The 57,671-nt window shown below is 55.4% G+C and carries 56 protein-coding genes and 1 riboswitch (1 of these 57 running past the window's edge); of the genes, 26 read left to right on the top strand and 30 right to left on the bottom strand.

Going from position 1 to position 57,671, the window contains the following annotated elements; genetic code table 11:
• Positions 1–439 carry the 3' portion of an SDR family NAD(P)-dependent oxidoreductase gene (locus tag PGR91_RS09125; RefSeq protein ID WP_118655874.1) on the top strand. It extends 374 nt beyond the left edge of the window, so the window shows 439 of its 813 coding nt (coding positions 375–813); its start codon lies beyond the left edge, outside the window; it ends in the stop codon at positions 437–439.
• A gap of 149 nt (positions 440–588) precedes the next feature.
• Here PGR91_RS09125 and PGR91_RS09120 read toward each other — a convergent pair whose 3' ends face one another.
• The 26 genes from PGR91_RS09120 to PGR91_RS08995 all read right to left on the bottom strand — a co-directional run bounded on the left by PGR91_RS09120 (position 589) and on the right by PGR91_RS08995 (position 25,205).
• A complete protein-coding gene (locus tag PGR91_RS09120) occupies positions 589–1,638 on the bottom strand; it encodes an acyltransferase family protein (RefSeq protein ID WP_118655872.1) in 1,050 nt (349 codons plus the stop codon).
• A gap of 378 nt (positions 1,639–2,016) precedes the next feature.
• The gene (locus tag PGR91_RS09115) at positions 2,017–2,274 is read right to left on the bottom strand and encodes a GlsB/YeaQ/YmgE family stress response membrane protein (RefSeq protein ID WP_055204833.1); all 258 of its coding nucleotides are present in this window, start codon (positions 2,272–2,274) and stop codon (positions 2,017–2,019) included.
• A 95-nt stretch (positions 2,275–2,369) separates the two neighbouring features.
• Entirely contained in the window at positions 2,370–2,897 is a 528-nt protein-coding gene (gene cobC / locus PGR91_RS09110) for an alpha-ribazole phosphatase family protein (RefSeq protein WP_118655870.1), read from the bottom strand.
• Positions 2,863–3,642 carry an adenosylcobinamide-GDP ribazoletransferase gene (locus PGR91_RS09105; RefSeq protein ID WP_101572598.1) on the bottom strand — a complete coding sequence of 260 codons (780 nt, stop codon included), beginning with the start codon at positions 3,640–3,642 and terminating at the stop codon, positions 2,863–2,865. Before PGR91_RS09105 ends, cobC begins: the two co-directional genes overlap by 35 nt.
• Before the next feature lie 91 nt (positions 3,643–3,733).
• Positions 3,734–4,771 carry a nicotinate-nucleotide--dimethylbenzimidazole phosphoribosyltransferase gene (gene cobT / locus PGR91_RS09100; RefSeq protein WP_118457868.1) on the bottom strand — a complete coding sequence of 346 codons (1,038 nt, stop codon included), beginning with the start codon at positions 4,769–4,771 and terminating at the stop codon, positions 3,734–3,736.
• Positions 4,772–4,774: 3 nt separating this feature from the next.
• Entirely contained in the window at positions 4,775–5,284 is a 510-nt protein-coding gene (locus tag PGR91_RS09095; protein ID WP_101572594.1) for a bifunctional adenosylcobinamide kinase/adenosylcobinamide-phosphate guanylyltransferase, read from the bottom strand.
• Positions 5,277–6,302 (bottom strand): ABC transporter ATP-binding protein, encoded by a 1,026-nt coding sequence (locus PGR91_RS09090; protein WP_118655868.1) that lies wholly within the window; start codon positions 6,300–6,302, stop codon positions 5,277–5,279. The genes PGR91_RS09095 and PGR91_RS09090 overlap by 8 nt, the downstream gene beginning before the upstream one ends.
• Positions 6,302–7,333 carry an iron ABC transporter permease gene (locus tag PGR91_RS09085; RefSeq protein WP_101572590.1) on the bottom strand — a complete coding sequence of 344 codons (1,032 nt, stop codon included), beginning with the start codon at positions 7,331–7,333 and terminating at the stop codon, positions 6,302–6,304. Before PGR91_RS09085 ends, PGR91_RS09090 begins: the two co-directional genes overlap by 1 nt.
• Positions 7,330–8,448: an ABC transporter substrate-binding protein gene (locus PGR91_RS09080; protein ID WP_118656240.1), complete on the bottom strand. Its 1,119-nt coding sequence runs from the start codon at positions 8,446–8,448 to the stop codon at positions 7,330–7,332. The genes PGR91_RS09085 and PGR91_RS09080 overlap by 4 nt, the downstream gene beginning before the upstream one ends.
• Positions 8,449–8,761: 313 nt before the next feature.
• Positions 8,762–8,974: riboswitch (cobalamin riboswitch) on the bottom strand.
• A 125-nt stretch (positions 8,975–9,099) separates the two neighbouring features.
• Positions 9,100–10,521: an NADH-quinone oxidoreductase subunit N gene (locus PGR91_RS09075; protein WP_118457794.1), complete on the bottom strand. Its 1,422-nt coding sequence runs from the start codon at positions 10,519–10,521 to the stop codon at positions 9,100–9,102.
• 10 nt (positions 10,522–10,531) lie between these two features.
• Positions 10,532–12,025, bottom strand: coding sequence for a complex I subunit 4 family protein (locus PGR91_RS09070; RefSeq protein WP_055204819.1), 1,494 nt, complete (start codon positions 12,023–12,025; stop codon positions 10,532–10,534).
• 21 nt (positions 12,026–12,046) lie between these two features.
• Positions 12,047–13,948 carry an NADH-quinone oxidoreductase subunit L gene (gene nuoL, locus PGR91_RS09065; protein ID WP_118655866.1) on the bottom strand — a complete coding sequence of 634 codons (1,902 nt, stop codon included), beginning with the start codon at positions 13,946–13,948 and terminating at the stop codon, positions 12,047–12,049.
• Between the two features lie 27 nt (positions 13,949–13,975).
• Positions 13,976–14,287 (bottom strand): NADH-quinone oxidoreductase subunit NuoK, encoded by a 312-nt coding sequence (gene nuoK, locus PGR91_RS09060; protein ID WP_055204816.1) that lies wholly within the window; start codon positions 14,285–14,287, stop codon positions 13,976–13,978.
• Between the two features lie 4 nt (positions 14,288–14,291).
• Positions 14,292–14,804, bottom strand: a complete 513-nt coding sequence (locus PGR91_RS09055) for an NADH-quinone oxidoreductase subunit J (protein ID WP_055204813.1) — start codon at positions 14,802–14,804, stop codon at positions 14,292–14,294.
• Positions 14,805–14,810: 6 nt separating this feature from the next.
• Positions 14,811–15,278: a 4Fe-4S binding protein gene (locus PGR91_RS09050; RefSeq protein ID WP_101572582.1), complete on the bottom strand. Its 468-nt coding sequence runs from the start codon at positions 15,276–15,278 to the stop codon at positions 14,811–14,813.
• Positions 15,279–15,308: 30 nt separating this feature from the next.
• The gene (nuoH, locus tag PGR91_RS09045) at positions 15,309–16,409 is read right to left on the bottom strand and encodes an NADH-quinone oxidoreductase subunit NuoH (RefSeq protein WP_055204809.1); all 1,101 of its coding nucleotides are present in this window, start codon (positions 16,407–16,409) and stop codon (positions 15,309–15,311) included.
• A 22-nt stretch (positions 16,410–16,431) separates the two neighbouring features.
• Positions 16,432–18,057 (bottom strand): NADH-quinone oxidoreductase subunit D, encoded by a 1,626-nt coding sequence (locus PGR91_RS09040; RefSeq protein ID WP_055204807.1) that lies wholly within the window; start codon positions 18,055–18,057, stop codon positions 16,432–16,434.
• Positions 18,050–18,631 carry an NADH-quinone oxidoreductase subunit B gene (locus PGR91_RS09035; protein WP_055204806.1) on the bottom strand — a complete coding sequence of 194 codons (582 nt, stop codon included), beginning with the start codon at positions 18,629–18,631 and terminating at the stop codon, positions 18,050–18,052. Before PGR91_RS09035 ends, PGR91_RS09040 begins: the two co-directional genes overlap by 8 nt.
• A complete protein-coding gene (locus PGR91_RS09030; protein ID WP_055204804.1) occupies positions 18,622–18,972 on the bottom strand; it encodes an NADH-quinone oxidoreductase subunit A in 351 nt (116 codons plus the stop codon). The genes PGR91_RS09035 and PGR91_RS09030 overlap by 10 nt, the downstream gene beginning before the upstream one ends.
• Before the next feature lie 278 nt (positions 18,973–19,250).
• A complete protein-coding gene (locus tag PGR91_RS09025; RefSeq protein WP_145996541.1) occupies positions 19,251–20,894 on the bottom strand; it encodes a tetratricopeptide repeat protein in 1,644 nt (547 codons plus the stop codon).
• A gap of 29 nt (positions 20,895–20,923) precedes the next feature.
• Entirely contained in the window at positions 20,924–21,886 is a 963-nt protein-coding gene (locus PGR91_RS09020; protein WP_055204799.1) for a PstS family phosphate ABC transporter substrate-binding protein, read from the bottom strand.
• A 13-nt stretch (positions 21,887–21,899) separates the two neighbouring features.
• A complete protein-coding gene (locus tag PGR91_RS09015; protein WP_228385796.1) occupies positions 21,900–22,121 on the bottom strand; it encodes a hypothetical protein in 222 nt (73 codons plus the stop codon).
• A 96-nt stretch (positions 22,122–22,217) separates the two neighbouring features.
• The gene (locus PGR91_RS09010; RefSeq protein WP_118655862.1) at positions 22,218–23,045 is read right to left on the bottom strand and encodes an energy transducer TonB; all 828 of its coding nucleotides are present in this window, start codon (positions 23,043–23,045) and stop codon (positions 22,218–22,220) included.
• A gap of 24 nt (positions 23,046–23,069) precedes the next feature.
• Positions 23,070–23,729, bottom strand: a complete 660-nt coding sequence (locus tag PGR91_RS09005; protein WP_101572576.1) for an ExbD/TolR family protein — start codon at positions 23,727–23,729, stop codon at positions 23,070–23,072.
• A 25-nt stretch (positions 23,730–23,754) separates the two neighbouring features.
• Positions 23,755–24,363 carry an ExbD/TolR family protein gene (locus PGR91_RS09000; protein ID WP_118655860.1) on the bottom strand — a complete coding sequence of 203 codons (609 nt, stop codon included), beginning with the start codon at positions 24,361–24,363 and terminating at the stop codon, positions 23,755–23,757.
• A 26-nt stretch (positions 24,364–24,389) separates the two neighbouring features.
• Positions 24,390–25,205: a MotA/TolQ/ExbB proton channel family protein gene (locus PGR91_RS08995; protein WP_055204790.1), complete on the bottom strand. Its 816-nt coding sequence runs from the start codon at positions 25,203–25,205 to the stop codon at positions 24,390–24,392.
• Positions 25,206–26,017: 812 nt separating this feature from the next.
• Between PGR91_RS08995 and PGR91_RS08990 the strand changes: the two genes are divergently transcribed.
• The 6 genes from PGR91_RS08990 to PGR91_RS08965 are packed head-to-tail and all read left to right on the top strand — an operon-like array spanning position 26,018 to position 31,646.
• Positions 26,018–26,749 carry a DUF1295 domain-containing protein gene (locus PGR91_RS08990; protein ID WP_055205139.1) on the top strand — a complete coding sequence of 244 codons (732 nt, stop codon included), beginning with the start codon at positions 26,018–26,020 and terminating at the stop codon, positions 26,747–26,749.
• Between the two features lie 9 nt (positions 26,750–26,758).
• A complete protein-coding gene (locus PGR91_RS08985) occupies positions 26,759–27,982 on the top strand; it encodes an NADH:flavin oxidoreductase (protein ID WP_118655858.1) in 1,224 nt (407 codons plus the stop codon).
• Positions 27,979–28,785: an SDR family NAD(P)-dependent oxidoreductase gene (locus tag PGR91_RS08980; RefSeq protein ID WP_101572574.1), complete on the top strand. Its 807-nt coding sequence runs from the start codon at positions 27,979–27,981 to the stop codon at positions 28,783–28,785. Before PGR91_RS08985 ends, PGR91_RS08980 begins: the two co-directional genes overlap by 4 nt.
• Positions 28,775–29,653 (top strand): SDR family NAD(P)-dependent oxidoreductase, encoded by an 879-nt coding sequence (locus tag PGR91_RS08975; RefSeq protein ID WP_118655856.1) that lies wholly within the window; start codon positions 28,775–28,777, stop codon positions 29,651–29,653. The genes PGR91_RS08980 and PGR91_RS08975 overlap by 11 nt, the downstream gene beginning before the upstream one ends.
• Positions 29,654–29,665: 12 nt before the next feature.
• Positions 29,666–30,577 carry a mechanosensitive ion channel family protein gene (locus tag PGR91_RS08970; RefSeq protein WP_081032590.1) on the top strand — a complete coding sequence of 304 codons (912 nt, stop codon included), beginning with the start codon at positions 29,666–29,668 and terminating at the stop codon, positions 30,575–30,577.
• A 43-nt stretch (positions 30,578–30,620) separates the two neighbouring features.
• On the top strand, positions 30,621–31,646 hold the full coding sequence (locus tag PGR91_RS08965) for a BF3164 family lipoprotein (RefSeq protein WP_147387367.1): 1,026 nt from the start codon (positions 30,621–30,623) through the stop codon (positions 31,644–31,646).
• A gap of 624 nt (positions 31,647–32,270) precedes the next feature.
• Here the strand turns inward: PGR91_RS08965 and PGR91_RS08960 are convergent.
• Positions 32,271–33,641, bottom strand: a complete 1,371-nt coding sequence (locus PGR91_RS08960; RefSeq protein ID WP_101572567.1) for a TrpB-like pyridoxal phosphate-dependent enzyme — start codon at positions 33,639–33,641, stop codon at positions 32,271–32,273.
• A gap of 317 nt (positions 33,642–33,958) precedes the next feature.
• Here PGR91_RS08960 and PGR91_RS08955 point away from each other — a divergent pair, with 317 nt between their 5' ends.
• Complete coding sequence (locus PGR91_RS08955; protein WP_101572566.1) at positions 33,959–34,783, top strand: alpha/beta hydrolase; 825 nt, start codon at positions 33,959–33,961, stop codon at positions 34,781–34,783.
• A gap of 131 nt (positions 34,784–34,914) precedes the next feature.
• Here the strand turns inward: PGR91_RS08955 and PGR91_RS08950 are convergent, their stop codons facing one another.
• Positions 34,915–35,685, bottom strand: a complete 771-nt coding sequence (locus tag PGR91_RS08950) for a hypothetical protein (protein ID WP_147387366.1) — start codon at positions 35,683–35,685, stop codon at positions 34,915–34,917.
• A 358-nt stretch (positions 35,686–36,043) separates the two neighbouring features.
• Here PGR91_RS08950 and PGR91_RS08945 point away from each other — a divergent pair, with 358 nt between their 5' ends.
• The 11 genes from PGR91_RS08945 (at position 36,044) to PGR91_RS08895 (ending at position 48,463) form a co-directional block, all read left to right on the top strand.
• Positions 36,044–37,399, top strand: coding sequence for a 3-keto-disaccharide hydrolase (locus PGR91_RS08945; RefSeq protein ID WP_118655850.1), 1,356 nt, complete (start codon positions 36,044–36,046; stop codon positions 37,397–37,399).
• Positions 37,400–37,440: 41 nt separating this feature from the next.
• Positions 37,441–38,301 (top strand): sugar phosphate isomerase/epimerase family protein, encoded by an 861-nt coding sequence (locus PGR91_RS08940; RefSeq protein WP_118457810.1) that lies wholly within the window; start codon positions 37,441–37,443, stop codon positions 38,299–38,301.
• 25 nt (positions 38,302–38,326) lie between these two features.
• On the top strand, positions 38,327–39,688 hold the full coding sequence (locus tag PGR91_RS08935; RefSeq protein WP_118655848.1) for a Gfo/Idh/MocA family protein: 1,362 nt from the start codon (positions 38,327–38,329) through the stop codon (positions 39,686–39,688).
• Between the two features lie 63 nt (positions 39,689–39,751).
• The gene (locus PGR91_RS08930; protein ID WP_118457814.1) at positions 39,752–41,026 is read left to right on the top strand and encodes a Gfo/Idh/MocA family protein; all 1,275 of its coding nucleotides are present in this window, start codon (positions 39,752–39,754) and stop codon (positions 41,024–41,026) included.
• Between the two features lie 18 nt (positions 41,027–41,044).
• Positions 41,045–41,317 carry a hypothetical protein gene (locus tag PGR91_RS08925; RefSeq protein ID WP_055204764.1) on the top strand — a complete coding sequence of 91 codons (273 nt, stop codon included), beginning with the start codon at positions 41,045–41,047 and terminating at the stop codon, positions 41,315–41,317.
• Between the two features lie 3 nt (positions 41,318–41,320).
• Complete coding sequence (locus PGR91_RS08920) at positions 41,321–42,196, top strand: FAD:protein FMN transferase (RefSeq protein WP_118655846.1); 876 nt, start codon at positions 41,321–41,323, stop codon at positions 42,194–42,196.
• Between the two features lie 196 nt (positions 42,197–42,392).
• Positions 42,393–43,880 carry a decarboxylating NADP(+)-dependent phosphogluconate dehydrogenase gene (gene gnd, locus PGR91_RS08915; RefSeq protein ID WP_101572551.1) on the top strand — a complete coding sequence of 496 codons (1,488 nt, stop codon included), beginning with the start codon at positions 42,393–42,395 and terminating at the stop codon, positions 43,878–43,880.
• 11 nt (positions 43,881–43,891) lie between these two features.
• Complete coding sequence (gene zwf, locus PGR91_RS08910; RefSeq protein ID WP_101572549.1) at positions 43,892–45,412, top strand: glucose-6-phosphate dehydrogenase; 1,521 nt, start codon at positions 43,892–43,894, stop codon at positions 45,410–45,412.
• Between the two features lie 7 nt (positions 45,413–45,419).
• A complete protein-coding gene (gene pgl / locus PGR91_RS08905) occupies positions 45,420–46,118 on the top strand; it encodes a 6-phosphogluconolactonase (protein WP_055204758.1) in 699 nt (232 codons plus the stop codon).
• A gap of 72 nt (positions 46,119–46,190) precedes the next feature.
• Positions 46,191–47,651, top strand: coding sequence for an ATP-binding cassette domain-containing protein (locus tag PGR91_RS08900; protein WP_118457817.1), 1,461 nt, complete (start codon positions 46,191–46,193; stop codon positions 47,649–47,651).
• A gap of 23 nt (positions 47,652–47,674) precedes the next feature.
• The gene (locus PGR91_RS08895; RefSeq protein WP_101572545.1) at positions 47,675–48,463 is read left to right on the top strand and encodes a PhzF family phenazine biosynthesis protein; all 789 of its coding nucleotides are present in this window, start codon (positions 47,675–47,677) and stop codon (positions 48,461–48,463) included.
• 38 nt (positions 48,464–48,501) lie between these two features.
• Here the strand turns inward: PGR91_RS08895 and PGR91_RS08890 are convergent, their stop codons facing one another.
• A complete protein-coding gene (locus PGR91_RS08890) occupies positions 48,502–51,477 on the bottom strand; it encodes a PEP/pyruvate-binding domain-containing protein (protein ID WP_055205137.1) in 2,976 nt (991 codons plus the stop codon).
• Between the two features lie 81 nt (positions 51,478–51,558).
• Here PGR91_RS08890 and PGR91_RS08885 point away from each other — a divergent pair, with 81 nt between their 5' ends.
• The 3 genes from PGR91_RS08885 to PGR91_RS08875 all read left to right on the top strand — a co-directional run bounded on the left by PGR91_RS08885 (position 51,559) and on the right by PGR91_RS08875 (position 53,693).
• Complete coding sequence (locus tag PGR91_RS08885; protein WP_055204753.1) at positions 51,559–52,782, top strand: hypothetical protein; 1,224 nt, start codon at positions 51,559–51,561, stop codon at positions 52,780–52,782.
• Between the two features lie 81 nt (positions 52,783–52,863).
• On the top strand, positions 52,864–53,307 hold the full coding sequence (locus tag PGR91_RS08880; protein WP_055204752.1) for a peptidylprolyl isomerase: 444 nt from the start codon (positions 52,864–52,866) through the stop codon (positions 53,305–53,307).
• Complete coding sequence (locus tag PGR91_RS08875) at positions 53,307–53,693, top strand: DUF3127 domain-containing protein (protein ID WP_055204751.1); 387 nt, start codon at positions 53,307–53,309, stop codon at positions 53,691–53,693. Before PGR91_RS08880 ends, PGR91_RS08875 begins: the two co-directional genes overlap by 1 nt.
• 76 nt (positions 53,694–53,769) lie before the next feature.
• On the opposite strand, the gene PGR91_RS08870 is transcribed toward PGR91_RS08875, so the two are convergent.
• The gene (locus tag PGR91_RS08870; RefSeq protein ID WP_182424209.1) at positions 53,770–54,873 is read right to left on the bottom strand and encodes a TlpA disulfide reductase family protein; all 1,104 of its coding nucleotides are present in this window, start codon (positions 54,871–54,873) and stop codon (positions 53,770–53,772) included.
• 167 nt (positions 54,874–55,040) lie between these two features.
• On the opposite strand from PGR91_RS08870, the gene PGR91_RS08865 reads away from it, so the two are divergent.
• From PGR91_RS08865 to PGR91_RS08850, 4 genes are all read left to right on the top strand, one after another.
• The gene (locus PGR91_RS08865; protein WP_147386977.1) at positions 55,041–55,589 is read left to right on the top strand and encodes a hypothetical protein; all 549 of its coding nucleotides are present in this window, start codon (positions 55,041–55,043) and stop codon (positions 55,587–55,589) included.
• A gap of 96 nt (positions 55,590–55,685) precedes the next feature.
• A complete protein-coding gene (locus PGR91_RS08860; RefSeq protein ID WP_125147188.1) occupies positions 55,686–56,234 on the top strand; it encodes a hypothetical protein in 549 nt (182 codons plus the stop codon).
• 74 nt (positions 56,235–56,308) lie between these two features.
• Complete coding sequence (locus PGR91_RS08855) at positions 56,309–56,857, top strand: hypothetical protein (protein WP_125147187.1); 549 nt, start codon at positions 56,309–56,311, stop codon at positions 56,855–56,857.
• Positions 56,858–56,948: 91 nt separating this feature from the next.
• Complete coding sequence (locus PGR91_RS08850) at positions 56,949–57,500, top strand: hypothetical protein (protein ID WP_118655838.1); 552 nt, start codon at positions 56,949–56,951, stop codon at positions 57,498–57,500.
• Positions 57,501–57,671 lie beyond the last annotated feature (171 nt).

Below are 57,671 nucleotides of genomic sequence, written 5' to 3'. Positions count from 1 at the left end.
GCAGCAGGCAGTCGCCTGGATGACGGCCAACGGCGGCGGCGCGATCGTCAACGTCGCGTCGATCGGAGGGTTGACCGGCAACCTGACGGGCTGCTATTACGGCATCTGCAAAGCCGGTTCGGTCAACTTCACGCGGTACGTAGCCACGCAGTACGGCAAAGCCGGCGTGCGATGCAACTGCGTCGCGCCGGGACTGGTGTTGACCCCAGCGGCCGAACGGTCGCTGACCGACGAGTACAAGGAACTGTTCATCGCGCACAATGCGGTGGATTACGCCGGGCAGTCGGAAGACATCGCCGGAGTGATCGCCTTCCTCGCTTCCGACGACGCCCGTTACGTGACCGGGCAGACGGTCGTGGCAGACGGCGGCTGCACCTGCCACAATCCGACGGTCAGAGACATGCGCGCTTTTGCGGAAGGACAGACTACGTTCAAATAAAGGAAAATACGGTGCAGGCCAAGGCCCCGCAGACCGTAAGCATAACGGCAGGGACGACACAACAGCCGTCCCTGTCGGTTTTTACAGCACTGTATGTTGAAACTGGGAAAAGAATCCGTCGTCCGGTGAAACGAATATGACATGCCCCATCACAATACCCGTTTCATCCCCGGAATACTCCGCACCAGATAAACCAGCGCGAACGACACGACCGTCGCGCATATTCCGATAAAAAGAAACTTGACCGTTCCGCTTCCCATATCGAACCCGTCGAATGCATATTGCAATCCGATGATGACGAACAGGTGGAAAAAATAAACGCCGTACGCCTGATCGGCCAGCCATCGGCGGAAAGGGGACGTCCGATTGAATCTTACTCTGTACAGATAGATCAGACCGAAACTCAGCGACAGACAGAGGAGCGCTTCATACCACCACCAATTCTTCCAGATATTGTTTCCCAGAAAAGGGTAAACCGGACGCAAATAAACCAATAAAACCATCAATCCCGCCACCGCGAGCAGTACCTTCCCCACCGACGGAGACAATGATCCGAACCAATCGTTCCGGTAAGCGACAATTCCCAACGCAAACATCAGAACGTATTGGGGAAGATGGGCGGGTTCGCTACTCAAAAAACCTCCCAGCATTTTCCAGTGGTCGATCGGATTTTCCAACCGGACATAATAAGTAACGGCGGATAACCCGGCTGCCAAAAGCAAAACACGCAGTAAATTCAACCGCCTGTCCCGTTTCAGTCCCCATTCGTATTTTCTGCACGCTTCGTAAATGCAAACATAGGCCAGCGAATAAAACAACAGATGTTCCAGAAACCACGTATGAGCGAATTCCGCTTTTCCGGTAACCGATAACGACAATATCAGCACGACCAGCATGGGAACGCCCAAGCGGATCGCCCTTTTGCGAACAAATTGCTTCGTACCGCTTCTATCCAGGCTTCCGGGTATAAAATAAGCCGAAATCAAAAAAAACAACCCCATGAAGAAAGCCGCGTTCACCGGAAAGAAATTTCCGAGCCAACCGACATATTCATGCGATAAGGAAGGGGAGTAAGGCCACGCTCCTCCGTCGCCGTACGCCTGACCGGCATGATGAAATACGACCAGTACCGTGAGAAGCACTTTCAAATTATCAAGGTAATGGCATCGTGTAACGGAAGGAAGCACAGTAGTCGGCATAAGAAAGTCAATATTCGGGTCAGTATTTATAAAGATACGAAAAATTTTTCCCTATTCCAAATTGAAAAGGCGGGGACTTCCGGAATCGGGATGATTCCCTGAAGTCTCCGCCTTTTGTTACGAGGCAGAATCTGCCGTTTGCAGGTTACCGGGAACGGAAAGCCGTTCCCGTCGGAACATCGCGCGAAGTAAAAACTTACCCCCGGATCGAAAAATTTATTTCTTATCCGTCTTCGACGAGCTCTTCCCGTCCATCGGTTTTTTCTTCATGTCGTCCGAATCTTTGGGGCGTGATGACGATCCGCATCCGCATCCCCCTTTCTTAGTGCTTTCCATAATACGATAATTTATAAGTGAAACATTCTTTACTTTTTTCGGTTATTGCTGTCTTTGCTTTTTATGGCTCAGCAGCGAAGCGATCCACAGCAACACGATCGCCCCGACGAGCGACGCGATCAGGCTGCCCAGCGTCCCGACGGCGACCAGCCCGAACAGGCTCAGCAGCCATCCGCCGAGCACCCCGCCGACAATACCGATCACGATATTGAGCAACAGGCCCGAACCGCTGCCCTTGACGATCAGACTGGCGATGTAACCCACGATGAGCCCGATCAATAAATACCACAGAAAATACATAATTCCGTTTTTTATGTTCTACGAACGTTTCCCGGAATACATCAATACCCGTGCCATGTCGGCCGGGAAAAGAGCGGAAAACCGTAGGAAAAAGGTCAGAATTGCAGCGTGACGACGCCCCCGTATGGGGCAGGCTCCGCAAACGCCTGTTCGACAGAACACGAGCCGGCGACCGTGCGCGCGCAGGCGATCACCCCGCCGTGCGTAAAAAACAACACGCGACTCAGGCCGGCCGCTTTCAACCGGCCGATAAAAGAACCGACGCGGCCGCACATCCCATCGAACGACTCGCCGCCGGCCGTCGGCGCATGCATCCAGTCGGCGAACCATACTTTCAGCCGGGGATCGGAAATCGCCATCCACGGCCGCATCTCCCACGCCCCGAAATCCATTTCCAACAGGCAGGATTCCCGCACGGCGTCCGGCCAACCGCAGAAAGCCGCCAGCCGCTCGCAACGGCTGAGCGGACTGGTGTAAACGGCATCGAACGGCGGCGTCGGCAAAGCCGCCGCAACGGCGGTCGCCTCCTGCGGAAACGTCGCCTTCAGCGGCACATCCGTCCGTCCGTAGCAAACGCCCGGCGGAACGTCAACCGAGGTATGCCGCACCAGTACCGCTTCCATAATATCGGTATAAAACGACCAAAGCCACATAAAACGAGCCCTCGCACAACAGGAATGCCGCACCGCAGCAATCCCCTGTGTACCCGCCGATACGGCGTCGCATCTGTCGAATAAGCCACGCAATGCACGCGAACGGCGCAAGCCCGGCAAGCCAGTAAGGCGGATAAAACAGCGACAGCATCGGCAGCACACCGAACGCCGCGCCGCAAACTATTTCGCCGACGCGCATCGGTGCATACACCACGCCGGATTTGCTCTGAGCCGCCGGACGCGCGTAAGGCAGGAAATTGATCGTCATCGACGCGACGAACTTGCAGAACGGATCGCCGCAAAGCACTGCCGCACACGCCACCGGAACCGGCAGCGAAGCGAGCAGCGCGACGAGCAGCCCGAAATAGAGAATCAACCCGATGATTCCGTAACTGCCTGTACGGGAGTCTTTCATAATGGCCAGCGTCTGCTCCCGGGTTCTACCTCCGCCGAAACCGTCCAGAAAATCGGAAAGCCCGTCTTCGTGCAACGCCCCGGTCAGCAGCACCCGCGCGATAACCGCCGCCAGCACGGCCGCCGGCACCGGCAGTAGGAACGCCGCACCATACAACACCCCCGCCGTCACGGCAGCGGTCAGCCACCCGGTCGCGGACCAATAAGCCACCACCCGCCGGTAACAGGCGTCCGGAACCCGCACGACCCGCCACAGGGGCAGGCGTGTGAAAAAGATCAATGCGGCGGCAAGCTGTTTCATTTCAAAATCCGTATTAAAATCGAGGGCGGAATTTCGTCCGGAACGTTCCGCTGCAATCACCCGCAGACATCGCAGCGCGCACTCCCCTCTTCTAAAAATATTTGGTAACGCCGGCGTCGCCGAACGAAGCCATTTCGGCGAGCATCCGCACGGCCGATTCGACGATCGGATAAGCGCACACGGCGCCGGTTCCCTCGCCCAGACGCAGGCCGAGGTCGAGCAGCGGTTTCGCTCCCATCGCATCCAGCAACAGGGCGTGTCCCGACTCGTCTCCCCGGTGCGCGAACACCGCATAGTTCAACACTTCGGGATAAAGCTTCGATGCGGCGAGCATACAGTTGGTCATAATGAATCCGTCGACGAGGATCACCATTCCCAGCTCGGCGGCCTGCAACATCGCCCCGACTGCCATCACCATCTCGTAGCCGCCGAACCAGCGCATCACGTCCTCCACCGAACGATCGCCCGCATATCCGTCGAGCGCCTGCCGCAATACATGGCATTTACGGCGCACCCCGGCCGAACCGAGTCCGCTGCCGGCCCCGACGCACTGTTCGAGCGGAGTACCGGTCAGGCAGGTCATCCACATCGACGAAGCCGACGTATTGCCGATCCCCATTTCGCCGAAACTGATGACGTTGCAACCGTCGTCGCGGCACATCGCAGCGACCGAAGCGCCGCGTTCGACGGCCAGTTCCATCTCCTCGCGCGTCATGGCCGCCGTATCGACGAAATTACGCGTCCCGCGGCGAATCTTCAGGTCGATCAGTCCGTCGGCGGCAGGCAGCTCGGCGTCGACGCCGGCATCGACCACTCTCAGCCGGAAACCGTGCTGCCGACACAGGAAACTGATCCCCGCCCCGCCTTTCAAGAAGTTATCGACCATCTGCCGAGTCACTTCTTTCGGCGACAGGCTGACTTTCTCTTCGGCAACCCCGTGATCGCCGGCAAAAACGATGTTGTACGGCCTGTCGAGCGACGGGGTAAGCGTCTGCTGTATCCACCCGATCTGCAAAGCCAGTTCTTCGAGACGGCCGAGCGATCCGAGCGGCTTGGTCAGCCCGTCAATCTTCTGTTGCAACGCCGTACGAATCTCCGCATCGGGCGTCTTTATCGCAAAGTTTTTCATCATCTATTTAACTTTTATCGGTATGCCGGACACCATCAGTACGACGCTTCCGGCACGTTGTGCAATGTATTGGTTGACCCACCCCTGCAAGTCGGTAAAACGGCGCTGCAACGGATCGGTCGATACGCCGCCGAGCCCGATCTCGTTGGTCACGAAAATAAAGTCGGCATCCTGCGCGGCCAACCGGTCGAACTCGCTTTTGACCGCGTCCAGCGCCCGGTCGACATCCGAATCGAAATCGTAAAAAAAATTCGTGCACCACAGCGTCACGCAGTCCACCACCACCGTCCGGCCGCGAAAATCACGGCGGCTCAAGTTTTTCGGTTCCTCGACCGTCTCCCACTGCGGCCCCCGGTCGGCACGATGGCGTTCGATCCGGAGTCGGTGCTCCTGGTCCCATACGCGCGAAGTCGCCAGGTAGACCGGACGATCCGAACGCTCCAGCGCCAACCGCTGCGCATACGAACTCTTCCCCGAACGGGCGCCCCCCGTTATCAAAGTAATACTACCCACAATCGGTTTCGTTTAATAATTCTATCCATTCGGCGAACGATGCACAGCGTACCGCAACACCGTCCGGACGGAAAAATTCGATATTGTCCGCCGCATGTACCCTGAGCCGCATTCCGTCATTACCGTCCGCGCCGGACTGCGCCGCATAGCCGTTTCGCATCAGCGCATTCCGGGCCCACAGTAGCAACCGGTCGTCGGCAGCTTCGACGGACACGGTCCGCCCCACCCCGCCGCAATGCCGAAAACGGCCGTTGTCCGGATCGAATTCCACGTCGCCCCGGCTGAAAAAACGGTTCAGCGAACCGTTCAGCACCAGGTCTTCGGTCGTTCCACACAACAATCCGTTCTGCTGCGACATCAGCCACAGGCTGTCGGCCAACAGCAGCGCCTGATCGACGTCGTGCGTCGACAGCAGCACGGCCTTATGCTCCTCGCGCGCCAGGCGGTACAGCAGGTTCATCACCTCGATCCGGCTGATAATATCCAGAAAAGCGGTCGGCTCGTCGAGCAGGATGACCGGGCACTGCTGCGCCAGCGCCTTGGCGATCATCGCTTTCTGACGTTCCCCGTCCGACAGTTCGGCTACGTAGCTTCCGGCTTTGCCTGCTATTCCGACCGCTTCCATCGCCCAATCGACGACCCGCCGGTCCTCCGCGCCGAGATTTCCGAAAAAACCCGTATAGGGATACCGACCGAGAGCGACCAACTGATGCACCCTCAGTCCCCCGGCATACACCTTATCGGTCAATACCACGCCGACCAACCGCGAACGACGGGTCTCGGAATACTTCCCGAACGGCTCGCCGCACAAGCGGAGCTCGCCGTCCAACAGCGTCCGCCCGCCGCCGAGCGTCTTCAGCAACGTCGATTTACCGGCGCCGTTCGGGCCGAGCAGGCAGGTCAACTCGCCGGCACGCAGCGAAAACGACAGACCCTCGTGCACACGCCGGACGCCGCGCCCGCCGAGGCGGTAGCCGATCGAGAGGCGCTCTCCGGTTATCACGCAACGACGCTCCATCAGTTGAAATATTGTATCCGTTTCTGGTTCACGATCACATAAATAACCACCGGAGCGCCGACCAGCGGAGTGATCGCGTTCAGCGGAATCACGCCCGATGCGCCGGGCAGCAGGCTGATCAGGTTGCACAGCAGCGCGACGCAGGAACCGGTCAGCATCACCGCCGGCAGCAACAGCCGGTGATCGGCCGAACCGGTCATCAACCGCGCCAAATGCGGTACGGACAACCCGATAAAGGCAATCGGCCCGCAAAACGCCGTCGAAACGGCCGTCAACACCCCCGTACAGATCAACAGCAAGATCCGCACGCGCTGTACGCGCACCCCGAGATTCTCGGCATAGCGTTCGCCGAGCAGTAATGCGTTCAGTGGCTTCATCAGCAGTAGCGCGACGAACAGTCCCGCCCCGATCAGCAGCGCGAACAGCGGCATCTGCCGCAACGAAACGCCCGAAAAATCGCCCATCCCCCACAGCATGTACGAATACACGCCGTCCGACGTCGCGAAAAAATTCAACAGCGAGATCATCGACGAGGCCAGGTAACCGACCATAATCCCGATAATCAGCAACATCACGTTGCTGCGCACGAGCGTCGAAAAAAAGATGATGATGCACAACACCGCCGTCGCTCCGACGAATGCGCCCGATACGACGGCCATATAACCGCTGAGCATGAAACCGCCCGTACCGCCGACCGTCCCTCCCAGCATCAGCATCACCAACGCCACGCCGAGACTCGCCCCCGTATCGATCCCGAGAATCGACGGGCCGGCCAACGGATTGTTGAACACGGTTTGCAACATCAGTCCGGAAGTAGCCAGCGCCGCACCGGCCAACAGCGCGGTCACGGCCTGCGGCAACCTCGATTCGAGCACGATAAACGACCACGAAGCCTGTCCGGCCTCCCCGCCCGTCAGGATGCCGAGCACCGCCCGCAACGGAATCGGCACCGACCCCAGGAACAGGCTGGCCGCAAACAGCACCGCGACACAGCAAGCCGCCGCAACGATATACCGCACCGAAATACTCACTGCCGCATCCTGTTAAAATACCGCAACCGGTATCCGGGTATCGTCCCCGGATGAAAAATCTCGATCAGGTCGCCCAGCACCCGGTCGGGATGCATCGGCATTTCTTCGTAATAAGGCGTTTTCCCGGTATTGCAGACGAAAATATTCCGGTTTTTAAAAGCGTCGAAATGCCGGTAAGGTTCGTACTCCGTCTGCAGTTCCGCATAGGTCAGTTCCTGCGGCGCATTGTATTTAATAAGCCAGAAATCGGCTCCCTGTCCCTTTTCGAACACCGTCTCGAACGCCAACGGCACCGAACCGGTACTCGGGTCGTCGGCCCAGATGTAATCGGCCCCGGCATCGCGGTACAAGTTGGCAATGTAACTGCGGCCCCCGGGAACATACCATGCCGATCCGTATTTTTTCTCGGACAGTACGGTCGGACGCACGCCCACCGTATCCGTCATCCTGCACAGCGAATCGTATGCCGCCGCCGTCTGCCGGAATAGCGAATCGGCCCGCTGTCCTCTGTCGAAAAACAACGCCATGAAACGCATCCATTCGGCCCTTCCGAGCGGCGTAACCTCCATATAATCGACGCATTCCATGATCGGAATCGCCGTTTTTTCGATCCGTCCGTAACCGACGTTCTTGAACGGCGAAGCGATGATGATGTCGGGCGCCAGGTCGATCACCTTTTCGACATCCGGCGACGAAGCCTCGCCCAGGTCGGCAATAGCACCCCGGGCCACCCCGTCGCGAATAAAATCCAGGTCGATATAACGGGGCTCGCAAACCCCTACGATCCGGTCGCCCACCCCCAGTTCGTCCAGCATACCGCAGTGCACGGCCGAATAAACCACGACCCGCTGCAACGGCGTCCGTACGATATTTCCTTCCGGAAGTCCAACCGGCAGCGGCCTCTCGCGGTCGACGAGCACATAACGACGCAGCAACCGGAGGCTGTCCCACGGACTGAGCACGTCGACGAGCGTATAATCCCGGAAATGCTCGACCCGATAATGCCGGGCATATTCTATCCGGAACGCTTCGCCGGCGCCTTCGCCGGATTTCCGGCCCGATCCGCACCCCGCTCCCAGCAGTATGACGGACAAAAAAAGAAAAAACGATCGAATCAATCTCATCGGAATACCCATATTTTCCGGTTGAACTTACAAAGTTACGCAAATTACCGATCCCCTACAAACCGAAACAAGGACAGATGAGCACCTTATTCAGATCCTCATCCGTCACTCAGGGGGAAAACTACTTATCATATTCGTAAAAAACGTCGTTCGCAGGGCGTCGATCCTGTAAAACCGTTTTTCCGTAATATTCGTCCGGCTGCTCCGAAATAAAATAAAAGAGGAAGAAAAAACGCGAACCCGGACAACTCCCGTCCGACCCCCGCAAAGAATCAACCCATTCCGCTTTTTACCCGAAGCACAAATGTTTCAAACGAATCGAGGCAGGTCTTCTGGCTCGCCTCACATCCGGCAGTCTTCCCATCCTTACGACAGTGACTTTCAGAATCGCCGGACATTTTCCGAGGCTTACAGCTGCGGGTACAGCTCCGGGATTGAAACGACGTTTCGCACCGGATTCCCTATTACGGCCATTCCGCGTCGCTGCGGTCGGGCCACCTTGATTCAACTGGAAGCAAAGGTAAAGCGTTTTTACGAACAATCAAACGTTCCCGACGGTTTCCGGTAATTTTTTTTGCACATTTTGTACACAAACGAAAAAGCCGGCGAGTTTCACCGGCTTTTATAGGATTCGATCCCACGCTACATTCCGTAGCTCAGCAACGAGATCCGATCGTACACCACGCTCAGGACTCCCAACAGCAGGATACCCATGCTACAAGCCACCAGACTGGCACGCATGTACCCGTCGCTGCGGAACGCGGCGATCGGCGCCTCGTTCTTGTTGATGAACATGGCCTTGACCACGAGCAGATAATAGTACAGCGAAATAATCGTATTGATCAGCGCGATCAACACAAGGATGTAATACCCTTGCTGGGCGGCGGCTGCGAAGATGAAGAACTTGCTGAAAAATCCGGCGAACGGCGGAATCCCGGCCAGCGAGAACATCGCCAGCGTCATCACCAGCACCAGTTTCGGATTCGTTGCGTACAATCCGTTGTAATCGTCGATCGTCACCTTGCCGGAGCGGTTCTCAATCGCCGAAATCACGCCGAAAGCGGCCAAGTTGGACACCATGTAAACCAATATGTAATAAACCAGCGAAGTCATACCGAGAGCCGATGCGCTGATCACTCCCAGCACGATGTAACCGGCCTGCGAAATCGACGAATAAGCCAGGAAACGTTTGATATTGCGCTGTCGAATCGCGAACAAGTTGGCGATCGTGATCGTCGCGATGATTACGCCGTAGAGCACGCCCTGCCACTGGGCTGCGATCGGAGAGAACACCTTCATCAGGATCGTCATCAGCACAAACACGGCAGCCCCTTTCGAAATGACCGACAGGTAAGAGGTAACGGTCGTCGGAGCGCCCTGGTAAACGTCGGGCGTCCACTGGTGGAACGGCACGAGCGAAATTTTGAAGAACAGCCCCACGACGAAGAACAGGAAAGCCATGATCTGCAACGGCGAACCGTTCACGGCGGCCGGGATGTCGTCGAAATAGAGCGTTCCGGTCGTACCGTAGATCAGCGACATACCGTACAGCGACAGCCCCGATGCAAAGACGGCGTTCAGGATGTATTTGGCTCCGGCTTCGGCCGATTCGCGTTTGAACTTATCGAAAGCGACCAACGTAGCCATCGGGATCGACGCGGTTTCCAGTCCGATAAAGAAGAACAGGAAGTTGCCGGCCGAGATCATGAAGTACATGCCCAGCAGCGTGGTCAGCGTCAGGAAATAGAATTCGCCGCGCTTGTGGACGGTCGTATCGCTTTTGAGCCAGCCCTCGGCCTGCATCAGCACGATCAGCGTCCCGACGTTCAGGATGCTTTTGACGACGCCCATCATCGGCGTGTACTGGTACATGCCGCCGAATGCTTCGCCAGCGACTCCCGGCACGATGTTCAGCAACGTATGTACGCCGAACAGAATGCACGCTACGGGCTGGAAATACCGCAAACCGTTCTTCGAAGCCATCAAATCGTAGAGCAGCAGGATCACCATCACGGCGATCAGCGACAGCTCCTCTTTCATCATCAGAAAATTACTGTAATCCATATAGCGTCCTCTATTTCATTAACTGTTGTACAACGGGCAGCAAACTGTCGTTGATCATATTCGACACCCACAACGGCGCCATACCGAGTCCGGCGATCGCCACGATCAGCACGACGACCGACAGGCGTTCGAACCACACGGCGTCGGTCAGCGCCAGGTGATCCTTATTCAGTACCGAACCGTAAAACACCTTGCCCACCATCCGCAGGATATAAACCGCCGTAATCACGATCGACGAGCAGGCGACGATCGTAAAGACGCGGTGGAACGTATCGGTATGCTCGAACGAGCCGACGAACACGGTCATCTCGGCTACGAATCCGCTGAGTCCCGGAAGCCCCAGCGACGCCAGTCCGGCGATTACGAAGCAGACGCTCAAAAACGGCATCACCTTCATCAGACCGCCCATCTCGCGGACATCCCGCGTATGGGTGCGTCCGTATATCATCCCGATCAACGCAAAGAACAAGGCCGTCATCAGTCCATGCGACAGCATTTGCAACACGGCGCCGGTCATCGCGGTCTGGTTCAGCATCAGGATCGCGAACAGCACCAGTCCGCAGTGGCTGACCGAAGAGTAGGCGTTGATGTATTTCAGGTCGGTCTGCTTGATTGCCGAGAACGCTCCGTAGACCACGCTGATACCGGTCAGCGTCAGGAAAATCCATGCCAATTCGTTGGCCGCCTCGGGCATCAGGAAGATCGCCACGCGAAAACAACCGTATCCGCCGAGTTTCATCAGCACCCCAGCATGCAGCATCGAAACGGCCGTAGGCGCCGAAGCGTGACCGTCCGGCGACCACGTGTGGAACGGAAACATCGCGCCGAGCACCCCGAAGCCGACGAACGTCAGCGGGAAGAACAGGTACTGCGCGCTCATCGGAATCGTATGTTTGGAGATTTCGAGAATATTCATCGACAGTTGACCGCCTTCGGGCGCCGAATGGAAATAGATGCCGAGGATGCCGACCAGCAGCAGCGCCGAACCTCCCATCAACATCAGCGTCAGTTTCATCGCCGAATACTCTTTCCGGCCGGTTCCCCACACGCCGATCAGCAGGTACATCGGGATCAGCGCCACCTCGTAAAACATGAACATCGTGAACAGATCAATCGAAATGAAGAATCCGAACACCCCGATCGACAGCAGCGAGAACCATGCGAAAAACTCCCGCGGCAGCGGCGACATTTTCCACGAAGCGAACACCCCGGTAAAGACGATCACCGACGACAGCAGCAACATCGCCACCGAAATACCGTCGACGCCGACCGAATAGTGGATATTCAGCGGAGCGTACCACACCGCATCGGCCGTGAACAGCATTTCGGCGCCGTTCCCCGCGCTGCGTTCTCCCAGATACATCGCCACCAGCGCCACGGACAGGCCCAGCAACAGCGAGGCGCCGACTACCATGATCGCACGGATGCGGCGGATGTCCTTCGTGAGGAACATCGCGCAGGTCATCAGCAGCGGTATCAGTACAAATAAAGATAAAAAGTTCATATCCGTATCAACTTATTTTATTCAACAAAACAGCACCAGTACGGTAATCAGCAACAATCCCACGAGAAATACGAACGCATACTGCTGCACCTGTCCGGACTGCAATCCGCGAATCGCCAGCGACATCCGGTTTGTCACCAGCGCCAGCCCGTTCATCGCGCCGTCGATCACATGCCGGTCGAACCACGCGATCGAACGCGAAACGCCGTTGAAAATGATCCTCTTGGTAATGAAAAGATATACCTCGTCGATGTAGAAGCGATGGCTAGCCGCACGGTGCAGGCCGCTGAACGTACGCGCCAGACGATCCGGAATCGGACTGTGCTTGCGGTAAAACACCGTAGCGACGGCGATCGAGATCAGCGCAATCGCGATGCTCGTTCCGGCTACCGTCCAGTCGAGGTGGATGATGTAGTCGGCCCCGTCGCTGCTGACGAACTTGCCGAACGGGATGAACCCGGCAACGCAGGTGACGGCGGCGAGGATAATCAGCGGCGTCGTCATTACGCCGGGGGCCTCGTGCGGCTCATGCTCGTGCTTGGCCGGAGTTCCCCAGAAAATATTGTAGTACAGACGGAACATATAGAACGCCGTCAGCGCGGCGATAAAGCTCATCACCCATCCCATAGCGGGCGCGAACATGAATGCCGCGGTCAGGATCTCGTCCTTGCTGAAGAAGCCCGAGAACGGCGGAATACCCGAAATCGCGAGGCAGGCGACGAGGAACGTGATATGCGTAATCGGCATCTGCTTGCGCAGGCCGCCCATATGGCTCATCTCGTTGCTGTGCACCGCATGGATAATCGCGCCGGCCCCGAGGAACAACAGGGCCTTGAACATCGCGTGCGTAAACAGGTGGAACATGCCGGCCATGTAACCGAGCCCTTCGTGTCCGCCGTAGCCCGACACGCCGAGGGCCACCATCATGAAACCGATCTGCGATATGGTCGAAAAGGCCAGCACGCGCTTGATATCGGTCTGCACGCACGCGATCGTGGCGGCAAACAGCGCGGTAAACGCGCCGACGTAGGCAATGCCGTGCAGCACCTCCGGGGTTTCGAAATAGTAGACCGGGAAGAGCCGCGCCACCAGATAGACGCCGGCCACGACCATCGTCGCGGCATGGATCAGCGCCGACACCGGGGTCGGGCCTTCCATCGCATCGGGCAGCCAGATATGCAGCGGGAACATCGCCGACTTACCGGCGCCGCCGATAAAGATCAGCGCCATCGCCCATGCCAACGCCGAAGCGCCCATGAAGGTCGTCCCGGCAGCTTGGGAGAAGATCGCACGGTCGCCCGAAGTCAGCAGTCCGAAATCGAACGTCTGCGTAAAGAACGACAGCAACAGGATGCCGATCAAAAATCCGAGATCGGCGAACCGCGTCACGATGAACGCCTTTTTCGAAGCGGCGATCGCTTCGGGCTTCGTATAGTAGAACCCGATCAACAGGTAGGACGAAACGCCCACCAGCTCCCAGAAGATATACATTTGGAAAATATTGGTCGCCACGACCAATCCGAGCATCGAGCAACTGAACAGCGACAGGAAAGCATAGTAGCGTTCGAAACCGCGTTCGCCCTTCATGTAACCGAGGCTGTAAACGTGCACCATCAGCGACACGGTCGTAATCACGACCAGCATCATCACCGAGATCGGGTCGAGCAATACGCCCAGGTCGATGTGCAGGTTATCGGTAAAACGCAGCCACTCGATGTTGAACGGCACCCATTTCTGGTAAATGCCGTCCACCTTGGCCGTCGTGAAGTACTGCCAGGCCGTCCCGTAAGCGAGCGCGGTCGTCACGGCCATCGACAGGGTGCCGACGAGTCCCGACGCGCATGCTTTCAGTTTCATGCCCAGCAGACCGAGCACCAGGAACGTCAGCAGCGGCAACAGTACGATCAGTATCGTGTATTCCATATTGCGTAGTTTTTTCTGTCCTTAAAGTTAGTCTTTCAGTTCGTCGAGGTTTTTGACCTCGATGTTACGCAGGTTGCGGTAGATGTTGATGATGATCGCGATGGCGACGGCGGTTTCGGCCGCTGCGATGGCGATCGCGAAGATCGTGAAGAAAAACCCTTCGAGCTGTCCGGGGAACAGGTAACGGTTGAACACGGCGAAATTGATATCCACCGCATTCAGGATCAACTCGATGGAGATCAGCACGGCGATCAGGTTGCGCCGGGTGATGAACCCGTACACGCCGGCGAAAAACATCACGGCGCTGACGATCAGGTAATATTCCATTTGTATTTCCATAGCGCTATTTCCGTTTACGTGCAATCAACAAACCTCCGACGATACAAGCCAGCAACAGCACGCTGACCGCCTCGAAAGGCAACAAATACTGGTATTTCCCGGTTCCCATCATCGCGTGGCCGATCGTGTGCATGTCGATCTCCCCACCGGCGAACTGCGACGGGCCGAACGAATGGGTCACGAGCAGGAAGATGCAGAGCACCGCGCCGGCCACCGAAGCGGCCAGGCCCGCGACGACGCGGCGGTTGCGCAGCGGCGTCTTCTTCTCCTCGTCGGAACTGGTCAGCAGAATCGAGAAAACGTACAAGACGACGACGCCGCCCGCATAAATCAACAGTTGCACGGCGCCGAGGAACGAATAGTTAAGCTGAAAATAGATGCCCGCCGTGGCGAAAAGCACGAAAAGCAGATATGTGGCAGCTCGCAGAATCCGCTTCGTGGTCACCGTCATCACCGAAAAGACGACGATCACCGCAGCGAGAAACGCAAAACCGGCCTGTTGCAAGGTAATTTCCATTTCCGTCTATTTTTTTTCTAACGTTGAACCTTCGTGATTGAGCTGACGCACCAGTTTGTCGCGCGTGAAGACCGCATGCTCGAACTTGTTGTCGAACTCGATCGCTCCGTGCGGGCAGGTGCGCACGCAAAGCTGGCAGTAGAGACAGCTTCCGATGTCGTACACGTATTTGGTAAGCACCCGCTTCTTCTTACCCTCCTCGTCGGTTACGGTCTCGGAGATCACCTTGATCGATCCGTTCGGGCAGTTCATCTGACAGATCCCGCAGGCTACGCACTTGTGCTCGTTGTTCGCATTGTGCGGCATGACCAACTCCCCGCGGAAACGGTCGAAGATCTGCAGCGTATCGCGGTTTTCGGGATACTGCTCGGTCGTCTTCTTACGGAAGAAAACCCGTATCGTAACGCGCATCCCCTTCAACAGCGACGACAGCCCGCTGAAAAAGGAACTTATGTAATTCTTAAAAGCATTCATATTCCGTTTGTTTATAGGCCGGTTCGGCGGTTAAAAATGCAATCCGAACGCAACGATAATCACCATCAGCAGCAGGTTCAGCAGGTTCAGCGGCAACAGGTATTTCCATTCGAGCTTCAGCAGTTGGTCGATCCTCAGTCGCGGGAACGTCCACTTGAACCACATGATGACGAAAATAACCACGCCCACCTTCACCAGAAACCATACGATCGACGGAATAAAATCCATCACGGCGTTGAAGCCTTCCCAACCGGCGATGTGCAGCGGCATCCATCCGCCGAGGAACATCGTCGTAGCGACCCCCGCGACGATAAACAGGTTCAGGTACTCGGCCAGGTAGAAAAAGCCGAAGTGCATCCCCGAATATTCGGTATGGTAACCGGCCGTCAGTTCCGAGTCGGCCTCGGGCAGGTCGAACGGCCCCCGGTTCGTCTCGGCGGTACCGGCCACCAGGTAGATCAAAAAAGCGATCACCGCCGGAATGTGCCCCGTAAAGAGGAACCAACCGTCGGCCTGGCGTTCGACGATCTCGGAAAGCTGCATCGTTCCGGCGAACACGACCATCGTCATCAACGACAGTCCGATCGACAATTCGTAACTGATCATCTGCGCGCCGCTTCGCATCGCGCCGATCAGCGAATATTTGTTGTTACTCGACCAACCGGCCAGCAGGATGCCGACGATCCCGATCGACGACACCGCCATCAGAAAAAAGATCCCGACGTTGAAATCGAGCACTTCGAAACCTTTGGCGAACGGCAGGCAGCCGAATGCCAGCACCGACGAAATAATCACGATGTACGGCGCGAGGTTGAACAGGAAACGGTCGATATGGTTGATCGTGATCAGCTCCTTGATCAGCATCTTGATCATGTCGGCTACGCTCTGCACGGTTCCGTAAGGCCCCACCCGGTTCGGCCCGAGGCGGCACTGGAAAAAAGCACAGACTTTGCGTTCGACGTAGATCAGCGCCAGCGCGATCACCGCATAACCGAGCAACAGGCACAGGCCGATCAGCACGCACTCGGTGAGCGTCACGCCCCAGGCCGGCATCATCCCGCTCAGCGTATCGTGCACCCATCCGGTCACCGCGTTGAAATCAATACTGTCTGTATATGTATTCAATAACATATCGTTGTTGGATTAAAGTTTGTTATCTGTCGATATCGGGTACCACGTAGTCGAGCGAACCGCCGATCGCGATCAGGTCGGCGATCTTGCTGCCGCTGGCCAGGTAATCGACCACCGATACGAGCGGCAGTCCCGGCGAGCGGAACTTCATGCGGTACGGGAACTTGTCGCCCCGGCTTTCGATGTAAACGCCGAATTCTCCGCGGCTCGCCTCCACGCTGCTGAAGAACTGTCCTTCCGGCAGACGGATGATCGGCTTGGTCTTCACGGCGTAGTCGCCGGCAGGAATGTTGTCGATCAATTGTTCGAGAATATGCAGCGACTGGCGGATTTCATCGACGCGCACCAAGTAACGGTCGAACGAATCGCCGCCGGTGCGGATCACTTCGTCGAACTGCACCTTGTCGTACACGCCGTATGGTTTCAGCTTGCGCACGTCGCAGCTCCACCCCGAAGCGCGGCCCGACGGACCCGTCACGCCGTACGAAACCGCCACCTCTTTGGGCAGGATGCCGATCCCCTTCAGACGCTGCTGCGCGATCACGTTGCCGGTAAACACTTCGTCGTACTCGTCCAGCATCTTCGGCAGGTATTTTATGAAATCCTTTACCCGTTTAACAAGGTTCGGATGGATATCGGCAGCCACGCCGCCGATCATGTTGTAGTTCTGGATCAACCGGCCGCCGGTGGTCTCCTCCATCATGTCCAGCACGATCTCACGGTCGCGGAACCCGTAGAAGAACGCCGTCAGCGCACCGAGGTCCATGCACAGCGTCGACCAGAACAACAGGTGCGACGACAGACGGTTCAACTCGTCCATGATCGTGCGGATGTACTGCACCCGTTCCGGGATTTCGATCCCCATCGCCTGCTCGATGCACATGCACAGCGCATGGCGGTTCTGATGCGCGGACAGGTAGTCGAGCCGGTCGGTCAGCGCCAAAGTTTGCGGATAAGTAAGGCTCTCGCACATCTTTTCGATGCCGCGGTGAATGTAACCGCAGTGGACGTCCACCTTCTGCACCGTTTCGCCGGCCAGCGAAACCCGGAAACGCAACACGCCGTGCGTAGCCGGGTGCTGCGGCCCGATATTGACCACGTATTCGTCGTTCTCGAACAGCACGTTTTCGTGCTTTTCGACCTTGCCGTCTTTCAGCTCGTAAGCCGGAGCCGTGTCGAGCGTTTCGTCGGAATCCAGTCTGACCGGATTGACGTCCGGCGAAGCGTTGTAATCCTTGCGGAACGGATAGCCGACCCAGTCGTTGCGCAGGTACAGCCGGCGCATATCGGGGTGCCCGATAAAGCGGATGCCGAAAAAATCGTACACTTCGCGTTCGTTCAGGTTGGCCGATTCCCACAGGTCGTACACGCTCTGCAATTCCGGGTTCTCGCGGTCGGCGGTCTCCGTCCGGAGCACGATTTCGTGTCCCAATTCGGTCGAACGCAGGTGGTAAACCACGCCGAGCGTTTCGCCCCAGTCCATCCCGGTCATGCACAGCAGCAGGTCGAACCGCATCTGCGGATCGTCCCGCAGGCTTTTCGCCACGTCGCGGAATTGCCCGGCAGGCACGGTCACCGTCAACGGCTCCCCTTCCCCGAACACGAGCGACGGAGCCATAAGCGCTAACTTATCTTTGATATTATTCATGGTCTGCGGATTCTTTCTTTTCCTTTCTGTTCACCTCGCCGAAGAAATGTTCGGCCTTGACCTTACGCTGCAACTGCATCATACCGTACAGCAACGCTTCCGGACGCGGCGGGCACCCCGGCACGTACACATCGACCGGAATGATCTTGTCGACCCCTTCCAGCACGTGGTACGATCCTTTGAACGGGCCGCCGGAAATGGCGCAGGCGCCCATTGCGATCACGTATTTCGGCTCGGCCATCTGGTCGTACAGCCGTTTGAGCACCGGGGCCATCTTATGCACGATCGTGCCGGCCACGACGATCACATCGGCCTGGCGCGGACTGGCCCGAGTCACTTCGAACCCGAACCGGGCAAAGTCATAGCGCGCCGCACCGACCGCCATGAACTCGATACCGCAGCAACTGGTCGCGAACGTCAGCGGCCACAGCGAATTGGAACGCCCCCAGTTGATCAGTTGATCCAGCTTGCCGACGACGACGTTCACTCCGCCCGCTCTGAGCTGTTCAATGTACTCGTTGTCATTGAACGCGTCGTATTTCATCGACTTGATGTTGACTCCTTTTATTTCCATTCCAAAGCTCCTTTTTTCCACGCATAGGCGAGACCCAATACCAAAATCAACAAAAAGAACAGGATGTTCAGCAAGCCGTCGACACCCATTTCGCGCACGATAACGGCCCACGGGAACATGAACATCGCCTCCACGTCGAAAATCAGGAACAAAATCGCGAACAGGTAATACCCTACCCGGAACTGCATCCACGATTTACCGCGCGTCGGGATGCCGCATTCGTAGGCCTCCCCTTTTTGTTTGTTGAACGATCGCGGCGAGAGCCATTTGTCGAGACTGAGTGCCGCCACTACAAGAAATACTGCCGTAATAATAACGACCAGCAATAAAGTCAGATCCATAGTTATTTGCTTTGATAACCAAAAAGGCCTCTAAACGGTATCGGTATACTATTTACAGGCACAAATGATAAATGGATTAAAAACGATGCAAAAATAGCTGAATTTGTTTAGAGAAAAAATTATATCCCTTTTTTATTCCTAATTTTTACAAATTTTTATTAACATTCCGAAACGACCGTTCCGGACGGCCCGTACGACCGGACGCGGCGGGGAAACGCGAAAAACGAAAATCCCGTCCGGATACCCGGACGGGATTTGAGTGATTGTCACGCTAAAAATTACTGCTGAATGTACTGCGGCAACACCTCCGCCATCCGTTTGGCTTCCGCATTGTCGGGATTCAGTTCGAGAATCTTTTTCCAGTACTCGAGCGATGCCGGATAGTCCTCCAGCCCGATGTAGTGTACCCCCATGAAGCGATAAGCCTCGATCAGACCGGCCGCATTCTTCTGCGGATCTTTTTCCATAACGGCAATCGCCTGTTCGTAGAACGGCTTGGCCAGCTTCGGAGCCTGCGGATTATCGATGGCCCAGTTGGCGCGTCCGCGGAACAGGTAACCCAGATAGCTTTCCGGAGCCTTTTCCACGACATGCGCGAACAGACTGTCGGCCCCTTTCAGGTAATCGACCATACGCATCGAATCGCTTTCGGTCATAACCACTCCGTCTTCGGTCGGACGAATCGACGCGCCGGCCGTATAATAGACTTTACCGAGGTTGAAATAATCGTTCAGCTTGACGTCCTTGGCCTGATCGATATAGCGTTTGTAAGCGCCGATCGCCTTGTCGTAATCCTTCACGGCCTCGTATTCGCTACCCATCTCCTTGAGCAGTTCCACGCGCGCCGTGTCCATGTTTACCGCCTTTTCGAAAACTTCGGCGGCTTCCTTATGCAGGTCGTTCTTGGAAAGCGTCCGCGCGAAATACATATAATCCCGCGTAATCAGCTTCGAGCTGTCTTCCACCTGTCCCATCAGCGTTTTGGCAAGCTCCAGGCTCTTCGCATAGTCGCCCTTGTCGTAATTGATGTACATGTTAAGACGGCGCAGAACCGTGTTGTTCGGCTCTCGCTGCGACACCTTCGTTACCAGTTCCAAGGCTTTGTCCTGATCGCCGCTGAAGTACAGCAGCGTCGCATAACGCGCCAGATCCTTCATATCCGAAGTCTCGACGTTCACGTATTTCGAAAAAGCGTCCGCCGCTTTGGCAAACTCTTCGTTCTTGTAATATACGTCGGCCAACTCCCCGTAGGCGACCGTATATTCCGGATCCATCTCGATCAGCTTGTTCAGCATATCGATCGCATACTGCGGATTGGAACGGCTGTAAATCTTGGCGTATTTGAAATAAGCCTCCTTGCATTTGTTATCGAAATAGATAGCCTGCTCGTAGCGGCTCGCCGCATCGCCGTACTGCTTTTTAGCGGCCAGGATGTCTCCTTCGAGAATGAAAACATCCGGAGATTTCGGAGCGACGGCGCGCGCCTGCTCCATGTATTCCATCGCCTTGGCGGTCGAAACCGGCAGATAAGCCCTTGCAATCGCAATGTAAACGGCGGGATTCTTCTTATTCTTACCGGTCAGAAAACCGCTGAAAGCCTTGTCGGCGTTCGGGTTGTTCGCCAGGTCGAGTTTCAGTTCGCCGATCGAATTCAATACGTAATCGGGATCGGCCACGATCCCTTCCTTATAGTAATAAGCCGCCGAATCCTTCATGTTCTGGGCCGAATAGAGCTCGCCCAGGTAATAGCACACTTCGGCCTTGTCCGTCTTTCCGCTCTGCAGATTCGCCAACAACTCCTTTTTGGCTTCGCCGTACATGCCTACCTTGTAGTAATCGATCGCTTTTCCATTATCTTCTGCGAAAAGCGAAGTCGCCCCCATCATCAAAGCGAGGGTCAAAACACTAATTTTAGAACCCATTTTTAATCAGTTAGTTAAGCTATTTTTAATTACAAATTTTCGCGTACATTTACGATCCGCACATTTTGCGTCGCAGGTACGATGCCGGAACGGAGAATGATCCGCTGGCCGCGATCGGACGCCATGAACGTGGCGAATCCCGACGCCAACCCGCTGCGCGGATCGGTCAGCAGTACGTACATATTCCGAACCAGCGGATACTGTCCCAATGCGATATAGGCCTGAAAAGGCTTGTAACTGTTTTCTCGCGTCGCTTTGGTTTCGCGGCTGACGCTCATCACCGTCACCAGCTCCGAGAACGTCATCCGGGTCGAATCGCTCTTGTTGCCCACCCACGTAACGCCGATCACGCCGATCGCGCCAGGCGTTTTCGACACGTAATCGATCACGGCCGCATTGTCGTGCTGGGCGCTCAGGTTGCCTGCCAGCGAATCGCCGCGGCAGATCGAATCGATCGCAAAACGTACCGTACTCGAATTCTGGTTGTCGAAAACCAATTGCAGGTCGCCGAGCTTGGAACCGGGATTCAACTGATTCCACCGGGTAATCCGTCCGGTCAGAATCTCCCGCAGGTCGGGAATCGAGATCATCGAATCCGCATTCTGCTTATTGACGATCAGCGCGATGCCGTCCGTAGCGATCTTGATCTCCTTCGGGAACAGTTTTTTCTGGGCGAGCCCTTCCTTTTCGGCCTCGGTCAGTTGACGCGACGCGACCGCCAGGCGCACGCTGTCTTTCAGCAACAGGTTGATCGCGTCCACCTCGCTGGCATAAATCGGCATGATTCCGGCCTGTACGTAAATACTCTCGAACACGTCGATCTCCTGCTGCACGATGTCCCGGAAACTTTCGTCGGCGCTGATCTGTATCACTCCGGAAGTAGCCGTATCCGTATGTTTGTCTTTCGCTTTATTTCCCCAGCAAGAGGTAAAAATCCACGCAGCCGCAATTGCCACCGAAACGATCCCTAAAAACTTACCTGCCTTTGACATAATTCATTCGATATTACCGGTCCTTGATCTGCCGGTATGCTCTGAAAATACCGTACAGAAAAAAGAGCGCTCCCATCCCGTAACGCAGCGGAGCCGATATGCGTTCTACAAATATAGGCGAAAATATCATAATATACGCCATACCGACGTAAAATATTATCATGAACAACCCGAAAACGTAATAAATTTTACTCATGCCGCCGGGCTTGCGTTCTTCATCATTTTGTTTTTTCATACGACATATTTTGATATCAAAAACCGGACCTGCCTTAAAAAACAAAAACCCTGTTTAAATTGAAATTTAAGCAGGGTTTTTGATAAATAAAGATGATTACTGCTGTCCCAGCACGAACGTAACCGGAAGCGTGTAGTACACCGCTACGGCGTTTCCGTTCTGCTTACCGGGAACCCATGCGGGCATGGATTTCACCACGCGAACCGCTTCCTCGTCGAGCGCGCGGTCTACGGGGCCGAGTACTTCGACGTTCTCGATCTTACCGCTTTTCGATACGACGAAACGCAGTACGACCCTTCCCGAAACGCCGTTTTCGGCGGCAATCGTCGGATACCTCAGGTTATCTTTCAGGTACTTGTTCAGCGCCTGCATACCGCCGGGGAACGAAGGCATCTGCTCGACCGTCTGGAATACGGTCTCCTGCACTTCTTCCTGCGGCGTGTCGATCGCGATCTCCTTCAAGTCCTGGATGTCCGTACCGAACAGGTCGTCGTTACCCTTCACGTCGGCCACGGAAACCGCAACTTTCGCACTGATAATTTCTTCCTGCGTCTTCACGTCCTCCCGATCCGCTTCCTCGTCTTTCACGATCTTCGGAGCGGTAAACTTGATAGAGCTCTTCAACGGCGGTGGGGGCGGAGCGTCCACCTTCTTGATCACATCGTTATTCTTCACTTCCGGGGGCGGCAGTTTGGTCAACTGCGTCACTTCGGTCATTTTGACTTCTTCCTGTTTTTTCGGAGCAATGTAGCGGAACAGCGCGGGCAGCGTGATAATCAGCACGACCAGGATCGCTACGATAATCATTGCCTTGTTATGACGGGACGTCGACTCCTGACGCATCTGGAATGCGCCGAATTCGGTATTTTTCCCGTCGAAAACTAATTCGCACCATTGCTTCGAATTCAAATCCAAATCACTCATTTTTTTTCGATTTAATGTGTACTATTAGTTTTGCGCCATTTCACTGTTCTTGCCGAGATCGCCGGCCGATTTCAGGTTCTTGATCAGCCACAGGTCGCCTTCGGCTATCGGCACGATAGCGTAACGGCTGATGTTGCAGATCTGCATTTCGTCCAGCGCGTCGATCAGGTTTTTATAGGTCGACTCGTCGGTTCCCTTGATCGAAACGACGGGAGCGTTCTCGTCTTTCTTGATCTCGGTGGACTGCGTCTTGAACTCCTCTTCGGTGATCTCTCCGTCCAGCTTCTTTTTCTTCAATTCGTTGATCCGTGCCACGACGTTGGCATTACGCGCCAGCAGAACCGCACGCAGGCCGTCCGGAGTGTAAGTCGTCTCCTTGAGCGACGTATAGTCCTGATAATTAGGTTCTCCCAGGTAATAATAAACCTTGTCGTCTTCTCCCAAAAGGAGCGTAATGGCACGGGATGCCGCCACTTTCGTCTGCATATCTTCCTGCGTATCTTTGGTCGGCATACTAATTTCCATCGTCTGAGGCTTGCTCAACGAGGTACAAAGCATAAAGAACGTAATGAGCAACATGTTCATATCCACCATCGGGGTAAAATCGACCCGGATGGTCATCTTTTTCTGTTTGCCCTTACCCTCCTTACCTTTGCCGCTGTTGTTTTCTTGTATTTCAGCCATAATATTTAAATCTTATGCGACGGCATTAATTGTCTGTACTGACCACTTTCAACGTGGTGATCAGGTTGTACCGGTTTTCCCGGATATCCTGAAGCGACGTCATAATGGTATTGATGATAGGATAAGGCGTAGCCTGATCCGCCTTGATGGCGATCCGCAGATCCCTGTTCTGTAACCGGGCATTCTTGACCCACGACTTCAACTGATTGTCGGTGCTGTCGGTCGGAATCCCGTAGTCTTTCAAAATCTTGTCCTGCTCGTCTTCGGGCAGCGCCAAGAAAGACCTCATCTGACCGATGGGCACCCCGAACGACGGAGCCAACCTGAATTTGTTGACTTCTTCGGGCGTGAACGTGATCCCGTACTCTTCGCCCATTTTCTCCAGAACCGCCACGCGGTCTTCCTGCTTGTCCATGCTCATGAACACCTTGCCGTCGTTATCCACCAAAATCTGGAGAATATCGGTTTCGGGTATCTTGATCTCCATCACGGAAGCCGGGGTCGAAACCTGTATCGGCTCCTTCTGGATGAAAGTGGACGTAAGCATAAAGAAAGTAAGCAAGAGCACCGTCACATCGCTCATCGCGGTCATGTCGATGAATGTACTCTGTTTTTTTACTTTTACTCTAGCCATAACGAGAAGTAATTTTTTTTTAAAAGTTAGGCTTTATGCGTTGCAGCATAAGTCTGAACAATGGTAAACCCTACTTCGTCGATGCTATAGGTGAGTTTGTCGATTTTGCTGGTGAAGAAGTTGTAAGAGATAACGGCCAGAGCACCGGTTGCGATACCGAAGGCGGTGTTGATAAGGGCCTCGGAAATACCGGCGGACAGCGCTACGGAGTCCGGAGAACCGGCGGTTGCCAGTGCGGCGAACGACTTGATCATACCGATAACGGTTCCGAGCAGACCGATCAGGGTACCCAGCGTGGTCATGGTCGCGATAACCACCAGATTCTGTTGCAGCGACGGCATTTCCAATGCGGTAGCTTCGTCGAGCTCTTTCTGGATGTTCATCAGTTTCTGCTCTTTGGCCAGCGTGGTGTCTTTTTCCATCTCTTCGTACTTGGTCAGCGTAGAGTAAACGACGCTTGCAACGCAACCTTTCTGCTTCACGCAAAGTTCGCGGGCTTTAGCGGTATCGTTCTTGTCGAGAGCTTCCTTCACGTTCTTGACGAATTTGGTGACGTTGCCTTTTCCTTTGGCCTTGGTGATGGCGAACGCGCGTTCGATACTGAGCACGATCACGGTCAAAAACAACGTCTGGAGAACCGGCACGATCACGCCCCCTTTATAAATGGTACCCTTGAAGTTACCCGGCAGCGGGTGGTTGTTCGGGTCGTTATTCATAAAGTTCGCGGGATCACCCAGTACGAAGTGAAACACGCATACAGCTAAAATAAAGCAACATACAATAACCAGGAATGCTGATTTAATGCCTTTTGCCGTTTTAAAATTTACTGCCTTGGCTTCCATAATGAATAAAGTTTTGAGTTTTGTTGTTAAAATTTAGTTTTATGTTAAAATTAGTTGAAAATTTCACCCCCTCGCCGACCGGTACGTTCTCGCGATTCAACACAAATGATGGCAACATGCTTCCGCTCTCCAATTCCGCCGCTTCCAGCCCCGCACATTGTCATCACTCTAAAATCCCGCAACCCCGTTTTTCATGGTCAAGTACCTGCGCCTGTATTGCTTTCGTTAAAAAAACTTACGATTCCCTTTCCGCACCATACCTGTTTTCATCCTTTCAATAACGTTTAACGCGCTGTCGGCTCGTCGGAAACCGCACGAAACGCATGAAATTTTGAATCATCACAACTTCAAAAGTACTAAAATTTTCAAACTACACAAAAAAAGATATCTTATTTTACAAAGCCCTGACGCTGACACAAAACGGCCGTTCCTCTCCAAACGGAGCATAAGATACTACAAATAAGAACGATAAACACTTCCGTCCCATACCTTCCGAAGTGCTTCCGTAATAGAAAATTTACAATTACCCGTACCGCCGCCACAGGTTCCGGCATATTATCCGAACGAAAAATACCGTCGAAATATTTCGGATATTCGGTGAAATTTATACGGCGCGACGAGTCGCCGTCGCCGGTCGCCGTGCAACGGCCGGCATGAGGAGTTTCGTACCCCGGACGCTCGGAAAGCGCCGGCTTTCCGAAAAATCCGGTCGCCGCCATTTAAAAAAAATTTGTATCTTGGGTGCTGTTTTCCATAATCATCCGAAGAATATGACCGATCTTTCACACTATTACGACCTCTTTCTGGCAGGGATGACGGCGCTGGCCGTCGTGGTTTTCATCGCGCTGTTTTTCGTCCGGGCCGGGTACGGCATGTTGCGCGACGGGAAATGGGGTCCGAAAATCGACAACCGGCTCGGCTGGATCGCGATGGAAGCCCCTGTTTTCATCGCCATGTGTATCCTCTGCCTCTGCTCCCCGCGCCGCGGCGATGCGGTATGTCTGGTCTTTTTCGGGCTGTTCCAGCTCCACTACCTGAACCGGGCGTTCGTCTACCCGCTGTTGTTGAAAGGGCGTAGCACGATGCCGCTCGGGATCGTACTGATGGGCGTGACGTTCAACGTGCTGAACGCTCTGATGCAGGGCGGCTGGATCTTTTACATAGCTCCGGAAGGCTACTACACGCCGCAATGGCTGCTGTCGCCGCAGTTCATCGTCGGCACGCTGATCTTTTTCGCAGGAATGGCCGTCAACATCCACTCCGACCGGATCATCCGCCGCCTGCGCAAGCCGGGCGACCGCAACCACTACCTGCCGCAGGGCGGCATGTTCCGTTACGTAACCTCGGCCAACTATTTCGGCGAGATCGTCGAATGGATCGGATTCGCCGTGCTGACCTGGTCGGCCGCCGGAGCGGTATTCGCGATCTGGACGTTCGCGAACCTCGTACCGCGCGCCGACGCCATCTACAAACGTTACAACGAACTATTCGGCGAACAACTGCGCACGCAGCGCCGCAAACGGATTATCCCTTATATTTATTAGCACAACGAAATGAAAGAATCGCTGTTGTTCACTCCGTGCAAAATCGGACCGCTGACCCTCCGCAACCGCACGATTCGCGCCGCCGCCTTCGAAGGCATGTGCGCGGGCAACTCGCCGACCGACCTGCTGTACGACTACCACCGCAGCGTCGCGCGCGGCGGCATCGGAATGACGACGTTGGCCTATGCTTCGGTAACGCGCAACGGTCTGTCGTTTCCGCATCAGTTGTGGCTGCGTCCGGAGATCGTGCCGGGTCTGCGCCGGATCACCGACGCCATCCACGCCGAAGGCGCCGCCGCCGGAATCCAGATCGGACACTGCGGCAACATGTCGCACCGGGGCATCTGCGGCTGCACGCCGCTGTCCGCTTCGTCCGGATTCAACATCTACTCCCCCACCTTCGTGCGGGGGCTGCGCAAAAACGAAATCCCCGGAATAGCTAAAGCGTTCGGCACGGCCGTGAAACTGGCCCGCGAAGCCGGATTCGACGCCGTCGAAGTACACGCCGGACACGGCTACCTGATCAGCCAATTCCTGTCGCCGTACACGAACCGGCGGCGCGACGAATACGGCGGATCGCTCGAAAACCGGATGCGCTTCATGAAAATATGTATGCAGGAGGCGATGGAAGCTGCCGGCAGCGATATGGCGGTGCTGGTCAAGACCAACATGCGCGACGGCTTCCGCGGCGGGCTCGAAATCGACGACTGCATCGAAGTGGCGCGCAACCTCGAAGCGTGCGGGGCGCATGCGCTGGTGCTGAGCGGCGGATTCGTCAGCCGCGCGCCGATGTACGTGATGCGCGGACAGATGCCGATCCGCACGCTGACCTACTACATGAAACAGTTGTGGCTCAAAGCGGGCGTCAAAATGGCCGGACGCTGGATGATCCCGTCGGTACCGTTCCGCGAAGCTTATTTTTACGAGGATGCGCTGCAATTCCGCAAAGCGCTGAAACTGCCGCTGGTCTATGTCGGCGGCCTCGTGTCGCGTGAAAAGATCGACATGGTGCTCGACAGCGGATTCGAATGCGTGGCGATGGCTCGCGCGCTGATCAACGAACCGGATTTCGTCAATCGGATGAAAGAGCGGGGCGAGTTGCGCTGCGGTTGCGAGCACACGAACTACTGCATCGCCCGGATGTACTCGGTCGAAATGGCCTGCCACCGACACCTGCAAGGGCTGCCGAAATGCCTGCAACACGAAATCGAACGAATCACCGCACGACGATGAACGCACAGCAACGCCCGACGCCCCTGGCCCTGGTCACCGGGGCGAGTTCCGGAATCGGCTACCAATACGCCCGGCTGCTCGCCGAAAAAGGCTACGACCTGCTGCTCGTAAGCAACGAGGAGCTACGGATCGCCGAAGTGGCGCGGGAACTCCGTCGGCAGTTCGGGGTACGGGCCGACGGGCTTTGCCGCGACCTGTCGCTCGCGGACGCCGCCGACTCGCTTTTCGAATACACCCGGCAGCAGGGGTTCGAAGTGGAGGTACTGGTCAACAACGCCGGCGTATTCTTTTTCGACGATCTGACCGAAACGGACAGCCGCCGGATCGAACGGATGATCGGCCTGCACGTACAAACCGTAACGATGCTTTGCCGCTATTTCGGCGCGGCGATGAAAGCGCGCGGCAAAGGCTACATACTGAACATGTCGTCGATGTCGGCCGGTATGCCGTTCCCGGGCATTTCGGTCTATGCGGCGACCAAAAGCTACCTGAAACAATTTTCAAAAGCGATTCATAACGAACTCTACGATTACGGCGTACGCGTGACGGCGGTTTGTCCGGGCGCGGTAGCCACCGACCTCTACAACCTCAGCGGGCATTATCAGCGGCTCGGACTGCGGCTCGGCATCCTGATGCGGCCCGAACGGCTGGCCCGCAAAGGATTGCGCGCGCTGTTCGCCGGACGCCGGTGTGTCACGCCGGGCGCGGTCAACCACCTGTTCATGCCGCTCGCGGCGCTCGTTCCGTCGCGGCTGATCCGGCTGATCAAACGTCGTGCAAAATTTTACCGCTATGGAAGATAAGCCGTTACACATCGTCACCGGAGCCAGCGGCGGCATCGGCCAGGCGTTGACCGAACGACTCGCAAAGCAGGGATACCGCGTACTGATGGCCTGCCGCAATCCGGAAAAATCGGAACCGATCCTCACGCGCATCCGCAAGCGGAGCGGCAACCCGGAAATCTCGCTGCTGCCGCTGGATCTGGGCTCGCTGGATTCGATCGCCCGCTTCGCCGCAGAACTGAAAGCGCGGGGACAAAGAATCGACGTCCTGCTGAACAACGCCGGAACGATGAACGGCACGTTCGGTCTGACGGCCGACGGCTTCGAACAAACCGTCGGCGTCAACTGCGTCGGAACGGCCGCGCTGACGCTCGCCCTGCTGCCGCTGATGCACCCCGGCAGCCGCATCGTAAATACGCTGTCGTGCACCTACCGGATCGGCCGAGTCGACGACCGACTGCTCGAACCCGATCCGGAGCGTTACGCTCGTTTCCGAGCTTACGGCACTTCGAAACTGGCCCTGCTGCTGTTCTCGCTCGAATTGCGCGAGCGGGTCGCCCGCCAGGGCATCGGCGTTTTCGCAGCCGATCCGGGCATCGTCGACACAAACATGATTACGATGCACCGCTGGTTCGACCCGATCGCCGACCTGCTGTTCCGTCCGCTGATCAAGACGCCCGAACAAGGCGCCGAAACGGCTCTGCAACTGGCCTGCGGAAAGCTCCCGGTCAGCGGAAACGGCCTCTACTGGCGGAACGGCAAGGCACGCCGGATTTCGGATTCGGTCGTGAATCACCCCTGTCGGAAACATCTCTGGAAACAGATTTTGCAACTGACGACACGAGCGATTCCCGAAACAGAAACTTATTTTCGATCTTTAAAATACTAAAATCAATCGAATATGACTCTTTCATCGCTATGGATGTCGGCGCAAACGATCGTGGCCGACTCGACGCACAAAGAAAAAATCGCGGAAAAACTGACCGCCCTGTCCCACATGTCGGGAGAAGAAGTCATTAGCATGATCATCCGGGGCGCCCTCGACATCTCGGCCCGTATCCTGATCGCCCTGGTCATCCTGGCGATCGGCCGCTGGATCATCCGCTACCTGAAAAACATCCTGCGCAAAATGCTGACCAAACGAGAGGTAGACGCTTCGCTCAAAAGTTTCCTGATGAGCCTGGTGAGCATCTCGCTGACGCTGTTTCTGATTATCACGATCATCAGCATCCTCGGTATCGACACCACGTCGTTCGTCGCGATCTTCGCATCGGCCGGTCTGGCGATCGGCATGGCGTTGAGCGGTACGTTGCAGAACTTCGCAGGAGGCGTTATGATCCTTATATTCAAGCCATTCCATGTAGGTGACTTCATCGAAGCGCAGGGACAGACCGGCACGGTCAAAGAGATCCAACTATTCAACACGATCATCAACACGCCGGACAACAAAACGATCATGATTCCGAACGGCGGCATATCGACCGGCATTATCAACAACTATTCGAAGGAGAACCGGCGGCGCGTGGAGTGGACGTTCGGCATCGGTTACGGCGACGACTACGACAAGGCGAAAGCCACGATCGCCGAGTTGCTCGAACAGGACGACCGGATACTTCCCGAACCGGCCCATTTCATCGCGCTGTCGAGCCTCGGCGACAGTTCGGTTAACATCGTCGTACGCGTATGGACCAGCACCGACAATTTCTGGAGCGTCTTTTTCGACATGAACGAAAAAGTATACAAGCGCTTCGCCGAAGTCGGGCTGAACATTCCGTTCCCGCAGATGGACGTACACCTGCATCAGAAAAGTTAATCAACATATTATTAAATCGTTATGCTAAAAAAAATGGTCGATATTGCTATTGCTCGTTGCAATAATGACCGGTTGCAAAAATTCCAAGGAATTCCGACAAATCAAAAGTTTTTCGGAATTTCCTTTAACTGATTCGATTCGACTGACCTCTTTGCAAATAGCCGATTCGTTAAGTTATCCCACACGCATCTACGATTACGATTCGCTGTTCGCATTCAAGGATCTGAGCAGGGAAAACCAAGTTATCCTTTTTTCAAAGAAAACAGGGCGACAGCAAACCATCGTCGCAAAAGGCCGGGGACCTTATGAACTATTGGGAGCTTGGTCATTATCAGCTCCGGATTCGTCAGGCAATTTTTATATTCACGACGTGGTTACCTCTGAAATCATGCGGGTCAATTTGCCCGAAGCTTTACAACAAGCAACCGGTTACGCACAAAAAATGCAGTTAAGGGAAGATCTGCTACCGATGGAATGCATCGCTCGAACGGAAGACTCTTTGTTTGTCGGCACGGGTCGTTTCGAAGATTGCCGGGTAATCAAATTCAACCAAAAGGGAGAAATCAAAGCGAAAATAGGCTGTTCTCCGCAAATATCTTCTGCCCGAACAGCCAACCCGCAGGTTAATCAGGCTTATATAGGCGTCGTCAAGGCAAGTCCCAACAACCGGTCGTATGCAATTGCATGTAGATATGCCGATCAAATAGAGGTTTTTCATTCAAATGATACGACTCAGGCTTTTTTTATCAAAGGACCCATGCTTTTCGAACCTAAAACAAAAATTGTCAAAGGGAATGTCGGACTGGAAGCCGAATGTATGTACGGTTATGTAGATCTTGCCGTTACGGATCAATGGATCATCGGATTGTTTTCCGGACGCACCTTATCGGAAAAGCGAGCCAACCAAGGAAATGCACTGCATATTTTTACATGGGACGGCACACCGGTAGCACGTTATTTTATGGATCAAGATTGCATTTCGATCGACATGGCAAATGACAGCACATTATACGCACTTTCTATTGCTCCGCAACCGGAAGTTTTTTCTTACAAAATGACTGACAAGTGAAATGGATCTTAGCCATTTGCCTCTTAAGTTACTTGAATAGTTGTGCAAAAGGAACCGAATTGATAGCTCCTGCCGATGAATCATGTTGTCTGATGAGTGTCATATACGATACGGTACATCAAGGAAATATCATATGCGACAGTACTTCATATTTATTTGCATGTTATAATTTCGACTGTTCCTCCTGCATTGCAGCAATGGAAGAAACGGAGAAATTTCTGAAATCATACTCTAACGTGTGCTATATCGTTTATTCTCAAGATTCCATTACGTTATCATACTATATTCAAAAAATAGCGCCTCGCGCCACCGTTTTATATGACAAAAACAATGCTTTTTTCATAGCCAACAGACACCGGTATAATCTCGCCAGAGATTTTCCGGTTTTTATCATAAAAAAAGGACATTTGATTTATGCGAATAATCCTTTAAAAAACGGATTGCAAAAGATTATATTTAAACGAAAAGCAAAAGATTTCCTCAAACAGAAGAATAAATAAAAATTGAATTTGATTACCAAAATCGATAATCGTCAAACCGTGCAATTGATTCTCCAATAAAAGAAATGCCCTCCAAACGAAAATAGGAGGGCATTTCAGTATTCTCTTATAAACTATTTTCGAATCACAATTTCATCGTGTCGAGCTCCTTGATGTTTTCGGCGATCTGCTCGTCGGTCAGCGTGTAGTTCATCAGGTCGCCGGCGATGTATTTGTCGTACGACGCCATGTCGATCAGACCGTGTCCGGACAGGTTGAACAGGATCACCTTCTGTTCGCCGCTCTCCTTGCATTTGTTAGCTTCGTCGACGGCCGCCGCGATCGCATGGCACGATTCGGGAGCGGGGATGATGCCTTCGGTCTGCGCGAACAGGCAGCCCGCCTCGAAGCTGTCCAACTGCGCGATATCGACCGCTTCCATCATCTTGTCTTTCAGCAGTTGCGACACGATCACGCCCGCTCCGTGGTAGCGCAGTCCGCCGGCATGGATGTTGGCCGGGGCGAAATTATGTCCGAGCGTGAACATCGGCAGCAGCGGCGTGTAGCCTGCCTCGTCGCCAAAATCGTAGCGGAACACGCCGCGCGTCAGTTTCGGACACGAGTTCGGTTCGGCGGCGATGAAACGCGTCTTTTTGCCCGACAGGATGTTGTGCCGCATGAACGGGAACGAAATGCCGCCGAAATTCGATCCGCCGCCGAAACAGCCGATCACGATGTCGGGATATTCGCCGGCCATCGCCATCTGTTTCTCGGCTTCGAGGCCGATAATCGTCTGGTGCAGCGTCACGTGGCTCAATACCGAGCCGAGCGTATATTTGCAGTTCGGCGTGCTCATCGCCAGTTCGATCGCCTCGGAAATAGCCGTCCCGAGCGAACCCTGGTAGTTCGGATGGTCGGTCAGGATCTTGCGGCCCGCCTTGGTCGACATCGACGGCGAAGCGGTCACCTGCGCGCCGAACGTCTGCATGATCGAACGGCGGTAAGGCTTCTGTTCGTAACTGATTTTGACCATGTAGACAGCCAATTCGAGACCGAACGCCTTGGCCGCGTACGACAGCGCGGCGCCCCACTGGCCCGCGCCGGTTTCGGTCGTGATGTTGGTAATCCCCTCCTGTTTGCAGAAATAAGCCTGCGCGATGGCCGAATTCAGCTTGTGCGACCCTACCGGGCTGACACTTTCGTTCTTAAAATAGATATGCGCCGGAGTGCCCAACGCCTTTTCCAGCTCGTAAGCCCGTACCAGCGGCGTACAACGGTAGTTCTTGTACTGCTCCCGGACCGCCTCCGGAATGTCGATCCACGCGTCGGTCTGGTTCATCTCCTGATCGGCCAGCGCTTTGGCGAAGATCGGATAGAGATCCGAAGCGCGCAGCGGCTCGCGGGTCTGCGGATTGAGCGGCGGCATCGGCTTGTTCGGCATGTCGGCCGCGATATTGTACCATTGGGTCGGAATTTCGCTTTCCGGAAGGATAAATCGTTTCGTTCTCGTGCTCATATCTTTTATGTTTTGAATGTTTGTCGTACCGAAAAAACAAGGGCTGTCGTGAGTTCGACAGCCCTATGCATTATGTTGCGGATCCTTTCCTCGCACGGTGAAGCCTCTCACGATCGTTTCAGATGCGAGCGCCACCAAAATTTATCGTTCACCGGAAGATCCATGAATATCATCGTTTACCGACCGCAAATGTAACGAAAAAAACGGAAACCCCGCAAAATCAGGCAAAATATTTTTAACTTTGAACGACCGTTTCGCCCGGATTTTCTGTGAACAAAATTCTATTTCCAACATAAATCGGTGAAAAACAAAAAATTATGAAAGTAAGGAATTTGATCTTGCTGTCGGTTGCGTTATTTTCGGCCGCTTTCGCGCAGGCCGCGACCGTGGATACGCTGTCGGTCTGGAGCGCGTCGATGAACAAAGGAGTCGAAGTAGTGGTAGTCGTACCCGACGGCGCCCGGACGAAAACGGGGCCGGCCTACCCGGTGCTCTACCTGCTGCACGGTTACAGCGGCTATGCCGCCAATTGGCTGCAGGTGAAACCCGAACTGGTGCAGTTGGCCGAACGCGACAGCGTGATCGTCGTATGCCCGGACGGCAAGAACAGCTGGTACTGGGACAGCCCCGTCGATCCGTCGATGCGTTACGAAACCTTCGTATCGCAGGAATTGCTCCGCGACATAGACGCCCGTTACCATACGCGCGCCGATCGCAGCGGACGGGCCATCACCGGTCTGAGCATGGGCGGGCACGGCGCCATGTGGCTTTCGCTGCGCCATAAAGACCGCTTCGGGGCCGCCGGATCGACCAGCGGGGGATTGGACATCCGCCCGTTCCCGGACAACTGGGAGATGAAAAAAGCGCTGGGCGAAAAGGCCGACAATCCGAAGCGCTGGGACGACTACGCGGCGATCAACCAGATCGACAGCATCGCCAACGGCGACCTGGCGTTGATCATCGACTGCGGTTACGGCGACTTTTTCGCCGAAGTAAACCGCAACTTCCACGACAAGCTGATGGAGCGCGGGATCGACCACGACTACATCGTGCGGCCGGGCGTGCACGACGGCCTCTACTGGAACAACTCGATCGACTACCAGTGGCTCTTCTTCAAAAAATTCTTCGACCGGGGACGCTAATCCGCCGCCCGTCCGGAATACGATAAAACCGGCTCCCCGTCTTCCGGCCGGGGAGAAAACAAAAACATTCCCCTGTCCGCGCAGACGAAAACCGCACGGGCAGGGGGATATTTATTTCGGAAGAAAAATCGTCAATCGCCCAACCGTTCCAGATACTTCGCCTCGTCCAGGCGGCCCGCGACGGCATCCGCGATAATCTCCCGGCAAAGGTCGGACAGCGCGACGGCGTCGGCCGTGAATTCGTCGTCTAAGGACAGCGTCCAGACTTCGTTGTCGACCACGCAGCGGAAAGTCGCCCAATACCCTACGGAGGGGCCTTCCGCCTTGCTGTCGAAACGGTCGATCCAGTTCACGAACTTATTATACAACGCCTCCGCGAACCGGTCGCCGATGCGAAACGTTCGGGTCTCGACCCGATAGCGTTTCGGGGCCTCCTTCCGACGTTTTGCGTACATAGCCATGTTGTGCTTTCCATACCGACGAACCGTACTGTCGGCGATCGAATCCAGTCCTTTTAACGACATCAAGAGCAGAGGGAACTCCTCTTCTAACTTGTTATTCACCTCTTTGAAATTGGGAATACTTTTGACCTCCAGCAAGTAATGCCGCCCCGACGAATCCTTCACGATCCGAAAGCCCAAAGGCTCTTCGGGGCCGTACTTGGATTCCCATCTGAAAAAATATTCCACGGGCGCGTTGAAATCTTCGAAAAAAAGGTTTTCGATATCGGTTTTTCCGTCCAGATTGGAAAGCGGTTTGATCGAGCCGTCCGGCTGGACATTCTCCAGCCGGCATTTGACAAAGTTGTTTTCAATTCTCTTCGAAAACTGGACGGGATAATCCCGGGCCGAAACAGTCTGCAATAGTAATATTGCAAAAAAAACCGTTATTATTCTATTCATAAAACCGTATGATTGTTCAACGATAAACCTTCTTCCGACCCCGAAAAAGTTGCAACGTTTCGCTTCGGATCACTGAAATATAAGCCAAAATATTTCATATTCAAAAGATTTTACAAACTATCTTCAATTTGTCCCCCGAAAAGAACGAATGCGCTACGAAGTACGGCCTTTACTGTCCCGGAGGAAAACCAACCTCTGTTATTTTCAGTCATATTATTTACAATCAAGCAAATACTAATTAAAGTCGTAAATTTTCAGACGCCGTTTTCTTTTTTAAAAATAATTCCTACCTTTGACATATTAAAGTCGTGCCCGTGCACGGAGATTTGTTTTTAACCCCAAAAATCATAAAAGCCTGATGAAAAAACTGTTTATAGCGCTCGGAATGCTCTGTTTCTGCGCGACCGTATCCGCCCAGGGCGACTGGGAATCCCTGTTCAACGGAAAGAACCTCAAAGGATGGAAAAAGCTGAACGGCGCGGCCGAATACCGTATCGAAGACGGCGCGATCGTCGGCGTCAGCCGGGTCAATACGCCCAATACGTTCCTTTGCACCGATAAGACATACGGAGATTTCATCCTCGAACTCAGCTTCAAGGTGGACGAAGGGCTGAACTCCGGCGTGCAGTTCCGCAGCAACTCGAAACCCGATTACCGCAACGGACAGGTGCACGGCTACCAGTACGAAATCGACCCTTCGGCGCGGGCATGGAGCGGCGGCATCTACGACGAAGGACGCCGCGGATGGCTCTACCCGATGACAAAAAACCCGTGCGCGCAAAAAGCGTTCAAACCGGGCGAGTGGAACAAACTGCGCATCGAGGCGATCGGCGACCGCATCCGCACGTGGCTGAACGGCATTCCGACGGCCGACATCCTCGACAACGCCGACGCTGCAGGTTTCATCGCCTTGCAGGTGCACGGTATCGGCGATAACGCCGCAATGGAAGGCAAAACCGTCCGCTGGAAAAACATCCGCATCTGCACGACCGATCTCGAAACCGAAAAGATGCCCGAAATCTGCTGTCTGCCGCAGATCAACTGCATCCCGAACACGATCTCCGAGCGCGAAGCGGCCCAGGGATGGACGCTGCTCTGGGACGGTAAAACCACCGACGGATGGCGCGGCGCGAAACGCGCCGACTTCCCTCCTTCGGGCTGGGAAATCCGCAACGACATGCTGTGCGTGCAGAAATCCGACGGCCGCGAATCGGCTAACGGCGGCGATATCGTCACGACGCGCAAATACAAAGACTTCGAACTGGTCGCAGACTTCGAGATCACCGAAGGGGCCAACAGCGGCATCAAATATTTCGTCGATCCGGATATGAACAAAGGCGAAGGCTCGGCCATCGGCTGCGAATTCCAAATCCTCGACGACCAGCGCCACCCGGACGCCAAACTCGGCGTAAAGGGAAATCGCAAGCTCGGTTCGCTGTACGACCTGATCCCTGCGCCGGACAACAAGCCGTTCCGTCCCGGACAGTTCAACACGGCGCGAATCGTCGTGAAGGGCAACCACGTAGAACACTGGCTCAACGACGTGAAACTGATCGAATACGATCGCAACAACCAGGAGTGGAATGCGCTGGTAGCATACAGCAAATACCGCGACTGGCCGAACTTCGGCAATTCCGAAAGCGGATATATCCTGTTGCAGGATCACGGCGACGAAGTACACTTCAAGAACATCAAGATCCGCGAGTTGAAATAACCGCAACCCGCCCTGCCCCGCTGCCTGAAAACTTCAAAACCATGAAAACACGGATCCTCTGTATAGCAGGACTGCTCGTCTTCGGATGCGGCGGCCTTCGGGCCAAAAAGCCGCAATCGCTAGACGCACGAATCGGAGTATGTTCCGACGTTCGCAACGCGCAGCGGCTCAAAGCCGCCGGAGCCGACTGCCTCGAGGCCGGCGTCTCCGCTTTCCTGGTTCCGGACAAGCCGGAAGAGGCATTCGACAAAAACCTCGCCCTGCTGCGGGAATCCGGCTCGGAGATCGTTAGCTGCAACGGTTTCCTGCCGGCTTCGATGATCGTGGTAGGCCCTTCGACCGACCACGAAAAGATCCTGAAATGGGCCGAAACGACTTTTCGCAGAGCCGAACGGGCCGGTATCCGGTACATCGTTTTCGGCAGCGGAAAATCGCGCAAAGTGCCCGACGGATTCTCGCGCGAAACGGCCGAAGAACAATTCGTGCGACTATGCAAACGGCTCGGCCCGGTCGCCGCGCGCTACCGCGTGACGGTCGTAATCGAACCGCTGAACAGCCGCGAAACGAACCTGATCAATTCGGTGTCGGAAGGCGCCTCGATCGTCGAACGCGTGAATCACAAAAACATCCGGCTGCTGTGCGACCTATTTCACATGACGGCCGACGGAGAGCCGCCGCAGGCCATCGTCGACGCAGGAAAGCATATCCGGCACTGCCACATCGCCGAAGCCGCCGAACGGACGGCCCCCGGCACCGACGGGGACGATTTTCGTCCCTACCTGCGCGCGCTGAAAAAAATCGGCTACAAAGGCTGCGTATCGATCGAATGCATGTGGAAAGATTTCGGAGCGCAACTGCCGACGGCTGTCGCGGAGCTCCGCAAACAAATGAACGACTTATAACTGAAACAACTAACCTAAAACGATCATGAACGAAAAAATATCCAGGCGGGAATTTCTGAAGAAAGCGGGTCTCGTATCGGCCGGAGCCGTAATGGGCAATTTCATTCTCAGTCCGAAAAGCTATGCGCGCGTCAAAGGCGCCAACGACCGCGTCAACGTGGCGGTGGTCGGTTTCTCCGACCGGTTCCGCAGTTCGCTGTTGCCCGGTTTTACGGATCACCGCGAGGAACTGAACTTCGACATGATCGGCGTGTCGGACATCTGGAGCCTGCGCCGCGATGAAGGCGTGCAGGTCGTGGGAGAGAAAATCGGGCACAAGGTCAAAGGATACCGCAACAACGAAGAGATGTACAAGGACAAGGACATCGACGCGGTAATCATCTCCACGCCGGACTTCGCGCACGCCACGCACACCGTCGAGGCGGCCGAACACGGCAAGCATATCTACGTCGAAAAACCGTTCGCCGAAACGATGGAGGACAACCGCCGCGCGAGAGCCGCCGTCGAAAAGGCGGGCGTCGTATTCCAGGTCGGTTCGCAACGTCGCAGCGCGCCGAATTACCACGCGGCGAACGACTACATCCGCTCGGGCCAATTCGGCGACATCGTGATGTGCGAAATGACGTGGAACGTCAACCAGCCGGGCCGCTGGCGCCGTCCGTCGCTCGTTCCGAAGTGCAGGGAAGAAGACCTCGACTGGATTCGCTTCCTGTGCAACCGCCCGTTCGAAGCGTTCGACCCGCGCAAATACCTCGAATATCGGTTGTTCTGGCCCTATTCGTCGGGAATCCCCGGCCAGTGGATGGCGCACCAGATCGACACGGTGCACTGGTTCTCCGGACTGAAACACCCGCGCAGCGTAACGGCCAACGGCGGCATCTACCTGTGGCACGACGGCCGCACGAACTTCGACACGATGACCGCCGTGATGGACTACGGTCCGGCCGACGACCCGCAGAAAGGATTCCTCGTACAATACACCTCGCGTTTTACGAACAGCGCCGGCAGCGTCAAGGAGATCTACTACTCGAACGGCGGCGAACTGAACCTCGACACCAACAAGATCACCCCGAACGGCGGTCTGACCGAAGGGGAAGCCAAAGCGATGGGTATGCATGCGAATCAGCTCGCGCCGCTCGATCTGAAATCGACGATGAAAGTGGCCACGGCCGGAGTAACCGGCGTAGACCCGATGACCTCGGTTCACGTCCGCAACTGGATGGAGTGCATCCGTAGCGGCGAAAAAACGAACGCTCCGGTCGAAGCGGCCTACGACCATTCGTCGGCCTGCATCATGGTCAATGCCGCGCTGCGCACCAAACAATACGTCACGTTCGACGAAGAGCACCAGGAAGTGCTGGCAGGCGGCAAAGTTTTTAAATTTTAATAAAAAAAGTACATTTGTAATCGGGGCCGATACAATAGGCCCCCCCTGCAATCCGAAGAAACCATGAACAACGAGAAAATAAACCGCCGGGACTTCCTGAAAGAGCTCGGATTCGTCGCGGGCACCACAGCCCTGCTCTCCTCTTTCCCGTGGCTGTCGGGAATGGCCGAGGACAAGCGGAAAGCCACGACGGGACACAAAGCCCGGATCGCGGTGATCGGCACCGGCGACCGGGGACGCTACCTGCTCAATTTCCTGGTAATGAACCCGAAGGCCGAAGTCGTATGGCTGTGCGACAATTACGAGCCGTGGCTCGAACTGGGCCGTCAGATCGCGCCGAGCGCGAAAACCTGCGCGGATTACCGGCAGGTGATCGACGACCCGAACGTAGACGGCGTAGTAATCGCCACCCCATTGCATACGCACCTCGAAATCGCCGGCGCCGCGATGGAAGCGGGCAAGCACGTTTTCTGCGAAAAATCAATGGCCCGGACGCTGCCGGACACGCTGACGATGTACCAGACCCATAAACGGACGGGGCACGTCTTTTTCGTCGACCAACAGCGGCTTTTCGACCCGGTCTACCTGAAGGCGATCGAAATGATCCGTTCGGGAATGTTCGGCGAAATACAGGGGATCAAAACGTTCTGGAACCGCAACGGCGACTGGCGCAGGCCCGTCCCGTCGCCCGAACTGGAGCGTAAAATCAACTGGCGGCACTACAAGGAATACTCCGGCGGCCTGATGACCGAGTTGGGCTGCCACCAGATCCAAATGGGAACGTGGATCTGGCGCGAGCTGCCCGAACGGATCTACGGACAGGGGGGAATCACCTACTGGAAAGACGGCCGCGAAGTGGAGGACAATGTCGGCGTGATGTATACGTACAAAAACGGCAAGCGGATGTCCTTCGACTCGATCATATCAAACCAGTTCTACGGGCTCGAAGAGCAGATTATGGGCAACCTGGGAACCCTCGAACCCGAAGTCGGCAAATACTATTTCGAAAAGACGCCGCCGATGCCCGGATTCTTGCAGATGATCAACAACATCGAGAAGGATATTTTCAGTTCCGTCTCTTTCGCCGGCCCGAGCTGGGACCCCGAGATCGCCCGCAAGAACCACGGCGAATACATCATCGGCAAGAAACGCGACTTCCTGGACGGCACCGGCTTCACGGTCGATGCGTTCGTCGAAGCCGCGATCACCGGAGAACAACCGCCGATGATCGCCGAGGAGGGCTACTACGCGACCGTGCTGTCGCTGCTCGGGCTGCAAGCCATCGAAGAAAAACGGGAAATTCTGTTCCCGGAAGAGTACCGCATCGACTATCTGTAACCGCAAAAGCGACGAACTATGAAAGATATCGTAATCAAGGGGCGGCAAATCCGCCGGGAAATAATCGTATGGATCTGCTGCGTAGCCGCGCTGACGGCATGGAACGCTTATGCCATCGTCCAGTACGGAACCAGTTGGAGCGAACTTCTGTCGTTGTGGTACGTAATCTTGCCGTTGTCCGTGCTGCTTTACGCCGTGCTGATCCCGATCCGCTGGGCAGGCAGGCTCGTCCTGCGACTCGTGTGCGGGAAAGGCGGCTGCCGCAAACGTAACGAAAAAGCGAAAGCGTAACGGATGGGAGATGCGGTCAGCCATACGTTCCGGCAAATGCAGAACGGAACGGGTCTGTTCTACGGATGGTTCGAAGCGATGCACAGCCGGTTCGACCTGTTGACGGTCGGCCCGACTGAAAATGAAGCTGCAGCATTGTGCCACGACATCGCCGCGGAGATCCGGAGGATCGAGAACCGCCTGAACCGGTTCGACGAAGCGAGCGACGTGTGGCAGATCAATCAGAACACGTTCTATGACAAATGCCCGGCCGATCCGGAGTTGCTCGGGATTTTCGCCGATGCGCTGCGTTACCGCGAAATGACCGGCGGGGCGTTCGATATTGCGATCCAAACGCCGGAATACTTGCCGGGGGAGTCTTGTTTCGCGGTCGACCCCGCCTGCGAAGCGGTCGTCAAACTGCGTCCGGACGCAATTTTCGATTTCGGGGGATACGGCAAGGGATACGCGTTGCAACAGGCTCTCGGCATGTTGAAAAACGCCGGAATCACGACCGCGTTGGTCAATTTCGGCAATAGTTCGGTCTGCGGGATCGGCTGCCACCCGTCCGGCGACAGTTGGCAGGTCGGCGTAGAGAACCCGTTACGGCGCGGCGAGAACATGACCTTCTTCGGACTGAACGACCTCTGCCTCTCCTCGTCGGGCAACCTGCCGTCGAACCGCGGACATATCCGTTCGCCGCGAACCGGAAAACCGGTCACCGACAACCGGATCGTCTCGGTAGCGGCTCCGTCCGCCCTCGACAGCGAGGTGCTCTCCACCGCGTTGTTCGTCGCCGATGCCGCACAGCGGCAGACCGTCCTGCGGCATTTCGCGCTCGCGCGCGTCGCCGAGATGGATTTCACGACCGCCGGTCACACGACCCGCGAAGCGGTCTGAATTCGCCGTTCCATAATTCACACGAATTCGCGCAAGTCCCGACGGCATCGTTCCACCGGGACTTTATTTTGCTATCGAATTGAGAATCCGCCGTTTTTTCTGAAAGATCAGAAGGTTTGATCCGAAAAAAGTATGATATTTGTATAGAAACGCTATGCGGCCGCAAGGCTTCGCAAATTCAAAACTCACGAAAACTATGGAAAAAACGGATATCGGACTGATCGGCCTGGCCGTAATGGGTGAAAACCTCGCGCTGAACATGGAAAGCAAAGGATTCAGCGTGTCGGTCTACAACCGGACGGCGCCGGGCGAAAAAGGCGTCGTCGACCGTTTCGTCGCAGGACGCGGCAACGGGAAACGGTTCACGGGCACGCACTCGATTCGCGAGTTGGTCGGATCGGTCAGGCGTCCGCGCCGGATCATGATGATGGTGCGGGCCGGGGAAGCGGTCGACGAACTGATCGCGCAATTGACGCCGCTGATGGAACCGGGAGACGTAATTATCGACGGAGGCAACTCCGCCTTTCAGGATACGGCCCGGCGCGTGAAAGAGGTCGAAAACCGGGGACTGTATTTCGTCGGAGCGGGGATCTCCGGCGGGGAGGAAGGGGCCCTGCACGGCCCGTCGATCATGCCGGGAGGTACGCCGGAAGCATGGCCGCTGGTCAAAGACGTATTGCAGGGCATCGCCGCGAAGCTGGACGACGGCACCCCGTGCTGCGAATGGATCGGCAGCGGCGGAGCCGGGCACTTCGTCAAAACGGTGCATAACGGCATCGAGTACGGCGATATGCAGCTAATCGCGGAGGCTTACGCACTGCTGAAAAACAGCTTGCAGCTCGATCCCGAAACGATGCACCGCGTATTCGCCGAATGGAACCGAGGCGAACTGAACAGCTTTCTGATCGAAATCACCGCCCGGATCGTCCATTTTAAAGACCCGAAAGGAGGCTATCTGATCGACCGCATACTCGACGTGGCGGGACAGAAAGGCACCGGCAAGTGGAGCGTCGTCACGGCTGTCGACGAAAACGACCCGCTCACGCTGATTACCGAAGCGGTCTACGCGCGGCTGATCTCGTCGATGAAAGAAGCGCGGATCACGGCGAGCGGGCTCTATCCGGACGCGCGTACCGACCTCAACGCGATGACCGGCCGCGAACCGGACGACGAGAAAGCCGTCCAGGCGGAAGCGATACGCGACGCGCTGTATGCCGCCAAGCTGATCTCTTATGCGCAGGGATTCTCGCTGATGCAACGCGCTTCGGCCCATTACCGGTGGGATCTCGACTGCGGCACGATCGCCCGGATCTGGCGCAAGGGATGCATCATCCGTTCGGCGTTCCTCGAAAAGATCACCGAAGCCTACGACCGAAACCCGCTGCTCGAAAACCTGCTTTTCGACGACTTTTTCCGCGACAAAATCACCGCCGCGCTGCCCGCATGGCGCAGCGTCGTCGCAGCGGGGGCTCTCGGCGGAACGGCGCTGCCGTGCATGGGCTCGGCGCTCAGCTATTTCGACGGCCTGCGGACGGCCGACTCGCCGGCCAGCCTGATCCAGGCGCAGCGCGACTACTTCGGCGCGCACACCTTCGAACGCACCGACGCGCCGCGCGGGGAGTTTTTCCACAACGACTGGACCGGCCGGGGCGGCAAGACCTCGTCGGGCAGTTACAACGTATAGCACAAGACACTATGAAAAAAGCGGATAACCAACTACTCGTCATCTTCGGGGCATCGGGCGACCTGACCCGGCGCAAGCTGATGCCGTCGCTGTTCGAACTCTACGTGCGGGGGCTGTTGCCGAAACGGTTCGCGATCCTGGGCGCCTCGCGCAGCGAATATACCGACGACACGTTCCGGCAGCAGCAGCGCGAAGGCATCCGCCGGAGCGCCAAAGGCGCGTCGTACGACGACGGACAGATCGACGAATTTCTCCGGATGATTCATTACGTCAGTTTCGAACCGACCGAATACGCCACTTACGGCAACCTGAAAAACCGCATCGGCGAACTGCTGGAAACGCTCGGCTCGCCCGACCGGGTCGTCTATTACCTGGCCACGCCGCCGGTACTGTACGAAACGATCCCGGCCGGACTGAAAGAAGCCGGGCTGAACGTCGCCGCAACGAAAAAAGGATGGCGACGGATCGTTGTCGAAAAGCCGTTCGGCACCGACCTCGAATCGGCGCGCCGGCTCAGCGAACTGCTGCGCGGGGTATTCGAAGAAAACGGAATCTACCGGATCGACCACTATCTCGGCAAAGAGACGGTGCAAAACATCCTGGTGCTGCGTTTCTCGAACGGCATTTTCGAGCCGCTGTGGAACCGCAACTACATCGACTACGTCGAGATCAGCGCGACCGAAACCCTCGGCGTCGAAAACCGGGGCCCGTATTACGAAAGCGCCGGAGCGCTGCGCGACATGATCCAGAACCACCTGCTGCAGTTGATGGCTTTCGTCGCGATGGAGCCGCCGGCCGTTTTCGAACCGGAACCGATCCGCAACGAGATCGTCAAAGTGTTCCGCGCCATCCGCCGTTACACGCCGGCCGAAATCGGGCGCAACGTGCTGCGGGCTCAATACACCGGATGCGAAATCGACGGGCAATACGTCCCGGGATACCGCGAAGAGAAAAACGTCGCTCCGGATTCGACGACCGAGACTTTCGTGGCGATGAAACTCTTTATCGACAACTGGCGCTGGGGCGGCGTACCGTTCCTGTTCCATACCGGCAAACGGCTGTCGAAAAAACAGTCCGAAGTCGTGATCCACTTCAAATCGACGCCGACGCAACTCTTTTCGGGCCAGTGCTCCGGGCGTTCGTGCAACAAGCTCACGCTGCGTATCCAGCCCGACGAGAGCATCTCGCTGAAATTCGGACTGAAAATGCCCGGCGCGGGACTGAGCGTACGGCAGGTCAGCATGGATTTCCGCTACGACTCGCTGTCGTCGGACTACCTGCCCGACGCTTACGAACGGCTGCTGTTGGACGTGATGCTCGGCGACTCGACGCTGTACGCCCGCCGCGACTCGCTCGAAGCGAGCTGGCAGTTCATTGACCCGATCCTGCGGGCCTGGAAGCAAAACCCGCAGCGGGGCCTGCTGACCTATCCGGTGCTGACCGAAGGGCCCGACCCGCAGCAACTGCTCGAAGACGGCAACGACCGGCCGGATGAGAATTGTACCCTGGACGAATCCATTTTTCAGGAATAAACACGCTATGGAAATGCTCTCTTTCGACTGCGTGCACGACGCACTGCAGGCAATGACCGAACAACTGGCCGCAGCGGTCCGGCAAAAAACGGACGGTCCGTTCCACATCGCCCTCTCGGGCGGCGGGACGGCCAAACTGCTGTTCCGGCTCTGGGCGCAGGAATATGTACGGAAAATCGCGTGGTCACGGCTGCGCTTCTATTGGGTCGACGAACGATGCGTCCCGCCGGACGACCCGGAAAGCAATTTCAAATATGCCGACGAACTGCTGTTTCAAAAGATCGGCATCCCCGACAACCACCTGTTCCGGATACGGGGCGAAGAGGATCCCGAACAAGAAGCCCGGCGCTACGCGGCGGCCGTCCGGGCCGAACTGCCGCTACAAGACGGACTGCCGCGCTTCGATGCGGTCGTCCTCGGCATCGGCGACGACGGCCACACCGCTTCGATCTTCCCGCACACGCCCGGATTACTGACCGACCCGGCCTGTTACGCGGTATCGCGGCATCCGGTCACCGGTCAGTGGCGGATCACGATGACCGGCCCGCTGATCCTCAACGGGGCGGAACTGCTGTTTCCGGTCATCGGCCCCGGAAAGGCGGAAATCCTGCAAAAAATAGACGGCCCGCAGGGAGCGGAATATCCCGCGGGGTACATCCTCCGCCGCGCCGAACGGGCGGCGGTCTATACGAACTGTAAAATATAATCCCGCGCGCTCCGCCTTCCGGTCATCGTCGGGTATTTTTGCGTACCTTTGCGGCGACCAAACCGGAAAACGATGGAACAACCGATCATAGCACTGCAAAACGGAGTCGTCCGCGACGAAAGCCGGCGGTTCCGCACGCCCGTCAATTTCACGCTCGAAGCCGGGGAACATATCGCCGTCATGGGGCTCAACGGCAGCGGCAAAACGATCCTAATCGAAACGCTGTTGGGCAACCTTTACCTCGCGGAAGGCAAGTTGAACTACGATTTCCGCTCGGACGACAACCGTGCGTCGCAGCACATCCGCTACATCACATTCCGCGACGCTTACGGCAGCGCCGACGGAGAATACTATTACCAGCAGCGGTGGAACGCCACCGACCGCGAAAGCGCGCCGCTGGCCTCGGAAATGTTCGACCGCGTGACCTGCGACCCGCTGGAACGCGAACGGATCTTCGATCTGCTCGGCATCCGCGGCATGTTGCAAAAACAGATCATCCTGTTGTCGAGCGGCGAGCTGCGAAAATTCCAGATCGCCAAAATGCTGCTGGCCGCGCCGCGCGTACTGGTCGTCGAAAGCCCGTTCATCGGACTGGACGTCGAGGCGCGCCGAACGCTCGAAGAGCTGTTCGTCACGCTGACCCGACGGTCGGACGTACAAATCGTGCTGTCGGTCTCGTCCCCGGCCGACATCCCGTCGTTCGTCACGCACGTCTGCACGGTGGACGGTATGCGGTGCGGCGCGAAGCAGACCCGCGAAACGTTCCTGCGCGACGAACCGTTCTCGCGACGCCGGGCCGAAATGACCGCCGCTTACGAACGGCAGCCGATCCAACTACCCCCTCCCCTCGCCGAACCGCTGCATTGCGACGAAGTGGTGCGGCTGCGCAACGTTACGATCCGCTACGGCGAACGGACGGTGCTCGACTCGGTAAACTGGACAATCCGGGGCGGCGACAAATGGACGCTGACCGGCGCCAACGGCTCCGGCAAATCGACGCTGCTGAGCCTGATCTGCGCCGACAACCCGCAATCCTACGCCCAGGACATCGTGCTGTTCGGACGGCAACGCGGATCGGGCGAAAGCATCTGGGATATCAAAAAGCACATCGGCTACGTCTCGCCGGAGATGCACCGCTCGTACATCAAGAATATCCCGGCGATCGACATCGTGGCGTCCGGATTTTTCGATTCGATCGGCCTGTACCTGACTCCGAACGACGACCAGCGGGCCGTCTGCGAAGAGTGGCTGAAGACGTTCGAAATGGGCGGACTGCGGGATAAATCGTTCGTGAAACTGTCGTCGGGCGAACAGCGACTGCTGCTGCTGGCGCGCGCCTTCGTCAAAGACCCCGACCTGCTGATCCTCGACGAACCGTTGCACGGACTCGACTGCTACAACAAGGAACGCGCCCGCGCCGTGATCGAGGCTTTCTGCCGCCGGCCGGACAAGACGATGATCTACGTGACGCACTACGAGCGGGAGCTTCCCCGGTGCGTGGACAAAAAAATGGTGCTACAAAAACATGCATAGCGAACCGGAAGTTCCGAACAACGATGAATACGTATAAACTATACCAGGTCGATGCATTCGCCGAAAAGTTATTCACGGGCAACCCGGCGGCCGTCTGCCCGCTGGACAGTTGGATAAGCGACGACCTCTTGCAGAAAATCGCGATGGAAAACAACCTCGCCGAAACGGCCTTTTACGTCGGCCGGGGCGACCGGTACGAAATCAGATGGTTTACGCCGAACACCGAGGTAGACCTGTGCGGCCACGCCACGTTGGCGGCGGCCCACGTCCTGTTCGAATACGAAGATCGGCGAGAAACCCCGATCCGTTTCTACTCGCCCCGGAGCGGGGAATTGCAGGTGAGCAAAAAACCGGACGGCCTGACGCTGGACTTTCCGGCCGACGAACCGCACGAAGTTCCGGTTTCGGACGAACTCCTGAACTGCTTCGATAAAAAACCGGTCGGGACCTATAAAGGAAGAACCGATTACATGCTTGTTTTCGCGAACGAAGCCGATGTCGCCGACATCGAACCGCGATTGGAATCCATCGCAAAATTGAAAGCCCGGGGGGTCATCGTTACGGCAAAAGGCGAAAAGGCAGATTTCGTATCCCGTTTTTTCGCTCCGCAATCGGGAGTCGCCGAAGATCCCGTCACCGGATCGGCGCACACGACCCTCGCCCCGTACTGGGCCGCAAAGTACGGCAAAACCGAACTGTCGGCGATACAACTGTCCGCCCGGAAAGGTTACTTACGGTGCAGAGTCCTCGGCGAAAGGGTCGAAATCAGCGGCCGGGCCGAACTCTATCTCAAAGGCGAAATCTACATCTGACGCTTCCCGGCCCGTTCCCGGCCTCTTTATCCTTCCGGTCATCCTTTGCGGATGATGCCTTTGTTTTTGCGGCCGTCGACGTAAATGTACAGCGGCTCCGTAAAACGGACATGCCGCACCAATTCGCTCTCGTAGACGGCTTGTTCGCCGTCCAACTGAGCCGCGTCGAACGCTCCGTCGCCGAGGAACGGGCTGATGGTCATGTAGCCGACGCCGAACGACGTGAGGTTCTGGAAAAAATGGGTCCCTTGACTCGGTTCGACGCGGAAATTTTCGAGCCCGCACTCGACGATCACTTTCGCTTCCGAAATCGCGGTCCACTTGACCGGAATGCCGAGCCACGGGTCGCTCGACCCCCAGCGTCCGGGACCGATCAGCACGTAGGAACGCTTTTCTGCACGCATCCGGTTGTTCAGCGCGCCGATCTCGTCGGCGATCTGCTGCGTGCGCGCCGAATCGAACGCCTCGTTGCGAATATAAACCACGTCGCATACGTCGCCGATCGCGCCGAGCCCGAGAGCGTGTTCGGCATAGACCAGCGCGCCGTCGGGGGATACCTCCGACCAGTCGAGCGAAACGTTCGACTGCGTATCGACGATCGGGCGTATCTGCAGGAAATTGAACACGCAATCCGTGCCGTACGGCACGTCCATATCGACGGCAAACTCCATTTCGATCGGGCAACGCATCTCTTTTTCGCCCATTTCGAGCAGGTCGCAGACGATCTGCGCCAGCGGGATCGTATCGTATTTCAGGATTCGCGAGAAGGTGACGATCTTGCGCCCGTCTTCGAACGTACTGTCCGTAATGCGTTGATTCTGCATATCCCAGGTCGAAGCGACATGACGCATGTTGCGAAAATGCTTCGCCTTGTTGATCTCGAAACGCTGCAGGTTCACCGCGTCGTCGATCGACGTTTTGAACTCTTCGGGCTTCAAGTTCAACGCATACATCTCGCGCTGCGTCTCGCTCAACGCCAGTTCGGGCGTCGAAAGTTGCAATACGTTTTTCGGATAACGGGGCGAAAAGCGGAGCGTCTGACCGCCGTCGACAACCAGCTTGCCGAGCCCGAACGCGAGGTTCACGATACCGTCCTGCGGCTTCTCGTCGCCGATCGGATAAAAATTCAGCGAACGGGCCACGCCGGAAATCGTCGGAAAGAAATACCCGCTGTCGGCCGTCCCGCACACCTCCTGGATCACGACGGCCATCTTCTCCTCGCTCAGCAGGTTGGCCGTCGCCTGGATATAGGCGCGGCTCGATGCGAAATAGACCGACGCATAAACGCTCTTGATCGCCTTGCCGAGCAGTCGCAGCGTCTGGTCTTCGTTGCTGGTCATCGGAATCATATAAGTCGAATAGATACCGGCAAAAGGCTGGTAGTGCGAGTCCTCCAGTTTCGAACTCGACCGCACGGCCAACGGTTTCGACGAGTGGCGGATGAAGATTCGCAGGTCGTCGACCAGCGACTCGGGCAGCCGCGAGCTGACGAATTCGGAAAGTATCTCGTCGTCGGAGATATCGGAGTTGATCACGTATTGCAGGCCGTTCTCGCGGATGAACTCGTCGAAACAGTCGGTGGCGATCACCAGCGTCCGCGGCAGGTAGATCCGCACGCCCTCGTACTTGTCGTAAAAGCGGTACTTATGCAGCATACTGTTCATAAAGGCCAGTCCGCGCGCCTTACCGCCGAGCGAACCGTTGCCGATCCGGGCGAAACCGATGTAATTGTCGTACGTGTCGGGGTCGAAACGCGCCACCACGCCGTATCCCTGCAGGATGCGGTATTCGCGGATCGCCTGCGCGATGAATTCGCGCATCCGGTCGATCGAGTCGAACGAACCGTTGTGCAGCTTGCGCACCGTCGCCGCCAACGAAAAAAGCCCGCGGGCATACATCCACTTCGACAGCCGGTTGCGTTCGCCGTGATAGAACAGCACCTCCTCGGGAATCTCCATAACCAACTGTTGCAGATCGCGCAGGTCGCGGGCGCGGCCGATCACGGTTCCCGTCTTCAAATCCTTGAACACGAAATCGCCGAACGAAAACTCCTCGCCGATGTAGTCGCTCAGTTCGATCAACAGCGTCTTCGAATACTTCGCGATAAAGCCGACGCCCAGTTCCTCGGCCGTCGCGCGCATACTCTCCTGCGACGATTGCAGCAGGAACGGCATTTGCGGATTATCTTTTTTAATCAGCTTGCAGAGGTCGATTCCCGCATCCAGCTTTTCGCTCGACGCCGGATCGTCCTTGTGAATAACGAAACCGACGTCGGAAATCACCCCCAGCAGGTTGTTCTTGTATTTTTCATACAGTTCGACCGCCTCCGCGTAGTTCGTCGCCAGCAGGATCTTCGGCCGGGCGCGCTTGCGCAGCTTTTGCTGCTGCTCGTTGAGCGCCTCCTTCGCGAATTCGCGGCTCTGCTGCAACACCAGCTTGTAGATCGTCGGCAGGTAGGTCGAATAGTACTTCACCGAGTCTTCGACCAGCAAGATCGACTGCACGCCGACCTGCAGGATGTCGTTGTCGGCGTTCATCCGGTCTTCGATCAGCTTGATGATCGTCAGGATCAGGTCGGGATTGCCGTGCCAATAGAACGTGTAATCGATGGCCGACGTGTCCTCGTTCTCGATCCGCATCCCGATATCGCGCGAAAAATTGGTCAGCAGCACGATCGGAATGTCCGGCTGCTGTTCGCGGATCAGCTTCGACAGGTGGAAAACGTCGATCTCGCCGACATTGAACATACTGATTACCAAATCGAATCCTGGATCGTCGCGCAACAATTCGAGCGCTTCGACCGACGAACTGACGCGCCGGAACGACGGCGGATTGCTCAGGTTCAGATCGATGTACTCGTTGCTGATCTGCACGTCGATCCGGCCGTCCTCCTCAAGCGTGAACGCATCGTAACTGCTTCCGATCAGCAGTACCTTGCGGATGCGCCGCCGCATCAGGTTGCCGTAGTCGATCGTCGTGTCGGCCGTGATCCGGCCGATGGTATCCTGTGTCATAATCTTATCCGAATAGTGCGAAACAAACTTACGCATTTTTTGGAACTTTTTTTACCTTTGCACAAACTATCGAACAACCCTATGGCTAACTATACGCTCGAAGAAGTCACCTCGCGGCGGGCTGCGCGTGAATTTCTCGACCTGCCCAAACGGCTTTACCGCGACGAACCGCACTGGATCTGCCCGTTGGACAGCGACATCGAAAACCGGTTCCGCCCGCAGACCAACGAATTGCTGCACGACGGCGAAGCGATCCGCTGGATCGCACTCGACGAACGGGGCCGCGCGGTCGGACGCATCGCCGCCTTCTACAACCGCGAGTTGGTCAAAGCGTCGGAATACCAGCCGACCGGCGGCTGCGGATTTTTCGAATCGATCGACGACCAACGGGTAGCCGACCTGCTTTTCGACGCGGCGCGCGACTGGCTCGCCGCTCGCGGCCTGGAGGCGATGGACGGCCCGATCAACTTCGGCGACCGCGATTCGTGGTGGGGATTGCTGGTAAAGGGATTCGAATTCACGCCGCTGTACTGCAACCCGTACAACTTCGAATACTACGTCCGCCTGTTCGAGAATTACGGCTTCCAAAACTATTTCAACCAGCACACCTACCTGCGCGAACTGGCCGAAGGCCTGTTTCCGGAAAACGTTTACGAACGGGTCAAACGGCTGAAGGAAGAGCCGCGCTACCGGTTCGAGCACATGGACAAGCGCCGGATCGAAAAATACGCCGACGACTTCCTGGAGGTTTACAACAAAGGATGGGCGGGATTCTCGGGCGTCAAACCGATCGACCGCGAACACGCTTTCGCCCTGCTGAAAAAGATGCGGCCGATCATCGACGAACACCTGATGTATTTCGCCTACTACGACGACCGGCCGATCGGCTTCTTTTTGATGATTCCCGACCTGAACGGCGTGATCGGGCCGCTGAAGGGGCGTTTCGGCCTATTGCAGAAATTCCGCTTCCTGTGGCGGTTGAAGGTGACGAAAAAAGCGACGCGCATCTTCGCCCTCATCTTCGGCGTCGTTCCCGAATTCCAGGGGAAAGGGATCGAATCGGGCATGATCTACACGTTCGAACAGGACGTGGCGAAAAAGATCAAATTCAGGTATAAAAGCCTCGAACTAGCATGGATCGGCGACTTCAACCCGGTGATGATGCGGATGGTCGAGAATTACGTCTGCGCCCAGAAGCACAAAATGCACACGACTTACCGCTACTTGTTCGACCGCACCAAAGAATTCAAACGGGCGCCGCGGATGAACCTGCGCAAACGGGAACCGGCGACGGCGGCCGAATAGCGCCCGGCCCGGCCGGTTTGGAATTCAGCCGGTAAAGCCTTACCTTTGACTTGACCAATTACCGATAACAAAAAATAAACCATGACAAAAGGAATCATACATACCGAGAAGGGGGATATGACCGTCGAGTTTTACGACAACGAAACGCCGATCGCGGTGAACAATTTCTGCAAACTGGCCGAATCGGGCTTTTACGACGGGCTGACGTTCCACCGCGTTATTCCCGATTTCGTGATCCAGGGCGGCTGTCCGCAGGGAACCGGAGCCGGCGGTCCGGGCTATACGATCAAGTGCGAGACATCGGCGGGCAAACAGTATCACGACCGGGGCGTACTGTCGATGGCGCATCGCGGCAAGGACACCGGCGGATCGCAGTTTTTCATCTGCATGAACCGCACGAATACGGCGCACCTGGACGGCGTGCACACCTGTTTCGGCCGCGTGGTCGAAGGGCTCGACGTGATCGACCAGATCCGCCAGGGCGACCTGATTCTGAACATCGAAATCTTTAAAGACCAAGCGTAATGGAATTCGAAGGAACCGTATGGCGGGTACTTCCGCTCGTCAAGGGAACGAGCGCCCGCGGCGAATGGATGAAACAAGAGGTGGTATTCGAACTGCCCGGCGAGTTCAACCGCAAACTGTGCGTCGGGTTCTGGGGCGACAAGGCGCAGGAAGCCGGCACGCTGCAACCGGGCGAATCGGTCGCCGTTTCGGCCAACGTCGAATCGCGCGAATACAACGGCCGCTGGTTTACCGAAGCGCGCGCGTGGAGAATCACCCGCAAAGCGGCCCAGCAACCGCAGCCGCAGGCTCCGGTAGCCGACGGGCTGCCGCCGATGGACGCATTCGCTTCCGACGAACCGGCCTCGACGAGTTCGTCCGCCGAAGTAGACGACCTGCCGTTCTAAATCGGAATTTTACAACTAAAAAACGGTCTGGATTTCAAAAAATCCAGACCGTTTTCATTAGAAACCGGATACCGCTTCATTCACCCAAAATTTCGGCTATTTTCGTTTTCAGACTATCGCGATGAATCCCTCTGGCTATGATTTTTCCGTCGGGGTCAAATAATATACGGAGTCCTGCCCCGGATCCGTAAGATTCCGACGTCAGATTTTTATCATCAAATACCTGCGGCCAGGGTCTTTGTAACTTTTCAAAGGCGGTCAAAGCCATCGACCGCGGTCTTCTCACAACCACTCCCAGTATTTCGAAACGATCTCCCCGGCTATTTTTCCAGATGTCGCGTAAGTCTGCAATATAGGACGTATCAGAATAGCTGTTCCAGAAATCGACCAGTACGTATTTTCCGCAACCGATATAATCCGCCAGCCGAACCGACCCCGAATCGGCTCCTTCTTTTCCGACAGGAAAATCGACGAACGGCATTCCTTCCGCCGTCCGGCGGCAAACATCGACCCGCCGACGCTCCCGCTCCATAAAACGAAAACTGCGGATACGTTTTCCGGCCATAGCGTAAATCGTGTCAAAATCCTCGAACGGACGGAAAGGTTCTCCGGAAATCCAGGCCATCTGATACACACCCATCCAACTCATCCAATCCCGGCATACGAAAGCCCCCAGGGCATTGTCGTTCCGGCTTACAATCGGACCGGCCAATTCTTTCCACTGCGTCTTCCAGTGTGTCCAAAGGCTATCCTTCCGGAATTGCCGGACAGCGGCGTCTTTCGTATTCATCACAATCGTATGGCTATCAAATATTTGTCGACCAAGACACCTCGCTTGCTTAGCATATTCGTACAAAACCGCATTCTTATCCGTCCTGGCACATTGTTCATCCCCGATACCAATTTGTATGTCGGCCGCTTCGAGCACAAAAGCGATCTCATCGTACTCTAAACGAATTATACAGCACGAATCGCCTGTTATCCTTCCTCTGAATTCAAATTTACCGTCGGCGACTACCGTACTGTCGATAATACGCTCACGCGTATCTCCAAGACTTTCCAAATAAATCGTCTTCCCATCATAAGAAGAATCGACCGTTCCGGTCACGGTGTAATTTCCGCGCGAAAAACATGCTGTGCATACAACCGTAACAATTACAAAAAAAAGTTTTTTCGACATACTCCAACGTATAAAACAACACTTTAAAAATAACAAAAAAACAGTAAACAAGCAAATTCGACGATAACCCGGTCGAATGACCATTTTAACCGCACAAAAAAAACACAATCAAATACTTTTTCTTGAAATAAATATTATTTATACTTACTGACATAATTGCCGTCATCATGAAACAGCTATTTATTTTAATTATTATTTGTCTGCCATTCTTCCAAACCCTCGATGCCCAACCTCAACTCCGCGCAGGATCTCAGGATTTGTATCTTTTTTGTTCAAGCGTGACCGATGCGAAGGAAGGGATCCTAAGAGTGGAAAATCCGGATAATGACAATGATCCGTTGTATGAACATCGACCAATTCATTTTATCATGCTTTCCAAAGCGAAAAACATTTACGCTTGTTTCGATCATTACAATTATAATCCGACGCAGTTGAGTAAAATACGTACGGTCGAACCGGCGAAAGACCAAATGGAGATTATGATTACGTCGCGTGGTATGTTGAAATTTATTTATGAACTAAAACCCATTACCTTGGAAGACAAACTGGCCTCGTTCCGCACGAAAGAAGAGGTATGGACATGGATGGATTCGCTCAAGACCACCGGAAAAAGAATCTATATTTTGGACTGGAACGACTCATTTAATCAAAACGGTAACGGGCAGATCAAGCTGATCCAGGTGATGCCGGGTGCGACTAACCGCCCGCTTTACTGACAAACGGCAAATTAACTGAAAATTACCGGCGGAAGGAGTTGCATCTTTCCGCCGGTTTCATTATATTCATTTACAAATAACACATCCCTTAACGATATGAAAACTTTGCTGTTATCCGCCTTGCTTTGCATAGCGACTCTCCAAATGCCCGGCGCCCGGTCTCAACCCCGTCCGGGAATGCAGGACATATACTTTTTCTGTTCGGCCGTAGCCGAAACAAACGACGGAATTCGAAGAGATGAAGATTTTGAAGATGATAACGATCCTCTTTATGTACACCGCCCTATCTTTTTTACGATGTACTCAAAATCGAAAGACATTTACGTTTGCTTCGATCATTATAATTACAATCCGACGGAATTGGCCAAAATTCGTTCGGTGAATCCGGCAAAAGATCAATTGGAAATTATGATTACGTCGCGTGGTATGCTGAAATTTATCTATGAACTAAAACCCATTACCTTGGAAGACAAACTGGCCTCGTTCCGTACGAAAGAAGAGGCATGGACATGGGTGGATTCGGTCAAGGCCACCGGCAAAAGAATTTACATATTGGACTGGAACGACTCTTTTAATCAAAACGGTAACGGACAGATCAAACTGATCCAAGTAATACCAACCGCTACCAATCGGCCCCTTTACTGACAAACGGTAAATTAACTGAAAATTACCGGCGGAAAGAGTTGTACATTTCCGCCGGTTTCATTAAATTTACCTATATGAAACTTCTGTTATTATTCGCACTTATTTGTCCGGCCGCACTGACGGTATTCGGCGCCGAACCCCAACCGCGTGTCAAGGGCGATGCGATCTATTTCTATTGTACTTCACGCACCGATCCCGACGAAGGCGTCGAAAGAAGCGAAAATCCGGCAAACGACAATAATCCGCTTTATGTACATCGACCTATTTTATTTCGGATGGTTTCGAAAGCCAAAGATATTTTTATCCATTTTGCTTTTTACAACTACAATCCGACCGAATTAAGCAAAACCCGCCCGGTAATCCCGGTGAAAGACCAAATGGAAATCGTCACGGGACCCCGAACCATGCTGCGGTTTATCAATACGTTCAACCCGATCACGCTGGAAAACAAATTGGCATCCTTCAAAACGAAAGAAGAATCATGGGCCTGGGTAGACTCGCTCAAAGCAACCGGTAAACAGATTTACCTGATCGATTGGAATGATCCGATAAATGGTAGCGGAGGAACAGAACTCAGACTGATCCAGGTAAGGCCTACCCTTACCAACCGTCCGTCTTACTAACAAATTAAATACTAAATGATAACTATCGGCAGAAAGAATCGCACCTTTCTGCCGATTTTCATTATATTTACAAAAACGAGCCTGTCGAATTATGAAAACATGGTTGCTATTTGTATTCGTTTGCTCAGCGGCATTCACGGCACTCGGTGTCGAACCCCAACCCCGTGTCAAAGGCGATGCGATTTATTTATACTGTTCCGCATCTACACAAAATACTCAGGAAGGCATCGAAAGATATGAGGATCCAAAAGACGATAACGATCCGTTATTCGCACATCGGCCGATAACTTTCGAAATGAGATCGAAACAAAAAAACATTTATATACTTTTCATCCATTGCAGCTTTAATCCGGCGGAACTCAGCAAAACCCGCCCGGTAGACCCCGCGAAAGACCAAATGGAAATCATCATAGGTCCCCGGACTATGCTACGATTTATCAACACGTTCAATCCGATCACTCTGGAAGACAAACTGGCTTCATTTAAAACAAACGAAGAAGCATGGGCTTGGGTAGACTCGCTCAAAGCAACCGGTAAACAGATCTACCTGATCGACTGGAACGATCCAATGAATGGCAACGGAGGAACAGAGCTCAGACTAATCCAGATAATACCCGGAATTACCAACCGCCCGCTTTACTGACAAACGGCAAATTAACTGAAAATTACCGGCGGAAGGAGTTGCATCTTTCCGCCGGTTTCGTTATATTTACCTACGGTGATTCTCACGATTATGAGAACTTTATTATTATTCGCATTTTTCTGCTCTATGACGTTCACGGCACCCGCCGCAGAACCGCAACCTCGTGTTAAA

This window comes from Candidatus Alistipes pullistercoris, from assembly GCF_027665465.1.
In the GTDB taxonomy this organism is placed as follows: domain Bacteria; phylum Bacteroidota; class Bacteroidia; order Bacteroidales; family Rikenellaceae; genus Alistipes_A; species Alistipes_A hominis.
Note: the sequence above shows the minus strand (reverse complement) of the source record. Positions and strands in the feature narration are given on the sequence as shown.

Coding starts and splice junctions, on each gene's coding strand:
- PGR91_RS09015 (WP_228385796.1), bottom strand. CDS start 22,121: ATGAAAAAACAAAATGATGAAGAACGCAAGCCCGGCGGCATGAGTAAA.
- PGR91_RS08865 (WP_147386977.1), top strand. CDS start 55,041: ATGAAACAGCTATTTATTTTAATTATTATTTGTCTGCCATTCTTCCAA.
- PGR91_RS08940 (WP_118457810.1), top strand. CDS start 37,441: ATGAAAACACGGATCCTCTGTATAGCAGGACTGCTCGTCTTCGGATGC.
- PGR91_RS08930 (WP_118457814.1), top strand. CDS start 39,752: ATGAACAACGAGAAAATAAACCGCCGGGACTTCCTGAAAGAGCTCGGA.
- PGR91_RS09025 (WP_145996541.1), bottom strand. CDS start 20,894: ATGGGTTCTAAAATTAGTGTTTTGACCCTCGCTTTGATGATGGGGGCG.
- PGR91_RS09050 (WP_101572582.1), bottom strand. CDS start 15,278: ATGAATGCTTTTAAGAATTACATAAGTTCCTTTTTCAGCGGGCTGTCG.
- PGR91_RS08960 (WP_101572567.1), bottom strand. CDS start 33,641: ATGAGCACGAGAACGAAACGATTTATCCTTCCGGAAAGCGAAATTCCG.
- PGR91_RS08880 (WP_055204752.1), top strand. CDS start 52,864: ATGACAAAAGGAATCATACATACCGAGAAGGGGGATATGACCGTCGAG.
- PGR91_RS09115 (WP_055204833.1), bottom strand. CDS start 2,274: ATGTATTTTCTGTGGTATTTATTGATCGGGCTCATCGTGGGTTACATC.
- pgl (WP_055204758.1), top strand. CDS start 45,420: ATGGAAATGCTCTCTTTCGACTGCGTGCACGACGCACTGCAGGCAATG.
- nuoL (WP_118655866.1), bottom strand. CDS start 13,948: ATGGAATACACGATACTGATCGTACTGTTGCCGCTGCTGACGTTCCTG.
- nuoK (WP_055204816.1), bottom strand. CDS start 14,287: ATGGAAATACAAATGGAATATTACCTGATCGTCAGCGCCGTGATGTTT.
- PGR91_RS08885 (WP_055204753.1), top strand. CDS start 51,559: ATGGCTAACTATACGCTCGAAGAAGTCACCTCGCGGCGGGCTGCGCGT.
- cobC (WP_118655870.1), bottom strand. CDS start 2,897: ATGGAAGCGGTACTGGTGCGGCATACCTCGGTTGACGTTCCGCCGGGC.
- PGR91_RS08860 (WP_125147188.1), top strand. CDS start 55,686: ATGAAAACTTTGCTGTTATCCGCCTTGCTTTGCATAGCGACTCTCCAA.
- PGR91_RS09075 (WP_118457794.1), bottom strand. CDS start 10,521: ATGGATTACAGTAATTTTCTGATGATGAAAGAGGAGCTGTCGCTGATC.
- PGR91_RS09030 (WP_055204804.1), bottom strand. CDS start 18,972: ATGGATCTGACTTTATTGCTGGTCGTTATTATTACGGCAGTATTTCTT.
- PGR91_RS09120 (WP_118655872.1), bottom strand. CDS start 1,638: ATGCCGACTACTGTGCTTCCTTCCGTTACACGATGCCATTACCTTGAT.
- PGR91_RS09055 (WP_055204813.1), bottom strand. CDS start 14,804: ATGGAAATTACCTTGCAACAGGCCGGTTTTGCGTTTCTCGCTGCGGTG.
- PGR91_RS08990 (WP_055205139.1), top strand. CDS start 26,018: ATGACGGCGCTGGCCGTCGTGGTTTTCATCGCGCTGTTTTTCGTCCGG.
- PGR91_RS08935 (WP_118655848.1), top strand. CDS start 38,327: ATGAACGAAAAAATATCCAGGCGGGAATTTCTGAAGAAAGCGGGTCTC.
- PGR91_RS08920 (WP_118655846.1), top strand. CDS start 41,321: ATGGGAGATGCGGTCAGCCATACGTTCCGGCAAATGCAGAACGGAACG.
- PGR91_RS08955 (WP_101572566.1), top strand. CDS start 33,959: ATGAAAGTAAGGAATTTGATCTTGCTGTCGGTTGCGTTATTTTCGGCC.
- PGR91_RS08980 (WP_101572574.1), top strand. CDS start 27,979: ATGAACGCACAGCAACGCCCGACGCCCCTGGCCCTGGTCACCGGGGCG.
- PGR91_RS08890 (WP_055205137.1), bottom strand. CDS start 51,477: ATGACACAGGATACCATCGGCCGGATCACGGCCGACACGACGATCGAC.
- PGR91_RS08870 (WP_182424209.1), bottom strand. CDS start 54,873: ATGTCGAAAAAACTTTTTTTTGTAATTGTTACGGTTGTATGCACAGCA.
- nuoH (WP_055204809.1), bottom strand. CDS start 16,409: ATGTTATTGAATACATATACAGACAGTATTGATTTCAACGCGGTGACC.
- PGR91_RS08945 (WP_118655850.1), top strand. CDS start 36,044: ATGAAAAAACTGTTTATAGCGCTCGGAATGCTCTGTTTCTGCGCGACC.
- PGR91_RS09000 (WP_118655860.1), bottom strand. CDS start 24,363: ATGGCTAGAGTAAAAGTAAAAAAACAGAGTACATTCATCGACATGACC.
- PGR91_RS09070 (WP_055204819.1), bottom strand. CDS start 12,025: ATGAACTTTTTATCTTTATTTGTACTGATACCGCTGCTGATGACCTGC.
- PGR91_RS08875 (WP_055204751.1), top strand. CDS start 53,307: ATGGAATTCGAAGGAACCGTATGGCGGGTACTTCCGCTCGTCAAGGGA.
- PGR91_RS09010 (WP_118655862.1), bottom strand. CDS start 23,045: ATGAGTGATTTGGATTTGAATTCGAAGCAATGGTGCGAATTAGTTTTC.
- gnd (WP_101572551.1), top strand. CDS start 42,393: ATGGAAAAAACGGATATCGGACTGATCGGCCTGGCCGTAATGGGTGAA.
- PGR91_RS09105 (WP_101572598.1), bottom strand. CDS start 3,642: ATGAAACAGCTTGCCGCCGCATTGATCTTTTTCACACGCCTGCCCCTG.
- cobT (WP_118457868.1), bottom strand. CDS start 4,771: ATGAAAAACTTTGCGATAAAGACGCCCGATGCGGAGATTCGTACGGCG.
- PGR91_RS08895 (WP_101572545.1), top strand. CDS start 47,675: ATGAATACGTATAAACTATACCAGGTCGATGCATTCGCCGAAAAGTTA.
- PGR91_RS09020 (WP_055204799.1), bottom strand. CDS start 21,886: ATGTCAAAGGCAGGTAAGTTTTTAGGGATCGTTTCGGTGGCAATTGCG.
- PGR91_RS08995 (WP_055204790.1), bottom strand. CDS start 25,205: ATGGAAGCCAAGGCAGTAAATTTTAAAACGGCAAAAGGCATTAAATCA.
- PGR91_RS08925 (WP_055204764.1), top strand. CDS start 41,045: ATGAAAGATATCGTAATCAAGGGGCGGCAAATCCGCCGGGAAATAATC.
- PGR91_RS08950 (WP_147387366.1), bottom strand. CDS start 35,685: ATGAATAGAATAATAACGGTTTTTTTTGCAATATTACTATTGCAGACT.
- zwf (WP_101572549.1), top strand. CDS start 43,892: ATGAAAAAAGCGGATAACCAACTACTCGTCATCTTCGGGGCATCGGGC.
- PGR91_RS08975 (WP_118655856.1), top strand. CDS start 28,775: ATGGAAGATAAGCCGTTACACATCGTCACCGGAGCCAGCGGCGGCATC.
- PGR91_RS08900 (WP_118457817.1), top strand. CDS start 46,191: ATGGAACAACCGATCATAGCACTGCAAAACGGAGTCGTCCGCGACGAA.
- PGR91_RS09035 (WP_055204806.1), bottom strand. CDS start 18,631: ATGGAAATAAAAGGAGTCAACATCAAGTCGATGAAATACGACGCGTTC.
- PGR91_RS08850 (WP_118655838.1), top strand. CDS start 56,949: ATGAAAACATGGTTGCTATTTGTATTCGTTTGCTCAGCGGCATTCACG.
- PGR91_RS08985 (WP_118655858.1), top strand. CDS start 26,759: ATGAAAGAATCGCTGTTGTTCACTCCGTGCAAAATCGGACCGCTGACC.
- PGR91_RS09090 (WP_118655868.1), bottom strand. CDS start 6,302: ATGGAGCGTCGTTGCGTGATAACCGGAGAGCGCCTCTCGATCGGCTAC.
- PGR91_RS09005 (WP_101572576.1), bottom strand. CDS start 23,729: ATGGCTGAAATACAAGAAAACAACAGCGGCAAAGGTAAGGAGGGTAAG.
- PGR91_RS08855 (WP_125147187.1), top strand. CDS start 56,309: ATGAAACTTCTGTTATTATTCGCACTTATTTGTCCGGCCGCACTGACG.
- PGR91_RS09040 (WP_055204807.1), bottom strand. CDS start 18,057: ATGAATAATATCAAAGATAAGTTAGCGCTTATGGCTCCGTCGCTCGTG.
- PGR91_RS08970 (WP_081032590.1), top strand. CDS start 29,666: ATGACTCTTTCATCGCTATGGATGTCGGCGCAAACGATCGTGGCCGAC.